Genomic DNA, 57,671 nt, shown 5'->3' on the forward strand with positions numbered 1-57,671 from the left:
ATTCGGTGCGGTCCACTTCGGCTAGCCCGTGGCCGCGAACGCTCGGGCCGCGGCGAGCACCTGACGTGCCGCTTCGTCCGTATCGCCGTCGTGCAGGAGCCTTGCCGGCGCCAGGTCCTCCAGCTGCGGGTTCATGCCCTGGAACCATGCCTGGACCACGGCGCGGGAGTCCCGCTCGGCCAGGAGCGCGGCCACGTCTGATCTTCACCCCCGGGCCATCCACCAGGTGCCGGCTATCCGGCGGGTTGCCCGTCGTGCCCGTGGTTGCCGTCCACCGGTGCGGCGTCGTCGTCACCGTCACCGGCCTCATCGAGGGCGTCACTGTTCTCAGTGCCTGCGCTCTCGGCGCCGGCGGCTTTGCGGATCGCTGCCTGGGTGACGCCGAGGCGTTCGGCGATCTCCGCCTTGGGAACGTCAAGGTCGATCATCCTGCGGATGATCGTGGCTGTTCCGGCTGCCTTCTTTTCGGCCTGGATCTTCGCGGCGGCGCGCACCTGATCGGCCTTGCCCTGGGCGGCTGTCATGATCTGCCCGGCCTTGGCCTCGGCGGCGTCCAGGATCTTTTCCGCTTCGCCGCCGGCGATGAAGAATTCCTCGGCCAGGGCGACAAGCTTGCCTTCACGTTCCTGGCGCTTCTGCGCATAGTCGCGGGCCTTGCGCCGGGCCTCGATCATCGTTGAATTCCGTGTCAGTGCCATCGCACCAACCACCCCCAAAACCTAACGGCCAGAAGCCTTTCCCCCGGCGCTGTCTGTGATGGCCCCAGCCTATCGACGGCCGGGTGAACGTGTCGAACCACCACGCCCACCATCCCGGCACTGGGCGGGTTCGCCGGGACCGCGCAGGGCGGACCCGAGTGCCGCCGGGGCGGCAGGCGCTGGCCGCGCCGAAATCGCCCTCCGGTCGGCTCCGCCTCCCTGCGGCCTGGTTGTGCCCTGGGTTGTCCACACGTGGATAGCTTTCGAGATAACGCCCGGTCTCTGCCCTGCCCACCCGTGGACAACCCCCGGCGGACGGTTCACCACCATCGAGCCCGACCATTGACAACGAAAAGGCATGTTGCCAACAGCCAGCTCTCCCCTGGAGAACCGCATCACCACACCTGATGGCCCGACCCTGGATGATTTCCGGCAAGATGCTCGCCCACTCCCATCAGCGAAAACCACCAGAATCAGCCACACCTCTGGCATCTTCGATAAATGAGGCCGCTGCCGCTAGGCTGGGCGGGTGATGAGCCTGCACGTACTGAGCGCCGGGACCGGCTATCTGTACTACACGTCTCAGATCGCCACCGGCGACCAGGTCCGTGAACCGGGCAGCAAGCTCGGGGACTACTACACCGCCGAAGGCTACCCGCCCGGGCAGTGGACCGGGTCCAACCTGCCCGCGTTCGGCGTCACCGGGACCGTGACGGAGCAGCAGATGGAGAACCTGTTTGGGCACGGCCTGCACCCCGACCGCGAACGCATCATTACCGAAAAAACCGCCGCCGGTCTTTCGCGGAAGGACGCCGAACGGGCCGCGAAACTCGGCGCCAAATACTACGAATACACGGCCAAAGACTCCGAGCTGGGCAGGAAGATCAGCGAAGCGACCGCGGCGTTCGAACGCGTCCAGGGACGCAAACCCACCGCCGTCGAGAAGCGCAACCTGAAGGTCAAGGAAGGCGCGAAACTCTTCCTGGACACCCACGGCCGCCGGCCCTCCACCAAGGAAGAACTCGGCCGGTTCATCACCGTGCAGCTGCGCCCGCAGCAGACCGCCGTCGCCGGATTCGACCTCACCTTCACCCCCGTCAAAAGCGTCTCCGTGCTGTGGGCCCTGGGCGGGGAGACGGGCCGGACCCTGGTCGAGGACGCCCACGAACGGGCCATTCAGGATGCCTTGTTGTACCTGGAGGAGCGCGGGATCGCGACCCGGACCGGGCGGAACGGCATCGCCCAGGAAGGCACCAGCGGGGTCGTGGCCACCAGCTTCCGGCACCACGACTCCCGCCTCGGGGACCCGAACCTGCACAACCACGTCGTGGTCTCCAACAAGGTCCAGGACGGCAAAGGGCACTGGAAAACCATCGACTCCAAACTGCTGCACCGCACCGCCGTCGCCGTGTCCGAGCTCTACAACACCCGCACCCAGATGTACCTCGAACAAGCCGGCATACAGTTTGAAGCCCGCACCCCGGAGGCGTCCAGGCAGCCGGTCATGGAAATCAAAGCCATCCCCGATAAGGTCGTGCGCGGCTTCGCCCGGCGCAGCGAATCCATGCGCGACATCGTCGAGGACCTCGTGGCCGATTACACGGACCGGCACGGCCGGGCCCCGGACAAGGCGGCCATGCTGAAGATCATGCAGACCGCGAACCTGCAGACCCGCCCCGACAAAGCCCACGCCCCCTCCCTCGCCGCCCAGGTCGCCCAATGGCACCACCAAGCCGCCGGGATGATCGGCAAACACGGCGTGAAAAGGATGATCGAGCAGGCCCTCACCTCCGCACACCACGCCCGGGAACAGCACGGCCCGTCGGCTGGTGTTGATGTGGCCGCGGCGGCAGAAAAGATCATTGCGGAGGTCTCCGACAAGCGCGCCACCTGGAGCCGGCAGAACGTCATGGCCGAGGCCTGGCGCTGGGCCAAAACCCACGGCATGGAGCACGGCCACGTCGACACCGCCACCCTCGATCAGGTGATCGACACCGCTTTGGGGACCTTCTCGGTATCGTTGACCCCGGCCAGCATCCACCCGACCTTCCGGGCCCTCGCCCGCGAGGACGGGACCAGTGTCTTCGTGCACCGCACCGACACCCGCTACACCTCCACCCGGGTCCTCGCGGACGAGAACCTGCTGCTGCGCGCCGCCGCCACCGACGTCACCCCGGCGGCGACCAGGGCAGGATTCGACACCGCTCTGGAGGCGTTCAACGCCCGGCTCAAGAAGTCCAAGGGGTACACCCTGGGCGATGACCAGGTGGCCTTCGCCCGGGAGCTCGCCACCTCCGGAAAGCTCCTCGCCGTGGGGATCGGGCCGGCCGGTGCCGGGAAGACCACCGCCATGGAACTCGTCCGCGAAGCCGTCACCGCGGCCGGGCACAAGGTGATCGCCCTCGCCCCGTCCGCGATCGCCGCCAAAGCCCTCGGGCAAAGTATTAACGCCGTCGCTGCCACCACGGACCTGATGCTCACCGTGCACGACAAGGACCTGGCCGGGCATGGGGACTACACGCATCTGGACTTCGGGGCCGGGGACCTGATCATCGTGGACGAAGGCGGAATGCAGGGCACTAATAAGCTCGCCAAGGTCATCACCCTGGCCCGGGACAAGGGCGCGGTCGTGCGGTTCGTCGGGGACGATCACCAGATCGGTGCCGTGCAGGCCGGGGGAGCGCTGCGGATGCTGGTCGCCGAAGCCGGCGCCGTGGAACTGCTCGCCGTGCAGCGCTTCCGGACCGTCGACGCGGACGGGAAGAACGTGGTCAACCTCGAAGAAGCCGCCGCGTCCCTGGCCCTGCGCACCCCCCGCGTGGGGGAGGTCGACCCGTTCGCCTGGTACAAGGCCAACGGCCGGATCGTCGCCGGCGACGCGGCCACCATGGAGCAAGTTGCCTTCACCGCCTTCCAAACCCACCTGAACGCGGGGGACGACTCCGTGATCATCGCCCCGGGCAACGAGATGGTGGACCGGCTGAATGAACGCGCCCAGGCCTACCGGCTGCAGACCGGCGACGTGGACCCCCGCTCCCGCGGAGTCCTGATGCGGGACGGGGCCGCCGCCCACACCGGCGACCACGTCGTCACCCGCCTGAACGACGGCCGGCTCAAAGCCAAACGCGGGGCAGAGAGCGTGAAAAACGGGGACCTGTGGCGGGTCCGGAGAACCCACCGCGACGGATCCCTCACTGTCGAGCACCTCGGGCACGGGGGCCGGGTGAGGCTCCCGGGCGAATACGTCCGCGCCCACGTGCACCTGGGCTACGCCACCACCTCCACCCGCGTCCAGGGCCTTACCACCGTGAAGGCCGTCAGTGTCATGGACGCCACCACGACCCGCAACCACGCCTACGTCATGTCCACCCGCGGATCCGCCCGGAACAGCTCCTACGTGATCGTCGAAGTCGGCCAGACCCGCGACCAGGTCCTCGCGTCCATTGCGGCGAACCACGGCCTGGAGGAATCCGCGCACGAAGCCATGGCCGCCGAACACCACCGCGTCGACGCCACCGCCACCCTGCTCGCCCAGTACCGCCACGTCAACGAACTCGCCGAAGCCGAGCGCATGGCCGGCATCGCCCGGCACATCATGGGCAGAGCCGTGGCGGAAACCTTCATCTCGGCCGAGTCCTGGGGCGCCGTCGCGGCGAACCTCGCCAGGGCCGAAACCGCCGGCTGGGACCCCCGGAAACTCATGGCCACCGCGTACGCGCAGCGGGAATTCGGCACGGCCGAGGACACATCCGCGGTGCTCGCCTGGCGTATCCAACGCATCGTCAACCACGCCGACCGGCTGCTCGCCAAGGCCGGGGCCCGGCCCATGGCGGGGTTCACCGATACGCAGCTCGCCGACCTCGGACAAGCCGCCGAACACCGCGCCACACTGGCCAAAACCGCCCTCGACAATGCCACCAAGGACGAGGCCACCAGCATCGAGACCATGAGCAACGAGGCCACCCGCGACCGCCAGTCCACGAACGGACAGGCACCGACCGGACAGCTAGCAGCCGGGCAAATGTCATCCCCAGCGCAGAAGGGTTCCGGGGCGGGGGAGCCGGCCCATTGGACCGGGCGCCCCTACGGGGCCCTGTCCGATGAGGAGCTGGAGAACCGGATCAACCTGGACCGCTTTGCCGCCCGCGAAGCCGCCGCCCTCAACGACCCGGCCGAGGCGAAGAAAATGCACTCACGGATCCGGCAGCTGCGCGGCGAGCAGGCCATCCGCAACCAGTACCTGGACTACCACCGCCGCGCCACCGAGACCGTGGAACGCGGCCCGAAGTCACGCTGGGGCAAGGACGCCGCCCTGGCAGGGCACCGGGACCGCTACCACCAGTCCCGGACCGTTGCCGCGCAGATCCGCGCCGAACAACGCCTCCGCCTGCACACCCCCGGCCCCGTCACCCAGGTGAAGGCGCCGGACCGGTTGCCGGAATGGCTCGCCCCCGCCCGGACCCTCCTGGACAGCAACTACCTGCCCGCCCAATGGCGCCAGGAGCTCCTGGCCCGCCGGGCGATCCTGGCTGCCCGCTTCGAAGAACGCGGCCACCTGATCGCCGCCGAACCCACCCCCTGGTCCGCAGGGCTCGGCCCCGTCCCGGCCAAGGACGAACCTGCCCGCCGCTGGCGGGACCTCGCCGCCGAAGTCCACGCGTTCCGGGAACGCTACAACATCCCCGACACCGAAACCGTCCCGGTACCGGTGGCCTTCCGGGACCAGGAGATCGGCAAAGACCTCCACCACCGCGTCGTCTCCATGTCCCGGGCAGCCCACGCCACCCCCGAACGGGCCAACGACACAGACCTCGTGCTCGACGCCGCCAACGCCCTCGACACAGCCGCTGCCACCCACGCGGGCCCGTCCGAAGCCCAGGAAGCCACCGACAAAGACCGGGAAGCCAACGGCCAGGAACCCGCCGCAGCCACCGAGACCGAGAAGGCCCGGCCGCGGCTCAGGTCCCGGCTGGAACGGCTCACCGCCGAACGCGCCGCTGCCCGCGCCACCCAACAACAAGAGGAGCCGGGCCCGGCGGAGGACCCCGCCAAACGCGCAGCCCGGGAACAATCCGAACGCGCCGCGGCCCTGGCCCGCCAACAACAACAGCAGCAGAACCACGGCCGGGAACTCTGACCTGGTCAAACGCCAGACCCATCTTCCAATGAGGGCTCTGGTGTTCCGGTCCCAGTGTCCGGCAGTCTGGGGACTTTCCCCCGACTGACCGCTCATTGTTCAAGGGGGACTCGGGTTCCAGCAACCAGTCTGAAACGAAGTTCGTTACTCATCAGCCCGCCCAAGCTCAGGGAACATCTCCCTCCGGCTCGATAGCGGCGTGATCGTTTGAAGCGGCTCCGTGCTGCGTGAAAGAACACGCTGACTGGTGACAGTCCAGCAAGGTGTGATGACTCCGTGCAGGACCGGAGCCTTTTGATTTGTCCGGGGTTGATCCGGTCACTCATGTAGTGGTGGTCAGGGGTTTGCCGGGGCGGTCCTTGGTGAGACGGTCGGTGAGCCATTGCAGCAGTTCGATCCCTGCCGGGGTGTGGTCCCTGGCGGGGGCGTGTTGTTGCTGGTGCCATTTTGTGGCGTCTTCGCCGTGGATGGCCTTGCTCAGGAAGCTCGTCAGCGAGCAGGTTTCGACGGGGCCGGGGTGCGGGGAGTCGAGCCGGGCGTATTGCCAGTGGAAGGCCAGGGCTCCGAGCACGGTACGGACGGGGCCCGGACGGGAAGGCGGCTGGAAATCGGCGATCCATGCGGGGACTTGTTCTGCGGGCATGGGTCGGGCGATGTGGTAGCCCTGGCCGTAGGGGATGCCGAGGATGATGACGGCTTCGGTGAGTCCGTGGTCTTCGAGGCCTTCGGCGATCACGCGCCAGCCCATGTCCTGGCCCATGCGGATCATCGTGGTCAGGAACGTCATGGTAGGGATGGGTGAGGTGTTCAGTTGGGCGATGACCCTGTGGTCGATTTTCACGGTGTCAAAGGCCATGGCGGTGAGCCTGCGGAGGCTGCTGTGTCCGGCGCCCAGGTCATCTTGGGCCATTCCGACCCCGAGCGCGTGCAGGTCGTTGAAGGTCCGCTGTTGGGCTTCGCTGTCCTCGGCATGGTTTTCGAGGAGTTCGATGACGAGCCTGTCGGGCGTGAGGTGGTGGTGGTCCAGGGCCGAAGCGACCCAGTGGGCGCAGTCCGGGTCCAGCAGGGTTGAGGGGTGCAGATTGATGCTGGCCCGCAGCCGGTGGCCGGCGGAGTCCCAGGCGGCGAGGTGGCCCAGGGTCTGATCGAGTGAGTCACGGAAGAGGCGGTTGGTGTCTTCCTCGGATAGCCCCGGCAGGAAGGCTGAAGGTACCTGGACGGTGCCGTCCGTGAGGTGCAGCCGGGCGAGGGCCTCAAGGAGATGGATCTTTCCGGTATCCAGGTCGACCACGGGTTGGAAGTACATGCGCAGGCCGCCGGTGAAGATCCCGTTCCGGGGCGCTGGGCCGGCCGGGGCCGGCTGTTTGGCGCCGTCCTGGGACTCCTTCGGGCCTGTCGACCGCAGAGGGGCGGTGTTGCTGCCGGTAAGGGCTGCGGCGTCCGTGTCCTCCAGCTGCCACCACGGGTCGCGGTCGTCTGTGCGGGATGTGAGTTCGCAGAGCACGGCATCTGCCCGTCGGAGGATCTCCTCGCCGGTCTCGGTGGCGGGTGTCCACAGGGCTATGCCCAGGCTCATTCCCATCCGGACGCCGGTACCGGGGGCGGGGACGAATTCGGTGTCCACGGCCTGGTGGAGGCGGGCCAGGATGCTTCCGAGCTGCACTTCCGGGGTTTCCCGGTCCAGGTCCTCGATGACGAGGACGAACTCATCACCGCCAAGCCGTGCCAGGAAATCGGTGTCGCGTAGTTTGGCCCGCATCCGGTGCGCGAATTCCAACAGCAGGGCATCGCCGGTCTCGTGCCTGTCGACGTCGTTGGCGGGTCTGGTGTCGTCCAGCGCGATGATCCCGACCGCCACATGACCCGCCCGGACGGTGTTGTCTGCCCGGCGTGCGGACAGGTGCCGGTCCAGGGCGGTCCGGTTCGGCAGGCCGGTGACCGGATCGTGAAGGGCCAGGAAGCGCAGCCTGTCCTGCAGGGCCTTCTGGGCCGTGACATCCCGCTGGACACTGACGAAATGCGTGACGGCGCCGGTCCGGTCCCGCAGCGGTGAAACGGTCAGTGCGTTCCAGAAGGGTGTCCCGTCCTTGCGGTAGTTCAGGATTTCACCGCGGAAGGTTTCCTGGCGGGCAAGCGTCGTCCGCAGCGCCGCGATGGTCCGGGAATCAGATCCGGGGCCTTGGAGCAGACGGCAGTTCCGGCCCAGTACTTCCTCGGAGCTGTATCCCGTGACGGCTGTGAACGCAGGGTTGGCATACACGATGCACTGCTCCGCGTCCGTGATCAGGGAAGCTTCAGAGACCGCATCCAGCCCCTGGCCCAACAGCGCCGGAGAAACCCGGCCCCGAACGGAATGCGCCCGCTCCGGGCCCGCGCCCTTCCCGCCCCGAACCCCGCGGAGTTTCCCGGAAACAGCACGCCGGCGGTGCCGGAAAAAGGGACTTCCCAGCCCCGCAAAGACGTTGATCAATGTCTTCATTCCACCCCCAGTGGAAGTCATGCTACACAACGAAAAAGAATTCCCGTGGACGCCCTGGGTCCGGGGAGGTAATTCCACCATAGCCGTCGCATCTTCACCACGGCGGGCGATGCCCCGTGAGGTTTGTGCTTGATCGTGACGACCGGCACAAAAGATTAAAAGGAGGCTTGGCGAAGATAAATCGAGATTGGGATATTAATTATTCCGAAGTATCGCGTGGCGCCCCGGCCCGTGCACAGGAACGCCCTGGCCTCGACTTCTGGGCTGTTCGGAGGATGGGTGCAAGGAAGGCCCCTCCGGTGACCATGGGGATCGGGACGGGCCTTCCTCGGGGATGCGCAACCGAGGAACGAACATCGCGGGCGCGGAATTAGATTAGCAAATTTTCTCCCGCCGAAGCCCGGCGACACCGATTCACTGCTGCAATAATAGCTTCCGCATTGATGGGGACGACTTATTTCGTTACTGACTCCGTCAAATCTCGTGACACTTTAGGGTGGAATCAAAGGGACATCCAGAATTGGGGACGATGGCGATGCCGAGAAGAAAACCAATGCACTACCGACACTTCGAGAAGGACAACCGGCGCGCCCGCCGGTTCAGAGTCTTCTCGTATGTGCTGCTGGGACTCCTCGCGGCCGCCACCACCGTCGTGGTCTCCTACGCGCTGACCAAATAGCAGGGGCATTGACCAGTGCGAGGACAGGACTCTGGCCGCAAAGCCGCCCACGAAGGCCCACTGCTCTGCCAAGGTCCGCCCTTCTTCACCGATCGCTCCTGCGATAGCCTCAAAGGTCCATCGAGTCCAAAGCGCTGGATTTGCCTGCACCCGCAGGGCCCGCTGTCACAACAGCGGCATGACCGCCGGCAGTGACGCGCGGGTCCCTTTGTAAGCCCGTGCGGCCCCGGCTATGGCGAGATCGTCAAAATATATGCCAGCCCAGGTGGGGCGACGGCCAAATCCCCGCCCCGCGCGGACCTGATCCCAAGTCCCCGGCATCCGGCCGTCATGGGGGGCAGGGTGCGGATTTCCCGAAGGTGTATGAGAGCGCCTTCAGGTCATCGACAAGCGTCTTCCCGGAAGAGTCATAGGCGAACGCGCGTAGAATCATCTCCTCCGGATCCTTGTCGACGAGACCTCCCCGGGGGTCGAGGGCCTTGAGCAGCCGATGCACCTTGGCTTGGCTCGTGGCAAGAAGGCCGGCGATGTCGCGCTGGGGCAGCTTTCTGTCCGCCGCATTCTTTGCGGTGCGCATCTCATCGATCAGATCCACCCGCTGCCGTGCCTGGCTCTGGAGCGCCTCCTTGTGAATGGCCTTCAGATTGTTATCCATGACGATCTTGCACGGGCTCCCTCCCTTGCCCTCGCAGTGTACTCAGATGATGGTGATTCGCAGGGTATGGCGTGGTGCGGGCAAAACCCACCTCCTCATCGGGCTCGGCACCGCGGCCCCGGAACAGGGCTACCGGGTCCAATACACCCTCGCCACACAGGCTTGTGTCAATAATGAACCCAATGCCGAGGGTCAGACAGAGAATCCCAAGGGCAATACGCCAAGACGCTGCCGGGCCACCGGAACCAGTTCACAGCGGAGGCAGGGGTTCGTCACACACCATGCAACTACACCACGTCAGTTAGGCTGATTTGGCCCGGCAACGCATGAGAACGAAGTAGGGGGAACGCCATGGCCAGACCTGCCCATGTTTACCAGTGCTATGGACTGAAGCAGCTCGCCTACCTGGTCAAGTGCGACAACGGGACCAAAGACCGCCTCTTCCCCGAACTTGAGGACGCTCTGGCCTACGCCCAGGATTACAACAATAAACACCACCAGGGCCAAACCGCGCACTTCCACTCCTGGGACACCACCGGCAGCAGCCCCGCCCCGGCCTAGAGGCACCGACACCGATCCGGTCCTTCAGCCCCGGCACCCCGGGGCCATCCTCCTCGAGCGTCCGTCGGCTGGCCTGGTGCGCGCCAACCCCGAAATCACGGCCCCACCGAGGTAATACGACATCTTCCAGATGACGTCACGCAGTGGGGCAAGGAATACCCCCGTCATAGTGGGGCCATAAGAGGTTGACATAGTCAGAGGTTTCGTACGTCGATTAGGACAGAGGTCGAGGCTGCGCAGCTCACGATCCTGGTTCCCGGCACGGTCCGCGTCGGCGACATCGGCAAGGGTTGGCTGCAGGGGCGGACGTCCGGATCGACGGGACGCCCTTACGGTTCCTGCTCTGTTCCGGAGCCTTCCGCGCCCGAGAGGAGTGCGTAGTATCCCGGAACCCATTGCGGTAGACCGCCGGGGTTCATCGGGACCACTTCAATGTTGACGGGGCCGTCCGCGATCACCTTCCAGTCCGATGCGGGAAAGGCGTTGTGTCGTTCCCGGGCGCCGAAATGCCCGGGCCGGGGAAGGTTTGCCAGGGCGCGCTGCAGCTGCGCGGGCATGCGCTGCGGGGTGGCGCCAAGTTCCGTCAGGTAAGCGAGGCTGTTTCCGCGGAAGTTGGTTTCGGCCAGTAACACCCGGCCTCTGTTCCCGATGATGGTTCGCAGGTTGGCGGCCATGGCAGCCTGCTTGTCGGGCTTGAGGACGTGGAAGACTCCGCGGACGAAGACATTGGCCGGCCCCAGCCGCTCCAGCAGGAGCTCTCCCGCGCCCGCCCGTGAGGCGTCCAGCACCATGAAGCCGGCGTTGTGGATGCCTTCTGCTTCCTTGCTTGCCCTCTCGATCGCCCCCGTGGAGACGTCGATGCCGAGAGCCCTTGGGAACAGGCCGGCAAGCCAGCGGGTGTTGCTTCCGTTGCCGCACCCGACGTCGACGACCGGAAGGTCCGGGTCAAAATGGGCTGCAAGCGTGTCGGAGTACTGCGCGCGTTCGGCCATGGAGTCGGCGTCCCACAGCACCTCTCCTGATCGGCCGGTGGTGCGGATTCCTTGCCAGTATCCTTCCCACGCGGTGTCCCGGTTCCGTGGTGCCCGGGAAGCGAGGCGAACCACCGCGGGGACAAGCAGCATCCGGTCCCAGAGCTTCGACATAAGGCTAACTGTACAGACGGCGTGCGGGCCGGCGGAGTTGATCGGGTATCTGCGCGGCCGGTACCGGATATCCGTAGAAGTAGCCCTGACCGTGGAGGCATCCCATGGCCTGCAGTTGGGTAGCCTGTTCGGCGGTTTCGATGCCTTCGACGGTTGCATTGAGTCCGGCTGCGGAAATCAGCTGCAGAATGGCGGACACGAATTCTTGCTGCCGGGGGTCGGACTCCATGTCCTTGATCAGGGAATGGTCGACTTTCACGGTGTCCGCCGGGAGCGACCTGAGGTAGCTGATGGATGAGTAGCCGGTGCCGAAGTCGTCGATCTGCAGCCCCACGCCGAGCTCCCGGAGCCGGCTCAGGACCTGTTCTTCCCCGGTTCCCCGGGACATCAACACGGTCTCGGTGATTTCCAGGACCAGACGCCGCGGATCCACGCCGTTCCTGGCCAGGGTGTCCCTGATGTCCTCCAGCAGGTCGGGCCGAAGCAGTTCGGCGGCGGAAAGATTGATGTGCAGACAAAAGTGTGGCAGGTCCGGGTCGGTGTGGCTCCAGCGCCCCATCTGGGCGAGGCCTTCATGCAGCACCCACCGTCCCAGCTCGAAGATCAGCCCGGTTTCTTCCGCGATGCCGATGAAGCTGCCCGGCAGTATGGTTCCGCGGACGGGGTGATGCCATCTCAGGAGGGCTTCGACGCCGATGACCTTGCCGGAGCCCAGCTCGACCACCGGCTGGTACAGCAGTGCCAGCTCCCCGCCGGCAACGGCGGTGCGCAGTTCCGCGGTGATCCGCGACCGTTCCCGGACCGCGTCGAGCATGTCCTGGTGGAAGAGCTGGACATTGTTACGGCCCCGCGCCTTTGCCTGGTACATGGCAATGTCGGCATAGCGCATCAGCGCCTCCGCCGGGTACCCCGGTGAGCCGAGGCACACCCCGATGCTGGCCATTGCCCAGACCGTCTCCGATCCGATGCGCATGCTCTCCTGCAGACACTCCGATGCCCGGTGCGCAATCCGCAGGACCTCCTCTTCCGTGGCCCCGGTAAGGAGGATGGCAAATTCATCCCCGCCCAGGCGCGCCACAGTATCCGAGGCCCTGACGACGGAACACAGACGGTTGGCGACCTCCACCAGCGCGGCGTCACCGGCGCTGTGGCCCAGAATGTCGTTGATGGCTTTGAAGGAGTCCAGATCCAGGACCAACACGGCAGGTGCTCTTCCGTCGTCCGCGCCGGACACGACGGCTTCCTGGATCCTCTCCGTGAGCAGGGTCCTGTTTGCCAGGCCCGTCAGGGCATCCGTTTTGGCCATCTGTTCCAGCTCAACCTGCGTCTGCCTCAGCATTGCCGTGCGGGCGGCCACCCTCTGTTCCAGATCCGAATGAATGTGACCCAGTTCCTCCGCAAGCAGGTTGACCCCCGTGATGACAGCATCAATCTCATCCCGGTGCTCCGAAGGTTCAATACGCGCGTCCAGATCACCGGCAGCCAGCCGGACAACGCCGTCAACCAACAGCTGAAGGCGCGGGTCCTGAACCCGCTTTCTCCGGCTCATGCAACCCCGGGGAGCAGAAAACCGCCGTGAAGTGCGTCATTGACGGGCTCCATCCCGCCAATGCGCCAACCGGCAGGCGTGCGGCCACCAACCGGGAGCTTCCGCTGTGTGAGTGGCGAATTATTTCTCGTCATGGCGCGGACTCCATGGACAACGTCCGATGCGGCGCCCCGGTGTCGCTTCACCACCACAAAGGTCTGCCCGGTCGCGGTGCCGGCTGAGGGGCGAACAGGAATTCGGCCGCCGGTCAGTCCCGGACCGGAAGGCGCCTTCGTGCCGGGAAGACCGTGGCGGTGTGACGGCGCCCGCCTCCTCCACAGCCGGTGCACCTCCCCATCAAGAGGCGCAGCCATGGGGCTTGGCTTTGACCGCTGCGGGAAACACCTCCGGGGCTCACGCACCAACATCAAGCCAGTCGATGGCCTCGCTGCGTGATGTAAAAAAACGGGTCGGGCAAGGCGGGATATGCACACCAAGGAAAAAGTTCGCCAAGACCCGGTCCACGGGCGACTTGCCCAACAAAGCAATCCGGGACGCGCCGCACGGAATGGACCAGACAGCCCTTGCCTCCCGGCTCACGGACGCGACTTCTGCCATGTCGACAAGCATCGGGTGCTGCTCCTGCCGGCACAACTCGTTGACTTTCGCCATGGCCGCACGGGCATCCTCAACCTCGATGGCGACCCCGGGCACCCAGCGCAGATGAAGAAAACCGTCAACGCTAAAATCGACACTGGACTTTCCACCATCCGCAGAATCCGGTACCACGATCACGTCCCCTCCCGGGCAGGCCGCCGAGCCTTTCAGCAACTCCTCAAAAATACCCCGCACACCACCAAAGTTCTCGTCGAAACAACGCCGGGCCGGCACACCAAGTATTGACCGGCCCACGAACCGCAGCCCCGCGCGCCACAGTTCGCATGGCCTCATCCGCGCTGCCTTCGCTCACCAGCGTTGCGGGCGGGACGTCCCCCAATTGAGGGTTCACGCCCTGAAACGGGGCCTGGACTACTGCTGCGGAGTGCCGCTCGGCCAGCAAGGCGTGCCGGAGGCAGGTCATGACCTCGGCCGAAGATGTCCCGCAGCTACCTGACCAGCTCAGCCTTGGGCAGTCGGATCGAATCCTGGTAGGCCTTCAACGCGGCACGGCCTGCCGGGGTCGCTGTCCTGGGAAGCATGGAGGCGCCGAAGCCTGACCACACTGCGCCATGGCGGGCATGGGGCCAGGTCCGGGAAAGTGACAGGCGGGCAGCAGGGTGAAATCTCACCCTCGCAATAGACAACCGGGGAGTCGTAGCTAGTGTAGGGGTGCTTAAAGAATTTACCCCGGCCGCATCATGGCTCGTGTCCAGAGAGGCGGGTCCGGGGACTTCGCCTACCAGTTTACAGGAAGCCTCGGTTCAACCAATGACCGTTACTCCGTGGACAGATCCGGCCCATGGCCGTGCCCTCGATAAAGCTGTCACCCCGACACGCATGGGTACCTATTTGGCTGCCGCCGGACACGATCCGGCATTGGCCCGTCGCCTATATGTCTGGGACAGAGACGTCGCGGCAGCCTTCCTTGCCGACATCGCGATCTTGGAAGTGGCCTTAAGGAGCGCCGTCGTGGCGCAACTCGATCGGCTTTACGGAGTTCGGTGGTTTGAAGTGGATGCGGGATTCGATGGTCCTACCCGTTCGAAACTTCAAGGTGCCTGGGAGGACCTTCCCCAAGGCCGGCGGACGCCAGGACATCTGGTTGCCCGGCTCATGTAGGAGTCGGTGTCGATGGAAACCGTCTACTCCTGCGGATAGTCCGACGGGTCATGGGCCCGGTCCGGGACGCCCCGGTACGTGCAGGAGTAGTTGAACTTCAGGTAGTCGATGTCCAGCGTAGTCACCGCGGCTCCTTCTTCAGTCCACAAAACTGACCGCGCCCCCTGTGTCCCGGTTCGAAACTGAGTCTAGGGGCAGCCCGTCACCGGGAAAGATTTCCCGCGTTTTCGCGTCACGATCCGCTCCGCAGACACACTGTAGCCGTAGGGGGTCCTCCGCGTCGTGCCGGGGCTGGGATGCCCAGCCCCGGCAGTTGTCCAAAGTTCTTTGGACAGTGGGTCCCGGTCGTGGATGCCGGCATAGGCTCCGCGATCGAGGTTAGTTGGCCTGGATCGCCTGTTGCGGAACCGGGGCAGGGCGGGGCCCGGGCGAATCTGTCCTTGGGTCAGGCGTTCTCGCATCGACCGGGGGTTGGTGTTCAGGGACGCTGCCGACCCGGTCAGCCGGTCGCGGCCCGGTGCTGTACGCGTGCGTGGGTATTCAAGGTTGTGTCAGTTTCGGCTTCGCGTGTCTGATCTGGCTGCGAAACCGTCCAGCGCGGCGAGGATTTCGTCGGAACGCCAGTGCCGGCCGCGTTTGAACTTGTCGAATCCTTTCACTGCGCCGGATTCTTCGAGGACCTGCATTTGACGCCAGATGGTCGCCGGGGCCAGGCCGAGTCTGTCTTCCAGTAGTTTGGCGTTGACGACAGGCTGGCGGGTTAGCAGCTCCGCGATTTTCCAGGCCGCTGCGTCGCGGCGGGCGGTGATGCTGTTTGTCCAGCGCCCGCGCGCGGCTGCGATGTCTTGGGCCAGTTGCCGGCCGTTGTCGATGGCACGGAAGGTCGCCTCGGCCGTGAGCAAGATGATGCGGTCCGGGTTGCCTTCCCGGTACGCGGTGAGCGCGTCGTGGTAACCGGTGACGTCGTTCAAGAGTCCGGCCGATACCGGGACGGTGACGGTCCTGGTCAGGCCCTTGTTGCGGAGCATGGCGTGAAGCAGTGCCCGGCCGGTGCGACCGTTGCCGTCTGTGAAGGGGTGGATGGTCTCAAACTGCGCATGGGCGATCGCGGCTTGGGTCAGGATCTGTATGTTGTTTCGGCTCGCGTAGCCCATCAGGTCATCCATGAGCGCAGGTACGCGTCCAGCATCCGGTGCCACGAAATCCGCGCCGATCGGGCTGGCGCTGGAAGTGCCGATCCAGACGGGTTCTCTGCGCCACTGTCCCGCGCCTCCAGGATCAGCGTGCCGCATCAAAGCCCGGTGCATGTCCAGCACGCTGGCAATCTCCAGCGAATCGGCGGCGGCCAGGGCGGCGTTCATGGCGGCCACGTTGTCCACGACCAGGGTGGCGTTGACCTTGGAATCATCACCGAGCTCCGCCATGCCGATACTGCGGGCGTTCGCGGTGACATTCTCGAGCTGCGATGACGAGACAGATTCCGTTCGGAGCAAGATGGCGGAGAACGGGGCGACGTCACTGCCGAATTCATGGTCGAAGTCCCGGATCGCCAACGCCGCGTCTTCGGCGGCGGCGATCACTTCACCTGCCGGTCTGTACTGGATGCCGGCGATACGTGGCGGTAGGGCGGCCTTGTAAGGCAGGAACGGCGCATCGGTCAGGTGGCGGGGACCCGACGTCACCTTGTTCTCCCAACGCAGGCTCTCCCAGTCCAGAGCGGGCCACGCATTGTTCCCCGGACCGGTGCTCCGGTCAGGGGACTCAGAGGGCGGTGCCTCTGAGGGCAAGTGGTGATCCATGAAGGCTCCCTGATCCAAATGACGCGGGACCCGAAAATCCGCCGCTGTGTCTGCCTCACCTCCCAATGGAAGTGAAATCCTTCATCCAAAACTATTTCACTTCCATTCTAAATGAAAAGATAAGCGTGGTGGGTTTTCAGATCAGCCCTACCCGTGTGTGCTCAGAGACGCCGAGGAGTGCCGAGTCTTCTCGTTTGGCAATTCGCCAACTACGCTGGCAAGCCACAGGAATGCAGGCAACTGTGGCTTGCCAGCATTGTTGGCGAAACTGTCAACCCGGTTGGCGAGCCGGTGAGAGTGGCCGAAGCCTGCCCGGACTCTCCGATTTGCCTTGACTGTAGTGAGACATGAACCGGTATTTCGTTTCATCCGAGGTGAGGCACCCGCGCCATTTCGCCATCGTCTGCCTCAAGTTGGGCGAGACGGGACATCCCTGAACGTGTGCCGATCCCAGCTGTTACACAACTCGGGCCTTCTCCCCTCAGTCGGAGGCGCAGCGCGCCGGCAGCTGACCCCGTTGGTCAGCTGCCGGCCTCCGCCTGCGCCAATCGAGCGTTGAGCCGGTCTACCTCGTCGAGTACCTCGGTGGCCGCCCAGGCACGGTTCCTTTGCGAGGTGGTGATCTGGGTGATGACTCCGACCTTGGTCAAACGCTCCAGGGCGCCGTAGACGGATCTCTCCTCGACGCCGGCTACGTAGGCGGCGCTGTGCGCTTCGAAGACAGGCCTTTCCAGCAGCCAGGGGATGATCTTCTCGTCCGCGGAGTTCTTCCTGGGGCGGGCGAGCTCCAACCACATGCCCGGCAAGGCGTTCAAGGCTTTGACGGACTCCGCCGCCGCTTCGGACGCGTGAACGGCAGACCGGGCCAGGTACAGGACGAGAGCATCCGCTTCACCGTCGCGGTAGTTATTGACCAGGCTGAAGTACTTCTCAACGTCAGCGACCATGGCCGAGGCGATAGGCGTGACAGTGTTCTTTGTAAGTCTTCGGCGCCGCGAGATCGCGCCGATCAGGGCCCGGCCGATGCGGCCGTTGCCATCGGTGAAGGGGTGGATGGATTCGAATTGTGCGTGGGCGATCGCTGCCTGGGCCATGATCGGAACGTCGGCCCGGTTGCAAAACGCGATCAGGTCGGCCATGAGATCTGGCACCAGCTCCGGCGGAGGCGGGACGTGGATGGCACCGCGTGGCGAGTAATCACTGCCGCCGATCCAGTTCTGGACATCCCGGATCTTGCCCGCATGGGCCGCATCGACCGGATCGTTTTTCATCAGTGCACGGTGGGCTGCGAGTATGGCCTCCATCCTGATCTCACCGGTCGTTCCTGCGTCGGCAATCATCGTCTGCACTGCTTCGGCAGCGGCAACCATGGACTTGGCATTGTCACTTGCCTTGAGCCCGATCATGGCTTTGGCATAGTCGTTCCGGTCGGCGTCGACCTGTTCGATTTTGGATGAGGACACCGCCTCGCTGCGCAGCAGAAAGCTGCTGATGGCAGCCATCCTGGAACCGGCCGTTACATCGAGTGAAGCGACAGCGGCAGCGGCCTCTTCCAAGGCGACGATGGTCTCGCGTCCCGGCTCGAACCAGCACTCGGCAATTCTTGGAGGCACTGACACCATGACTTCGGTGAATTCGCGGTCCTCACGCGGCGGCCTGCCCTGGGATTTCCAGGGCATGATCATGCTGCCGTGTCTCGGCCAATCGCTCATGACGCCCTCCCCGAAACCCTGAACAAGCAAGCTCTTATTCAGATTTTAGCTATCAAGCATGAATACCGCTCCCCTTATTCATGAATTAGCCAGCGCCAGCGCCAACGCCGAGGGCGTTGGTGGCCACCCCAGTAGCGGTGATGCCGGCGTCCAGGGGCGGTACTCCGCCCTCCCTTTCTCAGCGACGTTGTCCTTGTGAGTCTTGTGAGTCCGGGGCGGACCCCCTGGGGGGTTATTCTGACTGAAGAATATGTGATTATCCCAGAACTTGAGATGCTTTGTGATGCTTTGGATATTATGGGGGAATGGAACCAGCCCTGAATCCCTTCGCTCCTGGCTCCGGCGTCAGGCCGCCGGCCCTTGTTGGCCGGCAGCCGGAGATTGATGCCTTTGACCTGTTGGTTGCCCGGGCGAAAGCCAACGCCGCGGGGGACCGGGGGATCCTGCTCACGGGTCTGCGGGGGGTGGGCAAGACTGTGCTGTTGAATGAGTTCTCCGAAATGGCTCGCCGCAACGGATGGCTCGTGGTCCAGTTTGAGGCGCAGGCAGGGGACGGGGGAGCGGAGGCGGTCCGGAAGAAGCTGGCCCGCGAGCTTCAATTGGGGGCGCGGCGGCTGAGGCAGACTCCGGCCTGGTCCCACCTGCGTGCGCAAGGCCTGGGTAGCATCTCGAACATCTCCGTTTCCCTTGGCCTGCAGGGGCTGACCGCGGACTTGAAGTTCGCCGCCGGACGGGCGGACTCCCGCGTGCTCGATATTGATCTTGAAGAGATGATCGAGGATGTCTCGGTATCGATGCGCAAAGCCCGGGCAGGCTTCGCGTTGGTGATCGATGAAATGCAGGACCTCGATCCCGGGCTGCTCGGAGCGTTGCTGACGGCACAGCACGCGGCGGGACAGCGGGGCTGGCCGTTCTACATCATCGGCGCGGGACTGCCGTCCCTTCCCGGCCGGCTCAGCGAGAGCCGTTCCTACGCCGAACGGCTCTTCCACTACCGGATGATCGGCAAGCTCGACGACAAATCGGCAGCAGACGCCCTGACCGTGCCGATTGAGCGCCTCGGTGCCATCCTGAAAGGGGAGCCGCTGCGCACGGTCCTGCAAGCGGCGGGCGGATACGCGTACTTCCTCCAGGCCTATGGGCGCACGCTCTGGGAAACCGCCTCGGAAAAGGAAATCACTCCCGGGGATGCCAGACTTGCCGTTGAACTGGGAACATCCGATCTTGATCACGGGTTTTTCATCGCACGATGGCAACGCGCCACCCCCGCCGAAAGGCTCTACCTGCGCGCCATGAGCCAGGACGGAGAAGGCCCCACAGCAACAGCCGAACTCAGCGGACGTCTCGGAAAAGACCACAGCTCACTGACCAGCCAACGCGCCCGCCTCATCGAGAAAGGCATCATCTTCGCCCCGGAGCACGGCTATGTTCAATTCACGGTACCCGGCATGGGAGCGTTCATCTCCCGCCACCAAGATTGAAGGCTCTGCTGAGCTCCAAGCACCAATGCCTTGTTCACTGTTTCGTGATTTTCATTTCGAATGAACATGCGTAAAAAATGAACAGGGTGATGCAATGAGAGAGTCGCTTGCTCGACGTCTTTCCAAGCGCCTCGAAGAGTACGGCCTCAGCTTCATCGAACCGACAGATCTGACCAAACTCGGCGACGGGGACACGCTTGAAGCCACCCTGCGCGAAGCGCGCGGATCGTCCCGGACCCAATACAGAGTTCTTTACTCCTCGAGTCAGACCGAAGGAACGCTCAGGCCGACGGGACTGCTGGTTGAGCCGCGTCGTCTCCTATCCGTCGGGCCGCGCATCACCGAGCGCAGCGCGGAGCGTTTCCGAGCCCTCGGAGTCAACTTCCTCGACCAGGCAGGAAACGCCTTCATCGTTTTCGACCGCGTGCGCATTGACGTCCGGGGAAGGCGTCCCGACCCTAATCTTGCTGCCGAGCCCGGCGTGGGCAAGTCTGTACGCGGAGCAAGCCTCTTCAGCACAAAGCGTTCACAGGTCGTCTTCGCTATCTTGTCCTGGGAAGAGCTCCTCGGGGGAACGGTCCGGGAGATTGCCCACACAGCAAGGGTCTCTACCGGCCAAGTGCACGCAACGATGGGTCTCTTGGGGCAGGGTGGTTTCCTGGATGGTCGCAACTGGGCATCGCCACGGGAGCGTGACCGCCTTATCGACCAATGGACAGCCGCATACCCACTGGGTCTGGGGGCCGCTGCCGGGGCCCAGCCCTTCTCGGGTGACTTCACGGAACTTCAGGCTACTAATATGCCGGTTTATGTCAGCGGCGGCGCCGCCGTACCGGAGGTGATGCGCCGACCGGAGTCGATCGTGCTCTACAGCACGGAGATCCCGGTGGAGCTGATCCGCAAGAACCGCTGGCGCCGCAACGAGGACAGGCCCAACATCTTCCTCCGTCAACAGTTCTGGATTCCGCCAGAGCCCGAGACCCCGGGAAGCCAACGGGCTCCGTGGCTGTTGGTATACGCCGATCTCATGGCGTCCAACGACAGCAGACTGCGTGAGGCGGCGCAGGAGCTCAGAGGCATCCATGACACCGAAAAACCTCGAGCAGGAAAGCCGCTCGTACAGACAGCAACTAAACCCGCCCCGGTATGCCGCTCAGCGCGTAGACGAAAGCGCCATTCCTGCTGCATGCATTAAGGATTGGGCATTACTTGAAACCGGCCAGCGGGTATCGATCCACTTTTCATGTGAAAGGCGACACTGGAGCACGGTCCTATCAAGTCGACGGTCTGGTCTTTAGGACGGCCGGCACTCGATTAATTCCTGTCAGCCAGTCGTGGGCTGGTCTGCTGATCGAATTGATCAGTGCGAAGACATCCCGCGCGCGTTCGGCTGCATCTACTTCCAGAAGCGTCTCCATGTGGGAGACGCGGTTCCGTAGACCATGAAGCCTGAACACCCGCCAGAAAGTTGTCTCTCCGTCGGGGTCCTCCTCATTGGGAAACGCGTGCACGAGGGCTTCATTCCACATTCGTGTGCGGTTCTGGTTCTCTCTGTTATTGGCGGCGTTGTCCTTATGATTGGGCAATAGATCCTTCCATAGCCCAAAGGTGATTTGCGCTAAGACATCATCATGCGTGACCGCCTGTCCGTGACGCCAGTGAGCCTGCTCACGCTTCGCCATGGCTTTGTTGGCGTTTTGGATGGCCTGCAACCTCTTCCCTTGGCTTAGGCTCTTGAGCGGTGCAGCAGGTTCTTCCAGTAGCCAGCTCTGGGAAGCTCCGAGTTCAGCGTTGTTCCATTTCTGCAGTTCGGCATCCATCGCGTTGCGGAGGACTACTTCGACTACGCTAAGCAATTCCTGAAACGCAGAGGTCAGGTGGAGATTCCAGCCGTACAGCGAAAGGGCCAGCTTCTCGTCCCCCGATGACACGTTGAGATATGGCTCCAAACGAGAACGATGGAGTGAATCAATGAGTGCCGCACGGGTCTGCCGTCTATCTGCCATGGACTGTATCTTGCCAGAGGGCGGTAGTGTTCCTTACCGTGGGCGGCTTCTCGTCGGCGAGGCCTCACCCTATCTGCGTAGTTTTGTTCACGACGCTACGAACGTGTAGAATTTTGGGCATAGAAGGTGAGGACAAGGTCGCTCATCAACGAGATTAAAAGGGTCTGTAGGACGAACGCGCCTGCAGGCCTTTTTTCTGCCTTTACCTACGATGGCGACTACCCTGGCCGTCCCGTCCACACTTCAGCGCAGCTGTGGCACTAATGAATTCGTATCTCACTTATTTTGGATCGGGATGCCCGCTACATCTAGTTCCCGGCCTCAGTGTAGTGGACGAACAGCGTTGGCCCAACGATCAGGTCGGTGCGCAGAAACCACCGGTCAGCCCGCGGCCGCAAACGAGCGTGCAGCGGCCAGCACCTGCGGGCCGACGTCGTCCAGTTGGCCTTCGCGCAGGAGCCTTGCCGGCGGGACATCGTCCAGCTGTGGGTTCATGCCCTGGAACCAGGCCTGCACTACGGGCCGGGAATCACGCTCCGCGAGCAGGGCGGCCATGTGGTAGGCGGTCCTTAATCGGTGCATCACGTCGGCGGAGGGTTTCCGTTCCCCGTCGGCCCATTGCCGGACGGCCCGGGTTTCCTTGACGGAACCGATGTAGGCCACAAGCTTCGCGCCTAGGATTTCCCGAAGTCCACGGACCAGTTCGGCCTCCGGCAGTCGGATGGAATCTTGGTACGCCTTCAGCCCGGCGCGGGCTCCTGCAAGTGATGTCATACCCTTATACTGCCATTAGCAGGCTATTTCACAAGCAAAATCACATCCTAAATCACAGGTGATAAAACGCCGATAATGGAGATTATGTCAAGTTGAACCGTGATTATTGCATCTGATGCATGATCACCTTTCTTTCCCCCATCTCTTCCTGCGTGGATCGCCTGGATGCCGGAACTGCCCCCTGACCTGCGGTAATGCCGCTTCTGCTGCCGATCTCAGCCACGCCTCGGGTGTTTGGCGTGTACCCAACGCGACCTAAAGGAATTGTCCGAGACGGGCCCTGACCTGCGGATTTGCGCCGATTCTGCATTAATTGCATGATTCATTCATCCAATGCAATGTCAGAAGGGGTTTGTCGTGGCAGTTGATGCAGCGGGTCGTGTGCTTGATTTCGGCCCTGTGCGGTTCCTTCATCCCGAGGACCATGTGTTCACGCAGATGCTCACGGGCTGGCGTAACCAGCAGTTGAGCAGGAACCTGGCCTTCGGCACCATCGAGTCGAGGGAACGGCTCGTGACGCGCTTCCAGGAATCGACGAACGAGTATCCCTGGCACTGGACGCCGGCCCATGTTGACGAATTTTTCGGGGATCTTCGCAGTCTGAAGCACGCAGCCCAATCGACGATCCGGTCCTATCAGGCCGCACTGAGGGCGTTCTGCGCCTACGTGGCTTCCCCGGAGTACGGCTGGGACCGTGTCTGCGAACAGCATTTCGGGACTCATCCGGTCCAGGTCTGCTTTGACTGGAACACAGCCGTCCACGCCCAAGCCGGCGAGTCCTCCCCCAAGCGCCGGCCGTTCACGCAGCGGGAACTCCAGGACTTCTTCGACCGGGCCGATGATGAGGTCGACCGGATCGCCTCGCTGGGCCGCAAGGGCTGGCTGCCGGCTTACCGTGACGCGGTCCTGTTCAAAGTGGCCTATTGCTGGGGTCTGCGCCGCAATGAGGTCCGCCACCTGCAGACGGTGGACTTCGGCAGGAATCCGCACGCCCGTGAGTTCGGCAAATACGGCGTGCTTCAGGTCCGGTACGGAAAGGCCATGAAGGGGTCTCCCCCGAAGCGCCGCAGCGTCCTGACGGTATTCGACTGGTCGACGGAGATCGTGGCCGACTGGCTCGAACGCGGGCGCCCCCACATGACGGACGGACTGGACCTGTTCCCTTCCGAACGCGGCACGCTGGTTTCCGAAACCGCGTTGAACCGCCGCTTCAACCGGTACTGCGAAGACCTGGGCCTCTCCCCCGGGCTGGACATCCACTCGCTGCGCCGTTCCTACATCACCCACTTGATCGAGTCCGGCATGGACGCCTTGTTCGTCCAGCACCAGGCAGGGCATGAGCATGCCTCGACCACGGCCCTCTACACGTCCGTGTCGAGTGACTTCCGGGTCAAAACCCTGCGCCGCGCCCTGGACTCGACCGTCAGGGCCGCACTGGGCGGAATGGAAGACTAATCCCTATGAAACGAGAGATCGACTACCGGTGGCGGCTCGCCGAACTCATGGCAGCCCGCGGAATGCACAACAGCACCGACCTGAGCCCACTGCTAAAAGAACGCGGCATCGAACTCTCTGCCTCCCAGGTATACCGGCTCGTCACCCAGCGCCCGGAACGCGTTTCACTCATGATGGTCGCCGCCCTCTGCGACATCTTCTCCTGCGGACCCGAGGACCTGGTCACCGTCACGGCAACAGATGCCAAGGTCCGTAAGGTCGCCTCCGACGCCAACGTCGTGGACCTAAACAAGACCATTCGGCCCAAACGCGCCCGCGTGATCCGCGATGACGGCTGACATCACGCCGCGCCCTATCGTGCGGGGCCGCCCTCGCAACGCAGGGACCTTCACGTGTGACCGGTGCTCAAGGACGGCCGGCAAACACCGCGCAAGCTGGCCCGAAGGCAGGATCTGCGGGACCTGCTTCACGATTGCCATGCGCACTCACGGGTCGTGCCCTGGATGCGGCACGGACCGCATGCTCCCCGGCCGAGCCCTTGCCCATGGCAACAAGCCCATCTGCGTCGATTGCGCGGGCATCACCCAGGACTACCAATGCTCGCGCTGCGGCACGGAAACCGAGCACTACCGCCAAGGCACTTGCGCCCGCTGCTCGCTGCGGGACGACCTCACAGTGCTACTCCGCATTGAACAGAGAAGTGCGGAGGCCGAGACGGCGGCGGCGAAATTGCTCACGGCCCTCTGCGGAGCCCAACGCCCCGAAAGCATCCTGAGCTGGCTTCGCGACGCCGGCGTCAGAGACCTCCTCGAACGGATTTCCACCGGCAACATTCCTCTCAGCCACGAGGCGCTGGATGGAGAACCGAACAGCAAGCGCGTGGAACACCTACGCAGCCTGCTCACCCACCACAAACTGCTCCCGAACCGCGACCATTACCTCGCGCTCTTCGAACGGTGGCTCGCCAGCAAGCTCGAGGACATCGACGACCCCGAGATCCGCCGGCCCGTCGAATCCTTCGCCCGCTGGCACCACCTGCGCCGCATCCGCAGCCTCTCCGGGGACGGGAAACCCACCCGCGGTCCCGTGCACAATGCCAAGCAGGAAATCACCGAAAACATCAAATTCCTGACCTGGCTCAAATCCACCCACGGGCGGGCGGTTGCTTCCTGCGTCCAAGCCGACGTCGACGCCTGGCTTGCCGCCGGCCCCACCACCAGGCACGCCATCCGAACATTCTTCGTCTGGGCTGTCAAGAACCGGACCTGCACCAACATCGTCATCGGATTCCGGCAGGCCAAGACCGTGCCACTGCTCACCCAGGGCCAGCGGCTCGCCATGCTCAAAGCCTGCCTCACCGACAACATCGACACCCTGCACTACCGGGTCGCCGCCACTCTCCTGCTGCTCTACGCCCAGCCAGTCGTGAAGATCGCCGCGATGAAAAGCACCGACGTGATCATCACGCCCGACGGATTGCGTCTGTCTCTCGGCGAAGGCGACCCTGCACCAGTACCGGAGCCGTTCGCGTCACTGCTCACCGAACACTTGGCGGCACGCCCCAACATGCGCACCGGCAGCAGCTCAGGCAGCGAATGGCTGTTTCCCGGATACCGGCCCGGGCGACACATCCACCCCAACACTCTCATGGAGCGTCTCCGGGAACTGGGCATCGACCTCCTGGGCGCACGGAACGCATCCCTCCGCGGGCTCGTGAAGGAAGTTCCCGCCCCGCTCGTCGCCGAAATGCTCGGCTACAGCTATCAGGTCACGCAGAAACATGCGGCCGCAACAGCGGAACCCTGGTCCCGATACTCCCGTGCGCCCTCGACACCGCAGTGGCACGACGCCACCCCGTAATCGGGAACCAGGACGGGACCCAATCACGGATTCCGGGCGAACCAGTCCGAGGCCTCCATGGGTTTCGCTTTCGGCCGTCCCACTTGATCAACGACAGGGACCCAAGTCTTGTCGGGCACGTCTTCTGCGAACCATTCAAAGGCCCGAATCGTCGGGTGGGCCGCGATTGCCGCCGGGTCCGTACTCGACAGAGCAACTGCCCTGATAAGCAACAATTCCTCCAGGCACGGCGCTTCAAGGAGTGGGCCAAACCCGGAGAGACCCTTCATCGATCCGATCTCCAAGCGCTTGAGGTGGACAAGGCCAGCGAGTGAAGGCAGTGACCGTACCTGCGGTAAACCATAAAGGCTAAGCAGCCGCAGGCTTGCCTGAGCGCCCAGAGCAGACAGGTCATGCAGGCCGCGGATCTGGTTGACGGCGAGGTAAGTCAGGTTCGAGCAGCCATTGACCACGTCAATTGATGTTCCGGAGCCCCCTCGGATGTCCAACCACTGCAGCTGCGGCAGAGACGACAAGAAGCCCTCGGGGATTTTTACTGCCCAGAGCGTTAGGCGCCGGACACCCGAGAGCCACTCGACATCCGAGAGGTCGAGTGATGCGTGGTCGATCCACACGTCATGCTCCGAGCGCCATTTGGCAGCAGACTGAGCGGATCTTCGTTGGGCAACCATGACCCGAGTATGTCGCATAGCCCCGTTGAACCACGATACTGAGGCTCCCGGTGAGTCTCGTCAGTTGCGATTAGTACCAAAACGAATATGCATGGTTACCAGTAGTAAAGAGGCTATTCGCGTTTTCTGCGAATACATCCACTGTCCGTTCTCACCGTAGTTGTCAGTTTTCTCAACTAATCGGTCAGCCTGCGGGATTTGGCCTCATTCTCATCGAAGATGTCAGCGCGCATGGGGGCAAACGCTGCGAAATCGCTGGCGGGCACCAGTCGGCGCATTCGGAACTGACAAGTTGGATGAAACGTCCGGGTTCTTCTTTGTCTCATCCAACGTGTCAATGTCCATGTCGCGACTGACAACTGTGGTGAGAACGGACATCCAGATCGCCGGGGTGTCCGGGGACTATCTCATAAACGGTGTATCCGGCGGTTTGTTTTAGTAGTTTTCAGCGGCCGGGAATCGGTCGCTGAAAGTGATGGCGAAGGCTGCTAGGACGGGCCATCCGTGAAACTCGGCCGCTTCTCGAGTGGTGAGAACAACTGCGGCGGCACCGTCCGTCAGAAAGGACGCATTTGCTGCCGTCACCGTCCCGTCCGGCGAGAACGCAGGGCGGAGCCGCCTGAGAGCTTCAAGGGAGGTATCTGCCCGGATGCCCTCGTCCTCGGTGATCTCGACGGCTGCACCTTTGCGTGGGAAAACCTTCACCGGGATGATCTCCTCGGTCCATACTCCGAACTCGCGCGCAGCGGCGGCCCGCAGATGCGAGGTGACAGCCAGAGTGTCTTGCTCTTCCCTGGTCATGCCAAGCGCCGCGTTGGCACGATCCGTCGCCACCCCATGGCTTCGTGGTCGAAAGCATCGGTCAGGCCATCATTTGCCGCGGCATCCACCAAAGTGAGAGCGCCGTACGCGTTTCCGACTCGCGTTCCGGCGACGAGACGAGGGGCCTGGCTCATGGACTCCTGGCCGCCGGCGACGACCACTGATGCATCACCGAGGCGCAGCATCCGGGCTCCCTCGATGATGGAGGAGAGCCCGGAGAGGCACACCTTATTCACTGTCACCGCCGGTGCGCTGAGGGGAATCCCCGCTGCAACGGCGCTCTGGCGCGCCGGATTGTGCCCGGCACCGGACTGCAGCACTTGTCCCATGAGGACGGCTTCCACTGCCTCCGGCGAGATGCCGGCTCGGGCCAGTGCGCCGGCGATTGCCGCTCCGCCGAGTTCCACGGCGGAAAGAGCTGAGAGTTGTCCTAAGCCGAAGATTCTTCTATGTTTGTCAAGCCGCATTCTGTCTTGTGTTCGCATTGTTTAGTGAGCGGTAGATCCGCCTGGCGAGGTAGCGTTTGAGGCATCGGCGGATTTCTCGGTCCGTGCGTCCTTCGGCGCGGCGTTTCTCGACATAGGCGCGGGTCTCGGGATCATGGGTCATGCGGGTGACGGTGGCCATGTGCAGGGCACGGTTTACGCGTCTGTCTCCACCTCGGCTGAGTCGGTGACGCACCGTGTTGCCTGAGGAAGCAGGGATTGGGCTGACTCCGGACAAGGAGGCGAACGCGGCCTCGGACCGCAGTCTGCCGTGGTGGGACCACGCGGTCAGGCAGACCGCCGCGGTCACCGGGCCGATTCCCTTCACGTCCAGCAGCGGCGCGGCGGCGCTGATCTCGACGAGCTCGCTCATCCGGTCCCTGGAGGCCGTGCGGTCCCTGCCCCACGGCCACGTGGCCGCCGTGGCCGCCCAGGCCAAGGCGCTCGGGATGCCCGCGCTGCTGGGGCGTGCCGGGCGGATGCGCGACATTGCCTTCGCCCTGGTGATCGCTCGGGTCTGCCGTCCCGGGTCGAAGCTGGCGACCACCCGCTGGTGGTCCGACAGCACCCTGGCCGAGGACCTCGGCGTCACCGACGCCACCACGGACGAGGTCTACGCCGCGATGGACTGGCTCGCCGGCCGGCAGGACGGAATTGAAGCCAGGCTCGCCGCCCGGCACCTGTCCGAAGCCGCGAATCCGGACCGGCTCGCACTGTTCGATCTGTCCTCGTCCCGGGTCACCGGGCACAAATGCCCGCTGGCGGCCCGCGGATACTCCCGCGACGGGAAGAAGGGCCTGCCGCAGATCGAATACGGACTGCTCACCGACATCGACGGCCGGCCGGTCTCGGTACGCGTCGTTCCCGGGAACACCGCCGACCCCAAAGCCTTCGAAGACCTCGCGACGGACTTCAAAACCCGCTACCGGCTCGCCGAGATGGTCATGGTCGGGGACCCCGGCATGATCACCTCTGCCCGGATCGAACAGCTCAAAGAACTCGGCGGTCTGGGCTGGGTCACCGCGCTGCGCGCACCGGCAATCAAGGCCCTCGCCGCCGACGACGGACCCCTCCCTGTTCGACCAGGCGGACCTGGCCGAGATTAGCCACCCGGACTATCCCGGCGAACGCCTCGTCGCCTGCCGTAACCCCGCCCTGGCGCAGGAGCGGGCCCGCAAGCGCGGCGAACTGCTCGCCGCCACCGACGCGGAACTGGCGAAAATCACCGCCGCCGCCGACGCCGGCCGCATCCACGGTGTCGGGAAGATCGGGCTCCGCGCCGGGAAAGTCATCGGCAGATACAAGATGGAAAAGCACTACATCCTCACCATCGATGACGCCTCCTTCACCTGGGCACGGAACGAGGATCAGATCGCGGCCGAAGCGGCCCTGGACGGGATCTACATCATCCGCACCCCCGTCAACGCAACCCGGATGGACCCCGGCAAGGTCGTGGCGACCTACAAGTCCCTGGCCAACGTCGAACGCGACTTCCGCTCGATCAAAGCCATCGACCTGCACCTGCGCCCGGTCCACCACTACACAGAAACCCGGGTACGGGCGCACGTGTTCATCTGCATGCTCGCCGCCTACCTGACCTGGCACCTGCGCCAGGCCTGGGCACCGCTGACCTTCACCGACGAACACCGGCCCGAACCGGCCAACCCCGTTGGCCCCGCCCACCGCTCCACCGCCGGGCACACCAAGGCATCCCGGCACACCACCACCGGCGGGCAACCCGCCCACAGCTTCCGCTCCCTGCTCGACCACCTCGCCACCCTGACCCGCAACCGGTTGCACATCAACGGCACCGGAAAGAACACCGGATTCGACCTCGTCACCACACTCACACCCATCCAACGCCAGGCCTTCGAACTCATCGGCCAGCCCATCCCGACCACCATCGGAGGAAAGTAGCCAGACAAACAACCCCCGGAACCCGTGAAATCCCCGCCCGTGGCGAATTTTAGGGGTCGTTGCAACACCGATGGTGTTTAGTTCGTCAATAGTAGGTCACGCAGGCGCTCGGCTGGGGTATCCCAGCCGAGCGTCTTGCGCGGGCGGGCGTTGAGTTCCTGGGCGACGTGCTCGAGGTCTTCGGGACCGTAGACGGACAGGTCGGTGCCCTTGGGGAAGCATTGGCGCAGCAGCCCGTTGGTGTTCTCGTTGGACCCGCGTTGCCAGGGGCTTCCCGGATCGCAGAAGTAGACGTCCATGTCGGTGGCGATGCTGAAGGCCTTGTGTTTGGCCATCTCGGCGCCCTGGTCCCAGGTGAGCCAGCCGCGCAGGTGCGCGGGCAGGGCGCTCATGGTCTTGATGAGCCCATCGCGCACGGATTCGGCGTTGTGGTCGGTGGGCAGGTGCACGAGCATCACGTACCGTGTGGTGCGTTCCACGAGGGTCGCGATCGCCGACTGGTTGTAGGCGCCGGTGATGAGATCCCCCTCCCAGTGGCCCGGGACCGCGCGGTCTTCGACCTCGGGCGGGCGTTCGGAGATATTGATCATCGGGTCGCGGAACCGGGAGGTGCGTTCCTCCGTGTTCTTGCGGGTTTTGCGGCGGGTCCGCCCGGTGCGCAGGGCGTCCTTGACCTCGCGCTTGAGCCCGCCGCGGGCCTGGAGATAGAGGGCCTGGTAGATCGTTTCGGGGCTCACGCGCATCTGCTCGTCATCGGGGTATTCCTTGATCAGCAAGTGGGAGATCTGTTCGGGCGAGCACCGGGTGAGCAGTTTGTCTTTCACGAAATCCCGGAGCCGCTGGTTGCCGTTCAGCTTACTGACTTTGGGCCGGGGCCGGCGTGCCACCGCGGCCCGCTGGGCGCCGTAGGGCTGGTATCCGAGGACCGGGTGGCTGTTGCGGGAGATCTCGCGGCTGATCGAGGACGGGGAGCGCCCCAGGGCCGCTGCCACGGCCCTGCTGGAACAGCCCTGAGCCTTCATGTCCCGGATTCTCTCGCGGTCCTGCAGCGACAGGTAGCGAGGATCGATCACCTTCTCCAGTGCCGTTTGGGCGATGGAGGCAGTCGTCGTTCCCTGGGTGGCCTCGGTAGCCGCGATCGCAGTATTCACCGTCTGTTTATAGTCGACGGCAGCGGTTTCAGGGTGAACAAGTTTCCCCTTGGCCTGGACGATGCCGTTGTCCCACAGGTAGGCCGTTTTGCGGTCAACACCGACTGCCGCTGTTGCTTCACGCCGGCCCACCCCGGCTGCGCGCAAGCGGAAGAACTCCTGCCGTTTTCCCACCGTGACGCGGACGCTGCGGATGCCGGCAGCCCTGGCCCAGTTATGACACGTATCTTTGCTCAGGCCCAGCTGCCTGGCCGCTTCGGTGACGCTGCCGACTTTCTCCAACACAGCGAAGAACTCATCCTTCTCAGCCTGCGTGTGCTTCCGGTTGGGCCCGGTGGTCTTCCTTTCCCGTTTGGGCAACGCCCCGGTCTCGCGGACCCATGCGTAGCAGACGGCGGCGCTTAGCCCCAGCTCTGACGCCGCGGCCGAGACGTTCCCGAGGCGGTCCAGGAGCGTGAAGAACCCGTCCTTCTGAGCCTGCGTATACTCCCGGCGGGGCTCGGAACCCTTCACACCGTACTTGAGCCGGGTCCCGGCTTGCCGGGCCCATTTGCGGCACGTGGCCGCCTTGAATCCGAGTTCACGGGCCGCCGCGGCGGCACACTCGAGCCGCTCCAACACAGCGAAGAACTCATCCTTCTCGGCCTGTGAGTACCGCCTGTAGGTGTTCTTCTGTGGCGGCGTGGGCACGGGACCCGATTTTCCCCTTAAAGAAGATTCTTGATTTGAAGACGACATGGTCGTTGCAACTCCCGAAAATCAGGGGTGTTGCAACGACCACTAGAAGTCACCCGTGGCGGGGATTTCACGGGTCACGACAGACGTAACTTCGGCCTAAGAGTCTCCCCTGCGCCGTGCGGACAGCACCCACGATCACTACGTCATTCGGATTTGATTGCCGCTGGTCAAAATCTGTTCTCATGCAAAGCCTCAGAAGTGGTTGTGTTAATCGAGACGGCGGGCAGCACTCAGGGGCACCGCGTCCTCTTTGTGGACAGATACGGTCATGTCATGAGCAGCCGCGTTAGACCTCCTGCGGGGAAATTCGCCCCGAGAGTCATGCAGCGGTCGATGTCCTCGGAAGTCGCAACGACGCCCTCGTCGAGCATCAGTTGGGCTTCCTCGGCGAGAGCGTCGCGGACGCGCCGGCGGATCCGGTTCGGGTCCACACCGTGCGGCTCAGAAGGAAGAATCCTCGCCGCGGGCGGCACCTCGCCCCTTGCGTTGAAAAAGCCGGGAATTCCGGCCGCGACGACGGCATCAAGAGACGCCGACCGGCCGAAGCGGTCAGGGTAGGCCCGGTGCAGTGTGTCACAGATGTGCCGTTGCACGGCAGGGCCGATGTAGCCGATCAGGTCTAAGGGCGTCATGGGCAGGCGCCAGGGCGCGAGAGAACTGTCCACGGCAACCGGATCACCGCCTTTGTCGATCTCGGTCAGGATTTCGCAAAATAGGCGGGTGAGGATCCGGTTGACCACGAATCCGGGACTGTCGGCCACGTATACGGCCGTCTTGCCAAGCCGAGTCGCAAGGTCTGATGCGCTCGAGACAGTGGATTCGGATGCGAACGGGGTCCGGATCAGTTCGATCAGCGGCAGCACGGCAACGGGATTGAAGAAGTGGAACCCGACCACTCTCTCTGGGTGCTTGAGTCCGCGGGCCATGGAGGCGACGGAGAGTGAGGATGTGTTCGTGAGCAGGAGGGCGTCTGGGGCAACGGACTCCTCCAGTTGCCGGAGTACAGTCCGCTTGACTTTGAGTTCCTCGAAGACTGCCTCTATGGCCGCGTCGCACGAGCTGAATTCGGCGGGATCAGTGGTGCCGCGAATCAGTTCGGCGATTTCGGCAGCTTCACCAGGCTGGAGCCTGCCCTTGGTTTCCTGCCGGTTAAGATTTTCGCGCATCCGTTTGACGGCCCCGGCAACGCGGTCGGCGGAGATGTCGCTGAGAGTGACCGGGATGCGGAGTCTTTCAGCGAACAGCAGCACGAGCTGGCTTGCCATGAGCCCGGCCCCGACGACACCGAAGGTTTCGATTCTTTTCGGGGAGGCGGGGCAACCGTCGGTTGCTGACGTGGTGGAAGCGATATTCGAAAAAGTGTTGTGAGACATCTGTTCCTGATTCCGTTACCTACCCGCGGAGGTAGACCTTGTGTCGTGCGTGTAAAGAATTCTTTGACCGCGCCGCCCTGTTCCTTTGGCCCGTAACTGCTTTTCTTCGTCCCGCCTGTCGTCCGCCACGGAATTCCTCACTTTAGGTGGGTTCTCGCCACGTAATTCCCCACGTTTAGCGGCGGTTCGCCACGTAATTCCCATGGGGACGACGTCACGCACCGTTGGTGCCTTGTCCGAGAGTCTTGCCTCGGGTCCGATGGTCGGGCCGGAGGCGGGGTTCGTGGTTTGGCGCGTAGGAGTGTGGAAGCGATGGATCTGATCGAACTGTTCATGCATTGGGACGCTGGTCGCTCGAAGAGCGAGCTCGCGGTGTCGTTGGGCATGGACCGGAAGACTGTGCAGAAGTACTTGGCCCCGGCCGAGGCCGAGGGGTTGGTTCCCGGGTTGGGGCTTGCTGCCGAGGAGTGGCGGGACTTGGTCGCGGGCTGGTTCCCGACGGCGGTGGATGGCAGGTTGCGGCAGATCACGTGGCCGGAGTTTGACGCCCGGATCGAGTGGGTGAGGGAGCAGTTGGAGGCCGGGGTTGCCGGGGCGGTGGTCCACCAGCGTCTGGTCGACGAGTACGGGGTCAGGGCCTCGCAGCGTTCGTTTTACCGGTGGTTGGCCGCGACTTTGCCTGATGCCGGGCGGGCGGGACGGGCCGTGACTGTGCTCAAGCCGCTGTCCGCGCCGGGTGAGCTCGGCGAGGTCGACTACGGTCTGCTCGGGAACTGGCGTGATCCGGACACGGGCAGGGGCCACCGGGTCTGGGCGTTCGTGCTCACGCTGCCGTTCTCCAAGCAGCTCTTTGTTTTTCCCACGACGCGGATGGACCAGTTGACGTGGACGAACGCGCATGTGGCCGCGTTCGAGCTTTTCGGCGGGGTCCCGCGCCGGCTCACTCCGGATAATCTCAAGACCGGTGTCATCACCCCGGATCTTTATGATCCGAGGATCAACCTGGCCTATGCCGAGTTGGCCGGGCATTACGGGGCGTTGATCGATCCTGCGCGGGGTAACAAGCCCAAGGACAAACCGCACGTGGAGCGGATGGTCCAGTACGTGCGCGGGTCGTTCTGGGCCGGGCGGTCCTTCACCTCGCTGGGGCAGATGCGCGCCGAGGCCGAGCGGTGGTGCAAGGTGGTCGCCGGTGCCCGCAAGCCGCGTGCCTTGGCCGGGCAGACAGTCTGGGAGGTCTTCACCGCCGTGGAGCGTCCGGCCCTGGTTCCTTTGCCGGCCAGGAGGCTTGAACCGGCCGAATGGCGCACCGCGACGGTCGGGTCGGACTGCCACGCCTCGGTCAAGGGCGTGCTCTATTCGGTCCCGTATCAGCTCGTCGGGGTCCGTCTGGACGTGCGGGTCAGCGCGGCGATGGTCGAGTTCCATCTCGACGGGGCGATCGTGAAGGTCCACCCCAGGATCGTCAAGGGACGCCAGACCGACCTGTCCGACTACCCGCCGGCAGCGGCAGGGTTCTTCACCCGCGACGCGGCATGGTGCCGCGAGAACGCGTCCCTGATCGGCCCCGCCGCCGCGGCACTCATCGAAGGCCTGCTGGAGGAACCGTTGGTCCACCGGATCCGTGCCGCGCAGGGCATCATCCGGCTCGTGCGCACGCACCGCCCCGAGGCGGTGGAGACCGCCTGCGCGGCAGCGGCAGCGGCCGGGGACCCGACCCTGAAAACCGTCAGGGGACTGCTCGCCGCCGGAGTCACCGTCCTGCCCGTACGACCCAACGGCGACAACGGCGCAGGGGCCTACCTCCGCGGCCCCGGCGCCTTCACCGCCAGCTGACCGCGGCCGAAGAACAAGGAGACCACCATGACCATCACGACCAGTACCGGCCCGGGACCTGTCGGTGCCGACCGCACCCAGCTCGCCGCGTCCCTGCGAGCCCTGCGCCTGTCCGGGATGCTCGACTCCCTCGAGAACCGTCTCGCCCAGGCCGCCGACGGCCAGCTCGGGTTCCTGGACTTCCTCCAGTCTCTGTGCCTGGACGAGATCAACCGCCGCGACTCCGCGGCCCTGGAGCGGCGCACGAGGGCCGCGAAGTTCGAATCCGACGGAAGGATCGAGAACTTCGACTTCACCGCGGACCCCGGCATTCCCGCCGCCCGCATCCGCGACCTTGCCAACACCGAATGGGTCCGCACCGGCCAGCACGTGATCATCAGCGGCCCGGTCGGCACCGGCAAGACCCACATCGCTACCGCGTTCGGGCATCAGGCCCTCCGGTCAGGGCACACCGTCCGGTTTGCCCCTACCTCCCGGGTCCTTGCCGATCTCGCCGGCGGGCACGCCGACGGGAGCTGGCCCAGGCGCCTGCGTGCCTACACTAAACCCGACCTGCTGATCCTTGACGACTTCGCGATGCGCGAGTTCACCCCCGCCCAGGGAGATGATCTTTACGAGATCGTCAACGAACGCCCGGCCCGCTCGATCATCGTCACTACCAACCGGGCACCCGAACAGTGGTACCCCCTGTTCCCGAACCAGGTCGTCGCCGAGTCCCTCCTGGACCGGCTCGTGAACAACGCCCACCAGATCACCATCCAGACGGGGTCTTACCGGGCGCGCAGCCGTCCCAACAACTGAACCCGTTCCAGCGGATCGGAGAAGGCAAAGACGGAACGAAAAACGGGCCTACCCCCTGGACCTGCCGCTGCGAAGAAGGATTACCATGTCACCAGGCACTGGGGAATAACGTGACGAAAGCCCTGGGGAATTACGTGGCGGGCGACAGTCCCGCCGAACGGCACGTGGGAATCTGAACCCGCGGACTCACGCCGCGGAGTTCCCGTGCACCAGGGCGGGCGCGATCTTCCACGCCGGGATGTCTACTGGAAAGTTGAACGGCGTGACAATTCCGACGACGCCGAGCGGCTTGCGCGCAATAAGGATCCGTTCCCCACACCGAGGCGAAGCGAAGTGCTCCCCTCGATCCGGTCGCCTTCGATAGCGAAGTAGTGCAGGATCTGAGCCGCACGCAGCACTTCGTCGGTTCCCTCGGCAAGGGTCTTGCCTTCCTCACGGGAGGGTTCCGTTCCAGGCCCAGAAGGTCGGCCTGCGACTCCAAAGCCGTGGCCGCCCGACACAGGACGGCGCCGCGTTCGTGAATCGGGTTTTTGCTCCATGTCCGCTGGGAGGCGCGCGCTGCGCGGACAGCACGATCGAGATCCGCAGTGACCGTTGAGCCTCCCTCCGCGACGATCTCCTCCGGATTGGCGGGGTTTAGAGAGATGAGGCGACCTCCGTTGCCCGTGACACAGTCACCGCCAATGAGGCGCCCGAGCTGCGCGGCCCCTGCCGAGGCGGGGGCCGCGTCACTCACCGGAAGGCTCCCACGCCCGTGAGTTTCTGGCCGAGGACCAGGGTATGGACTTCATCCGTGCCTTCATAGGTGCGCACTGATTCGAGGTTATTAGCGTGGCGCAAGGGCGAGTATTCGAGAGTAATCCCGTTGCCGCCGAGGATCGTACGTGCCTCGCGGCATATCTCGATCGCCTCGCGGCAGTTGTTCAGCTTGCCCACGCTGATCTGGTGGTTCTGCAATTTTCCGGCATCTTTGAGTCGGCCCAGGTGCAGGGCCAGAAGAAACCCTTTGTTGATCTCCAGCGCCATGTTCACGAGCTTCTGCTGAGTCAATTGATACCCCGCCAGCGGCCGATCGAACTGAAGACGCTCCTTGGAGTAGCTGAGAGCGTCCTCGAACGCGTCACGTGCAGCTCCCATAGTGCCCCAGGCGATGCCGTATCGTGCCTCATTGAGGCAGGTGAACGGGCCCCTAAGGCCGGAGACATCTGGCAGGACTGCGTCGGCGGGGAGGCGCACGTTATGCAGATTGATTTCACACTGCACCGAGGCGCGCATTGACAGCTTCGGCTCGATGGGCGTGGCCGTGAAGCCGGGAGTTTCCGTCGGGACCACGAAACCACGAACCCCGTCGTCGGTCTGGGCCCAAATTACGGCCACCTGCGCCACGTTCGCCAGACCGATCCAGCGCTTGGTGCCGTTCATGACCCAGTCTCCGCCGTCGCGGCGGGCGAACGTGGTCATGGAGGAAGGGTCGGAGCCGGCGGTTGGCTCAGTGAGTCCGAAGCAGCCGATCGCCTGGCCGGCCGCCATTTGTGGGAGCCACTCCTGTTTTTGCTCCTCGGAGCCGTGCTTCGCAATTGCAGACATCGCGAGAGACCCCTGAACGGAGACGAAGGTGCGGATGCCGGAGTCGCCGGCCTCAAGTTCCGCGGCGGCGAGCCCGTAGTCAACTGCCGTTCTGCCGGCGCAACCATAGCCCTTGAGATGCATGCCGAGCAGGCCCAGCTTGGCAAGGTCAGGCACTATTTCGAGCGGGAACCGGCCATCCTCGTACCACTTGGAGATGTTCGGTTTGATTTCCTCCCGTACGTACTTCCGGACCCGCTCGCGCAATCCGAGCTCTTCGCTGCCGAGTAGGGAATCGAATGAGATGAGGTCCGAGGGGTCCACGGCGGTGGCTGCCTCGGTGTTGACGGTGCTGGGGGCTAGGGTCATGATGTGGTCGCTCCTGGGTCTGAATGACTAGGGGTACGGGCGGGATCTTTATGGGTGTCGGTACATGTCTTGCTTTGCGGGTGCATCAGCCAGTCCACTACGTCCTCGGTGTGTTCCCCGAGCGCGGGCGGGGCCTGGGTGCGCGGCGGTAGGGCGGGCGTCCAGGTGATGGGATGCCGGATCTGGCGTCCAATGACTGAACCACCCGCATCATGCACTTGGATGGTCGGCGCCAGACCCAATGACTCCGCGTAAGCGATGCCTTCTCCGATGGTGGCTACGCGCCCGGCCGGTACACCCACGGCCTCCAGATTTTCCTGCCACTCATCGGCCCCGGCCCCGGCCAGCCCCGCCTCCAGCAGCGGGATGAGCTCGCGCCGGTGCTTGACCCGCGCCGAGTTGGTATTGAAGCGCGGGTCTGCGGAGAGCCCGGGGTTACCAATGGCCCTGCAAAACCTGGCAAACTGCACGTCGTTACCGACGGCTACGGCTAGCTGTTCGCCGCCTGTAGCCAGGAGCTGGTACGGGACGATGGAGGGGTGATCGTTGCCCAGCCGTTTGGGCACGACACCCGCTCCGAGATAGGCCTGTCCCTGGTTGGCGAGGGCGCCTTGGAGGCTCGAGAGAAGATTTACCTCGATCCGGCGTCCCCGCCCGGAGGCAACCCGATCGGCGAGGGCTGCGAGGATGCCGATCGTCGCGTCCTTCGCTGTCAGGACGTCGACCAGGGCGACCCCCACCTTGTAGGCGTCGCCCTGGGGGTCGCCGGTGATGCTCATGAGGCCGCCGAGGGCCTGGACGATGAAGTCGTACCCCGGCAGATCTCGGCCGAGGGCCGAGCCGAACCCTGAGATCGAGGCGTATACGAGTCCAGGGTTCTCTTCCGCCAGCGACTCATACCCGAGACCGAGTTTTGAGAGCCCCCCGGGTTTGAAGTTTTCCACCAGCACGTCCGCGCGGCGTGCGAGCTCGCGGGCAAGCTCCAGATCATCAGGGTCGGTCAGGTCCAGAGTGACGGATTCCTTGTTCCGGTTGACGCTCTCGAAATAGGTTGCTCCTGTTTTGGAAGACGGTGGGGCCCAATTTCGGGTGTCGTCCCCCGTTTCCGGGCGCTCCACTTTGATGACGCGGGCGCCGAGGTCGGCCAGCGTCATGGTTGCAAGCGGTCCGGCAAGCACGCGGGAAAAGTCCGCGACGAGAATTCCCTCGAGAGGGGCGCGGGGTTCCGCTTCAGGCCGCATGGCAGACCTCGACCGGATCATTCTCCCGAACACTTATGAGAGCGCCGAGCGAATGCATGCCTCCAGCACGGCGAGTCCCTCGTCGAGGACGTCGGCCTCGATTCCGAGCGGGGGGAGCAGCCGGATCACATTTCCGTTTGTGCCGCAGGTGAGGGTGAGGACGCCGTTGGCATTGGCCGCCTTCGCGGCAGCGGTGGCAAGGTCTCCCCGGGGTCCGGTGCTGTCACGGAACTCGACGGCCATCATTGCGCCTTGGCCGCGAACATCGGCGACGCCGTCCAAGGCCATCAGGGGCTCCAAGCGCTCTCGAACTGCTGTCTCGATGCTAACGGCATTTTGAAGGAGCGTGCCCTCTTCGAGGAGCTCGAATACCGCCAGTGCGGCCTCGCAGGCTACCGGGTTGCCCGCATAGGTGCCGCCGAGACCGCCGGTGTGAACGGCGTTCATGAGCTCGGCCCGCCCGGTAGCGGCCGAGAGCGGAAAACCGGCGCCGAGGGCCTTCGCCGTCAACGTGATGTCCCCTGCAATGCCCTCGTGCTCGGAAGCGAACAGCTTGCCCGTGCGTCCCATGCCGGACTGGATCTCGTCGATGACCAGGACGATGCCGTGGCGTGTCGCGATCTCGCGCAGCCCGGTGAGGAATCCCGGAGCCTGGACGATGAAGCCGCCCTCGCCCTGGATCGGCTCGATGACCATCGCTGCGAAAGTCTCCGGTCCGTTCTGTGCAAGGAGGGCCTCGATCCGTCCGAGGGCTTCCCCTGGTCCGTCCGGTGAGGTGTGCGCGGGCGCCGTCGAACCGCGGAATACGGAACCCGGGAAAGGTCCGAAGTTGAGCCGGTACGGGTTCTCCTTCGCCGTCATGGCCATCGTGAGCTGGGTGCGTCCGTGGTAGGCCTCATCGAAGACGAGGATGTTCGGGCGCCGGGTTGCTGCCCGTGCGACCTTGACCGCGTTTTCGACAGCCTCGGCACCGGTGGTGAACAGGGCGGTCCGCTTCTCGAAGTCGCCGGGGGTGTGCTCATTGAGCCACCTGCAGACTTCGACGAAGGACGCATATTCGGTGACCATGAAGCAGGCATGCGTGAAACGCTCAAGCTGGGCGGCAGCGCGCTTGGCTACCTTCGGGTTCGCCGCGCCCACGCTGGTCACCGCGATTCCCGAAGCGAAGTCGATCAGGTGGTTGTCATCGACGTCCACGAGCAGCGCATCCAGCGCGTGGTCGATGAACACCGGCATGGTGATGCCGAACGCGTCTGTAACGTGCTTCCGGCGTTCGGCTTCCAGCTCGCGGGAGCGCGGCCCGGGGAGCTCCGTGAGCAGGCGGCGGGCTGTTGCAGTGACGCTGGCCGGGTCCGTGGCGCGGCTGGGGGCGGTCTCTGGTGTGACGGTCAAGTGGTCCTCCTCATGTAGTGAATTCCACGATAAGGACGGGGCAGCCTCCTGTCTTTGGATGATTCATCCCTCCGGAGGAGCGCCGCAGCCGGATTGTACAAAGGCTCGTACCCTATGATTTATGCATGATCACCCTCGCGAGGCTTGTCGAGGCTGCAAAGCCTGCCCTGGTGCCTTACTGGCCGGTCCCGCTCCCCCGCGTTGAGCTGACGGGCGTTCATGTGTCCGAGCTCGAGGATCCGACTGTGTTCCTTTACGGAGGCGAACTGCTCCTGACCGTGGGACTGCAGCTCACCAGCCTGGATGGTGACGCACGGGCGGACGCAGCCCGAAATTACGTGGAACGACTCGTCGAGGGCGGAGTTGCGGCACTGGGTTTGGGCCTGGGCTCAGGCCATGCCATGGTGCCCGACGAGCTGCGGGCGGCATGTGTGGAATCGGGACTTCCCCTTCTGACGGTACCCAGGGAGTCCCCCTTCCTGGCCGTCTCGCGGGCCTACTGGGAGCTTGTCAAGCAAGGCGGTGAGGCCGAGCTCACGGCTCTGCTCGGACTTCAGGTGGCGCTGACACGCGCCGCCGCGGAAGAGGATGCAGAGCCCGAGATCGTCCGCGAGCTCTCCCGTGCCCTCGGCACCTGGGTTGCCTACCTGCCGGAAGGTGACGGGACTCCGTCGTCGGCTTCCAGCGGTGGTGAACTGCCAGACGGGCTGGTGGCGGAACTGGCCGGCGAATCTGCCAGACTGCGGGCCGCCCGCCGAGGGGCGACAGGCAATATTCAACTCGCATCCGGTACGGCTTCCCTCTATCCGGTGTCCGACGCTCCGGCGATGTCTGGCTACCTTGCACTGGGTCGTAGCGGGCAACTTACTGCTGCCGAGCGCCACCTGTTCCTGACTGCGTCCACGCTCCTTGCCGCCAGAGCGGCAGGACAACGCCGTGCGGCGGCTGAACGGCGCCGCGCCGAAGGGATGCTCGCAGCACTTGTCCTGGAGGGACATGATGATGCCGCGCGCCTCCTTGCCAAGCAAATGGACTCGGATCCGTTGCCCGAGACAGCATTCGTCGCGGTACTCCCAGACCTTGAAGAGCTGGCAACGCGGCCCCAACCGGACGGACTCGTGCTGGAACGCTCAGGTGTCATGTTCGTGCTCCAGGCAGCATCGAGACCCTATCCGAAGCTACCCAAGGGTGCCCGCGGCGCGTGGGGCGGCCCCATGCCGCTTCGGCGCCTGCACGAAATCGGGGCTCAAGTCGCCGAAGTGGCTGCCTCCGCCCCTCCCGGACAGTTCATACGCGTCGGCCACGGACTCGATCTCCCGGCCGATGAGTGGGTGGACGATCTGATCGCACACACGGGCCACCTCCTCGAGACTGTCCGCGCGTATCTGGCCCACCGCGGGCAATGGGAGGCCGCCGGGCGCGAACTCGGAGTCCACCGCAACTCGGTGCGCTACAGGATTGCCCAGGCCAAGGAAATCCTCGGTGTGGACCTGGATGACCCCGACGTCGCAGCCCAGCTCTGGCTGGCTCTCAGAGGCCGCACCCAGACGCCGCAAAAAGAATAAAGCGAGGCGCCGGCCAACCTTCTGGCACCTCGGCGGATGCGACTCGGCGCAGAGAAGACCCGGATCACCAGCAGATTGGCCCTGCTCCCGCTCGCTCCCCCGGATAGGGGCCAAAGCTCAAGGGCCAATCACCGCTTCTCCGGACGAGCAGGGGACATACCCGCCCTCGGATCGAGTCAGCCCCGCCAGTGCGCGAAGTGCTTGGTGCCCAGGAGTGCCTAGGAGGACTCCGCCTCTTGCCCTACCACCACGGCGTTTGGGCGAATCGTACAAAGAAAAAGCCAACTCACGACGTTATGCACCGTGACTGGCGTTCTCAGGTTGCCTACTCTCAATAGGACAGCCCGTTAGCGAAGGAACGAATCCCCGGTGGATAACGCACCATCCAGGGGGAGCGATGAGCAGCACGCCACACAAGGTCCTCGATGCGCTCCATGGTCCCTCCAGAAACGGTCTCCTGCACAGCTTCACTGCACCATTGAGAGGACAACCGTGACGTTCGAAGACACAATCCCAACCACGAAGGCAGCCGCCCGCACCAGGACCATCCGCGGGGCGGTGCTTGAAGCCATCGGGGCGGACCAGCCCTATATGGACACGCTTCCCATCCGCGTGCACGAACTTGAGCTGGAAGGACCGGGACAGGGTGAGATCCTTGTCCGCATAGAGGCCGCCGGGGTATGCCACTCGGACCTTTCGGTGGTCAACGGAAACCGGCCGCGGCCGGTGCCGATGCTGCTTGGCCATGAAGCCGCCGGAATCGTGGAGGAACTGGGCGAAGGCGTCAATGACATTTCACCGGGCCAGCGCGTCGTGATGACCTTCCTCCCCCGCTGTGGAGAGTGCGCCGGATGCCACTCGAACGGCAAAACGCCGTGCGGGCAGGGCAGCGCCTCCAATGCGGAAGGCACGCTGCTCGGTGGCAGCCGGAGACTCTCCAGAGACGGAGAGCCTGTGCACCACCACCTCGGAGTCTCCGCATTCGCCACGCACGCCGTGGTCTCCCGCCGCTCAGTGGTGCCCGTCGGCTCGGACGTGCCGGCGCACATCGCTGCGCTGCTGGGCTGTGCCCTGCTCACCGGCGGCGGAGCCATCCTCAACGTCGCCAGGCCCGGTCCCTCCGCCCGGGTGGCCATTGTCGGGCTCGGCGGGGTAGGCATGGCCGCGCTCATCACCGCCAAGGCCACCGGAGTCGAATACGTGGTCGGCATTGACACGCTGCCAGCCAAACTGGAAGCCGCCATGAGTCTCGGCGCTACTGACGCCATGACCTCGGCGGCAGCGCTGGAATGCGGTGAGAAGTTCGATGCTGTCATTGAAGCCGCCGGACACCCCCGCGCACTGGAAGCCGCTATCGCCCTGACAAAGCCCGGCGGCATCACCGTGACAGTCGGGCTGCCGGCCCCTGGACATCCTGTCTCCATCGACCCCCTCGCACTGACGGCTGAGGCGCGGTCCATCGTCGGCAGCTACCTCGGCTCAGCCGTTCCGGAACACGACATCCCGATTTACGAGGAACTGTGGCGCTCGGGGCAACTGGCCGTTGAGGGCCTTGTCTCGGACACCATCCCGCTCGACGAAATCAACCGGGCCATGGACACCCTCGACGGCGGCCACGCCCTGCGCCAAATCATCACCTTTTCCTGACCAACCGACATTCCAGCTCTGAGGAGAGAACCCATGTCATCCACAAACGACCACATCTACAGTGCCATTGTCATCGGCGCCGGCTTCGGCGGGCTGGGCCAGGGAGCCCAGTTCGTCCAGGAAGGCATCGAGGACTTCCTGATCCTTGAGCGCGGCAACGACGTCGGAGGTGTGTGGCGGGAGAACACCTACCCCGGAGCCGCATGCGACACCCAGGCGCTCGTCTACTGCTACAGCTACTTCCTCAACCTGAAAGTCTCCCGGATGTTCGCCGGCCAGGAAGAACTGCAGGGTTACCTGCGATCCATGGCGGAGGACTTCGGCCTCGGAAAACACATCCGCTTCGGCCAGAACATCACAGCAACCGAATGGGACCAGGACCGCCTCCTCTGGACCGTGCACACCGCCGACGGCTCCCAGTATCTGACCCGTTCCATCGTGGCAGCATGGGGCCAATTGAATGAGCCAAACATCCCGGACTTCCCGGGCATCGAGTCCTTCGAAGGAGAGGCGTTCCACTCCTCCACCTGGCGCCACGACCTGGACCTGACCGGTAAGCGGGTCGCTTCCATCGGTTCCGCCGCTACCGCGGTTCAGTACGTGCCCGAGGTTGCCAAGATCGCCTCGAACCTCACGGTGTTCCAGCGTTCGGCCAACTACATCCTCCCCCGCGGCCAATACGTCTTCACGGAGGAGGAGACCGCCGCGTTTCTGGCCGACCCGGAGCTTTACCGGCAGCAGCGCCAGGAGATCCACGATTTCCGTGAGGCCGGATTCGAACGTACCCGCCGGCACACCGCCGCATCCGAGGAAGGTGTCCAGCAGGCCCGCCAGCACCTCGAGAGTCAGGTGGCGGACTCTGAATTGCGAGCCAAGCTCACACCCGACTACGATTTCGGCTGCAAGCGCATCCTCCGCAGCGATGATTTCTACCCTGCACTGACCCGCGACAACGTGGACCTCGTGACCGAGAAGATCACCGAATTTACGCCCCGAGGCATCCGTACCGCCGACGGCGTCGAGCACGAGTTTGACGTCATCATCTACGCCACGGGCTTCAAGAGCCACGCCTTCCAGGGCTCGATGCGCGTCGTGGGACGCGACGGACTCCGCCTGGACGAGAGGTGGGGCAACGCCCCCGAGGCATACCTCGGCATCACCGTTGACAACTTCCCCAACCTGTTCCTGGTCTACGGACCGAACACGAACCTCAACCACAACTCCGTTGTGTCCATGCTGGAGGCCCAGCACGGCTACATCGCGCAGGCTGTTGAATACATCGCGGCCGACGAAAGCCGGATGCTGGAAGTTGACCGCGGCGTGCTCGAGAAGTTCAACGCCCACGTTCAGGAAGAGCTCGACAAGTCTGCCTTCTCCTCCGAATGCTCCTCCTGGTACAAGAACGAGGACGGCCGCGTCATCAACAACTGGTCCGGGACCGTCAACGAGTACCGGGCACACACACAGGATCTCCAGTTCGAGGACTACCTCCAGCTGGCCGAGACCGGCCCGGGTAAGTGACCAGCCAAGATCCGTTCAGCGGAAGGCCCGTAGCCGAGGACGCAGCAGCCGTTCTGGAAAGGTTCCGGGCCTCCGGTGGACGCCCATTCCACACCTACCCAGTGGACGAGGTGCGTGACTTGTACGAGCGAGGGTGCGCCGCAAACGGCCTGAGCGGTGACCGGATATCAGCAGTCTCGGACGTCACCGTGGACAACTTTGGTGTGCGGATCTACGACCCGCAGGTCCTCCAAGGACCCACCCCCGTCGTGCTGTTCTTCCACGGAGGCGGGTGGGTCATGGGGAACCTGTCCACCCATGACGGGCTGTGCCGGCGTCTGGCAGCCGTCACGGGTCTGCCGGTCGTAGCGGTGGACTACCGGCTCGCCCCGGAGCACCCATACCCCGCGGCAATCGAGGACAGCCGGGCTGCGCTGAACTGGCTGTTCACCGCAGGTCCGGTTCACAGCCTTGAAGTAACCAAGGCCGTATTGGTCGGGGACAGCGCGGGCGGGCAGCTGGCCGCGGTGCTGGCAATCGAAAACGCCAAAAGCGCTCATCCGCGGTCGATCGCGGCGCAGGTCCTCATCTACCCGATGGTCGACCTGACTATGTCTGCTCCGTCATATACCCGAGTCACTGAAGGCTTCCCCTTAGTTGCGGACACCATCGCCTGGTTCGCGGACCACTACCTGCCCGAGGGAACAGACCGGGCGCGGCCCGATATCAGCCCCGGCCTGGCGGAGCTCCCTGCCGGGCTTCCACCCGCGTACGTCATCACAGTGGACAATGACCCGCTGGCCGACGAGGGTGCAAACTACGCCGCAGCCCTGGCCCAAGCTGGAACCGAGGTTCAGTACCAGCACCTCTCCGGGTACGCTCATGGACTGCTCACCTCCGCCGGGCGAATCCAACGTGGCGAACAAACAGCCGACGATATCGCCTGCTTTATCAGGGACCGCGCAACCTGACTGAGGTGGGGTGCATCCCCCTCGCGGGACCGACGCGTCCAGTCGGGTCCCCGGTGCGGGGCCCATCGAACTGATCAATCGAAAAATGGTGATGGCCCGTCAATTCCTTGAAAGGCCATCACCGTCATTCACGTTCTTTAGGAGAACTCTATGACTATTTCCCTCGTAGGTCCGCCTGCCGTCTCACGCATACGTGAGGCGGCGCTCCTCGCCACGGTCCCGACCGGTTTGCTGATCAACGGGCAGTGGGTGAAGGCGTCCGACGGCGGCGCGTTCGATGTCCACGACCCCGCGACCGGGGAGGTGCTGGCCACCCTGGCCTCGGCCACGAGCCAGGACGCCCTCGCGGCTTTGGATGCCGCCGATACGCCCAGGCGCGTGGGCGCGGACCGCGCCCCGGGTGCGGGCGGAGATCCTGCGCCGGGCCTTTGACCTGGTGACGGAGCGGGTCGAGGACTTCGCCCTGCTGATGACCCTGGAAATGGGCAAACCCCTGGCCGAGGCCCGCGGCGAAGTCGCCTACGGGGCCGAGTTCCTGCGCTGGTTCGCCGAGGAAACGGTCCGGGACTACGGCCGTTACCTGACCACCCCCGAGGGGGAGAACAAGATCCTGGTCCAGCACAAGCCCGTCGGCCCGTGCCTGCTGATCACCCCGTGGAATTTCCCGCTCGCGATGGCCACCCGCAAGGTCGCCCCCGCGGTCGCCGCGGGGTGCACCATGGTCCTGAAACCGGCCAAGCTCACCCCGCTGACCGCCCAGCTCTTTGCCCAGGTGATGATGGAGGCCGGCCTGCCCGCCGGGGTCCTCAACGTCGTCGCCTCCGCCTCCGCGTCCGGGATTTCCGGGCCGCTGCTCGCCGACCCCCGCCTGCGGAAGGTCTCCTTCACCGGCTCCACCGACGTCGGCAAGGCCCTGATGGCCGACGCCGCACGGAACGTGCTGCGCACCTCGATGGAACTCGGCGGCAACGCCCCCTTCATCGTGTTCGAGGACGCAGACCTCGACGCTGCCGTGGAGGGCGCGATGGCCGCCAAGATGCGGAACATGGGCGAAGCCTGCACCGCCGCCAACCGGTTCCTCGTCCACGAATCCGTCGCGCAGGAATTCACGGCCCGGTTCGCCGCCGCCATGGGGAACTTGACCACCGGCCGCGGCACCGACCCCGGCACGACGGTGGGCCCGCTGATCGACGGCGGCGCCCGCAAAGACGTCCACGCCCTGGTGGAGGCCGCCGTCACCGCCGGCGCCACCGTGGTCACCGGCGGCGCCCCCGTCGAAGGCCCCGGGTACTTCTACCAGCCCACCGTCCTCGCCAACGTGCCCAACGACGCCGAAATCCTGGGCCAGGAAATCTTCGGCCCCGTCGCCCCCGTCACCACCTTCGCCACGGAGGCCGACGCGATCCGGCTCGCCAACGCCACCGAATACGGTCTCGCCTCCTACCTCTACAGCCGCGACTTCAACAAACTCCTCCGGGTGGCCGAACAGATCGAGTTCGGCATGGTCGGCTTCAACGCCGGCGTCATCTCCAACGCCGCGGCCCCCTTCGGCGGCGTCAAACACTCCGGCCTCGGCCGCGAAGGCGGCACCGAAGGCATCACCGAATACACCACCACCCAATACATCGGCATCAACAACCCCCGGGCCGACTAACCAAAACGGGTTCACGGCCGCCGCACTAGTGTGCGGCGGCCTGCCCAGCGACAACAGTTCACACAGTCCAATGCTTTGAGAGGTTATGAGGTGTACTACTGATGTGAGACACAGTTTGAAAGGATTGTGCCCATGTCTTCCCGTCCCAGCTATTCCGATGAGTTCAAGGCCGATGCCGTGAATCTCGTCATCTCCTCCGGCCGTTGGCCCGCCTCGGTGGCCCCCGAGTTGGGGGTCTCCGTGGCCGCGCTAAAGCGGGGGCGCAGCTGCATCGGGAAGGAGAGGCCGGTGCCGGCGGCAAGCCTGATGATCCGGTGGATCCCGCGAAATACAAGACGGTGGAGGCACGGCTGAGGGAGCTGGAAAGGGAGAATGATTTCCTGAAAAAAGTTCGGCGTTCTTCGCCAAAGAACAACGGTAGAGGACCTCTACCGGCTTGTTCACGAGAAGAACGCTGACTTTCCGGTGGCCTGGATGTGCGCCCGGCTGGGCGTTCCGCGGGCCTCGTATTACCGGTGGCTGGACCACGAAGAGTCACCGACGGCTGCCCGGCACCGGGGGCTGACCGGACTGGTCAAGGCGATGTTCGATTCCTCCGATGGGATCTTCGGCCATCGCATGGTCCACGCCAAACTTGCCGCCACGGGTGTGGCGATTTCCGTGGGGACGGTCGCTGCCATCATGGCGAAGAACGGCTGGGCGGCCAAGCGGATGCGCGCCTTCAAACGCACGACCATCCCCTCGGACCCGGACAAGGTCTTCGCGGACCTCATCGGCCGGGACTTCACCTCAGATACCCCCGGTACGAAGCTCGTCTGTGACATCTAATGCCGACGTCGGCATTAGATGTCCCATGAGAGCACCTGGCCAGGGGCGGTGGCGACCAGTTCGGGGAGGGCCCGGGCCGGGTGCCTGGCCAGGGCCCGGCGTTCCTTCACCTGCGGGTTTCCTGAAGCACCCGGTAGAACGTGGAGACCGATCCCAAGTAGATCCCCGCATCCAACAGCTTCGTGTAGACCTGCTGGGGTGCCAGGTCCACGAACTCCGTTGAGTTCAGGGCAGCCAGGATCTCGGCCCGCTCCGCGGTGCTGAGCTTGTTCGGCGGCTCCGCCGGTGCCCGGTCCGCCGGCGCGGCGGGTTCACGGTAGATCGTGGTGCGGGAGAGCCCCAGCAAGGCAGCGGCTTCCCGGGTCGGGACGGCCAGGTCAACCAGCTGCCCGTAGGCTCCCATCAGCGCTTGGATCGTCGTTCGTGTCCTCGGAGAGAGACTCCAAGAACTCGTGTAGTTTTCCCATCACACCAAGGGCTGCCTCGGATCGTTTCAACCGGCTCTCACTCACCTCCAGCTGGCGGCGCAACCGTGCGATCTCGGCCTGCTCCGCAGACAGCTTCCCGACACTTTCCCCGGGATTCTTCCCGGTCAGAACCCCCGCATGGCGCAGCTTGCGCCACTCGGTGATCTGGAGGAATACAGCCCCTGCCCGCGCAGGAACGCACCGCCCCCGTGGGGGGTGCAGGCCTCTTCGTACTGGGCCAACAACTCAAGCTTCTGCGCGGGGGTGAACGACCTGCGAGTGGACGGTCCACCGGCACGCGGTCCGGGACTGCTCGTGGGACCATCTTGGCCCATCCCGGCCAAAACTAGATTGGACATAATGATTGGACTCCTGATTCTCGCCCTACGCGATCGAGCTGACATGCTCTGTCACCGTGGTACCGCTCCAGCCTGACGTAGGCGTTCGGCATACGGATGACTCGTCAACGAGGTCCATGCAACTTAGCCAAAGATTTTAAAGGCCGCCGTGAGCCGTGCCGTGAATTTTATCCAGCACATGCTAAATGGCTGAGTGATGCCTTCGGACATAGCCCGAACTTCGTAAGCCGACAAATGTATAGGGTGAGAATCCTCGTAGATTCTCACCCTTACCTTTATAGGTTGACGGCTGCATTGCCCGCCCGTGCAGATGGGCCAATGCCACGCAGTCAGTGACGGCATTCAGAAGGGTCGGTGTCGTTGAGAGGTCGCCATATTGGCCTTACTGTGCCAGGCTTGCGCTTAAGCATCCACGTGTGAGGCGGTTCCACCTTCGTCGCCGACACCGCGACGGGCGACCCGCATCGATGTTCCAACAGCGGAAGAGCTGATCTGTCCCGGCTTGCTACCAAGTTTCGTACCTGATGTTGGGCTAGTGGGTTGGTGCCGGCGCTTCCATGGCCATCCGCAACCAGTTGACGGCCACCCCTTGATGTGCAGGCATCACGCTTCCTTCGCTAATGAACCGCGCGGATGCGCGGTCCGCTTCCGGGGCCCACCACCCACTGCTCGAGCAGTGGTCACCTGTTCTGAGGCTTGACTTCAGGAGAACGGCTAAAGAGCGCTTGGCCGTCAAAGGGTTTCTCTTCTTCATAACTTCCTTCATACATCTGCGTAGCAACAGTAAACTATGAATATTGAGAGTAAACGAGGCGTCTTTCAGGCACGTCTCCCGGAGGTTTCAGCCATGTAACTTCCGGTGAGGCCGTAAGTACTCCATAAATTGATCGATGACTAAGGCTTGCTTCGCTCCACGAGCCGCGTAGAGGGCAGTCTGGGGATTTCCGGCAATCGGTCGGCATACGAGGCCTGGCATCTGGAAGCGTTGTACAGATTCGGGGAGAATCGATACCCCCAGTCCTGCAGCAACCAAGCCGAGGACGGTCTCTTGATGGATGGCTCGCTGAACCACCTGCGGAGCTGCTTCCAGTCCGTCGAACAGGCGAAGCACTCTGGCCACGAACCCGGGCATGAGGCGATATGGGAAGAGGATCATCGGCTCACCTTGCAGGTCTGCCGGCCGAACTGATTCGCGCAGGGCCAAGGGGTGCGCTTCGGGCAGGACTGCGACCAGGTCCTCGGTGCTAACCAGGTCCACTTTCAACCCCGGAATCTCGCCGGGATCTCGCAAAAGTCCAAGGTCCAGGACGCCGTCGAGCAACTGTTCAATCTGCTCCCCGCTGGTAAGCGGATTCAGCAAGAGTTCCACACGCGGCCATTGTTTGCGGAAGGCGCGAATGGCTTCGGGGAGTGTTGTGTAACTGGCCGAACTGACAAACCCTACCCGGAGTTTGCCGCTCTTGCCCGCGGAAGTCCGCATAGATCGATGAAGTGAGCTACATCCCGTTCGACCAAGACTCCGCTAACCTGTTCTTCCAGCTCGTCTCCTCCCGCTACGAGCGGGCCTCACTGATCCTGACGAGCAACCTCACATTCAGCCGCTGGGCCGACGTGTTCGGCGACGCCACGACCGCCGCGGCGATGATCGACAGGATCGTCCACCACGCCGAGGTCATCAACCTCATCGGCAACAGCTACCGGCTCCAGGGCCGGATCAAGCCACAGAATCTGGCACAATAAAACAACCCACCGTGGCCCTGTTTTCAATCGGCAAAAACGGCCTTAATTTCGGTTGGCGTTGACAAGAACAATGAAACGTCCGTCTCCTCATGTGCCGCAGCTAAGTGATAGCGCCTCCGAGCCTCGGACACGCAGAAAGTAGGTAGCCATGTCGATGACGGTAGGTCAACTGGTCAAGGTGCCCACATTGCGGACACGCCTGCTTGCCGGGGAGAGTGGCTTGCCATCAGAAATCCTCTGGGCTCACTCCTGCGAGCTTGAACGACCGTGGGAGTGGCTGGGAACGGGGGATCTGCTAATGACCACCGGTCGTAACGTCCCCGCGACGGCAGCTACGCAGGTCGATTTCGTCCGGTCACTGGCAGGAGCTGGCATCAGTGGGTTGGTATTGGCCGAAGGCATGGACAGTCCTTCATTAACTCCCGAAGCGGCGGCGCTAGCTGAAGAGCTGGCATTCCCTATCCTGGAAACGGCCTACGAGATCCCTTTTACCGCGCTCTCACGCGTTGTGGTCTCGGCAGGCCAAGGCGAAGTTCAAGCAAGGCTCAACCGCGTCCTGCGAGTCTATGACGCCTACCGGAGCGCCATACAGAACTCAACCAGAAGGGAGCAGCTGCTGCAACGGGTGGGCGTCGAGCTGGGACATGCGATCCATCTAGTGGATGCTTCCTCAGGCCGTGTGATCATCAGCGCCGGGTCGGCGCTGGCAGATCGGACAGTCGCCGCCATCGTGGAGCGGGTCCGTGAAAATGCCGTCTTGCCAGGAATCACGCGTCTGCAAACCGGGGGCGATGAATTCATCATCCTGCCGGTGGGTACGCATGCTGGTTGGGTGATGGTGGCAGACGTGACAGGGGTCCCGTTCGACGTCCTCGTTCTTCAGCACGTTAATACCATCGTCACGATTGAAGCCGAGCGTCTTCGTGCCGAAACTGAGTCGCGCCTGACCGTTTCCACTCGCTTGATAACTCAGTTAATCGGTGGAAACGTCGATTCCGAACTCGTTAGAGATCGCCTCACGGATTTCGGACTCAACCGTGGACCTTGGAGGGTCATAACTGCTGTCAGTACCCAGCCAGTCCGGTCCATCGACGCGATGGCTGCATTAGATGCTGTCCGAGCACGTTACTTGGTGGCGTCCCTAGACGACATACTTATCCTGGTGACAAACGACCCAGACCCCGTCGTCCGGGCTATCAATGAGATCGTCGGTGATGGCGGGCGGATTGGTGTCAGCAACGAGACACTTCGGATAAGCGGCATAGCTGATGCCCTACGCCAAGCCAACTGGGCGCGCGAGGCGGGATTCACGGGGAGCGGACGCATCGTCTATTACGGAGAGAACCGGCCTCTTTTCCTCCCAGCCACAATTTCCGATGCAGAAAACGTCGTGCGCACCATACTTGGGCCTCTCATTGATTACGATGAGCGGAACGGCACTGATTTAGTGGATTCTCTGCACGTGTTCTTCGAGGCGAACCGCTCATGGCAGATGGCCAGCAAGATGCTGCAAGTGCACAAGCAAACCGTCGTATATCGCATGCGACGAATCTCGGAGCTTACCGGTCGGCGGCTGGATGAGCTGGACGACATCGCCGAACTTCATTTAGCACTGCGTACGCTGCAGTTGTTAGGGAAGAAGTACCGGTACCCACTTGTTCCGTAGTACAACAGTTCACACATTCCAATGCTTTGAGAGGTTATGAGGTGTACTACTGATGTGAGACACAGTTTGAAAGGATTGTGCCCATGTCTTCCCGTCCCAGCTATTCCGATGAGTTCAAGGCCGATGCCGTGAATCTCGTCATCTCCTCCGGCCGTTGGCCCGCCTCGGTGGCCCCCGAGTTGGGGGTCTCCGTGGCCGCGCTAAAGCGGGGGCGCAGCTGCATCGGGAAGGAGAGGCCGGTGCCGGCGGCAAGCCTGATGATCCGGTGGATCCCGCGAAATACAAGACGGTGGAGGCACGGCTGAGGGAGCTGGAAAGGGAGAATGATTTCCTGAAAAAAGTTCGGCGTTCTTCGCCAAAGAACAACGGTAGAGGACCTCTACCGGCTTGTTCACGAGAAGAACGCTGACTTTCCGGTGGCCTGGATGTGCGCCCGGCTGGGCGTTCCGCGGGCCTCGTATTACCGGTGGCTGGACCACGAAGAGTCACCGACGGCTGCCCGGCACCGGGGGCTGACCGGACTGGTCAAGGCGATGTTCGATTCCTCCGATGGGATCTTCGGCCATCGCATGGTCCACGCCAAACTTGCCGCCACGGGTGTGGCGATTTCCGTGGGGACGGTCGCTGCCATCATGGCGAAGAACGGCTGGGCGGCCAAGCGGATGCGCGCCTTCAAACGCACGACCATCCCCTCGGACCCGGACAAGGTCTTCGCGGACCTCATCGGCCGGGACTTCACCTCAGATACCCCCGGTACGAAGCTCGTCTGTGACATCTAATGCCGACGTCGGCATTAGATGTCGCCCACGTACCTGCGGTTCGGCTCGCCCGTGGTGAAGTCCCGCCCGATTAGGTCGGGGAATCGGCGCCCGGACTGGTCCGGGACCGTGGTGCGCATCCGCCGGCACAGCCGGATCCCGGCGAGCCGGTGCCCCCCATCACCCTGGCGACCCGCTTGTGGTTGACCCGCTCACCGGCGGGGACGCCCTCGTTGAGATCACTCGTGATCCTCGGGCCCCGTACGCACGGTCCCCGCCCTGCCGCGGGTCCTGCAGCACCCGAATCCGCTCGGCCAGCGCCGCATCCGCCGCGGCCCGCGCCGCCCGTGCGGGCGCCGCTGCGACCCACGCGTACCGACCGGGTTCGGGCTGGCCCGGCGCCTGGCGGATGCGGGGATCGAGTGTCTGGTCGCTGCGCCGCCCAAGCTGCAAGGCCTTCCGGGGACCGGGTGAAGACGTCTCGGATGCGGCGTGGCTGGCTCAGTTGGGTGCATACGGGCTCGTGCGCGCGTCGTTCGTTCCGCCTGAGCCGATCCGCCGTCTTCGTGACCTGACCCGCACGCGCACAATGTTCATCCGCCAACGCGCCAGTGAAATCCAGCGCGTGGAAAAACTTCTCGAAGACACCGGCATCAAGCTCTCCTCCGTCGCCACGGACCTCACCGGCGTCTCCTCGCGCGCCATGCTCGGGGCCCTCATTGAGGGCGAGCGGGATCCAGCGGTACTGGCAAACCTCGCCGTATACAGCTTGCGGACAAAGATTCCCGCCCTGATCGAAGCGCTGAACGGCAGGTTCAACGACCACCACGCCTTCCTCACCCAAATGCATCTGGACATCATCGACGGGCACACCCGGGCCATTGCCGCTCTCGATACCCGGATAGGCGAGGTCTTGGGACCATCCGCCGCGGCGCGGGACCTGCTCGTCAGTATCCCCGGCATCAGTGAGCGCGTCGCGGAAATCATCATCGCCGAAACCGGGGCAGACATGACCGTGTTCCCCTCGGCGGGACACTTGGCGTCCTGGGCCGGCACGGCGCCGGGCAACAATGAATCAGCCGGCCGCGTGAAATCCAGCAAGACCCGGCCCGGCAATCCATATCTCAAAGGAGCCCTCGGCATCGTCGCGTGGGCCATGTCCAGATCGAGCAAGACGTATTTCGGTGCAAAGTACCGACGACTCGCCGCACGGCGCGGACCCATGAAAGCCCTCGTCGCCGTTGAACACGCGATCCTCATCGCTGTCTGGAACATGCTCACGACCGGGGAACTCTACAAAGACCCCGGCCCCGACTACTTTGCCAAACTCCAGCCGGCCAAAACACGGGCCCGGGCCATCAATCAACTCCAAGCCCTGGGCTACACCGTCACCTTGGAACCAGCACCCCAACCTGCCTGACCAAGCCACCGCCGGAACACACCAAAGCGGGCGCTCACCACCCGTGGCTGGCTAATTTTCGTGAGAGTCTGACAGCGCCAGTCGATCAAGACGCGCCAGCCACCCAGGACCAACCCCGAACGAACACACAACGAGCGGTCCACGACAAACCAGCCGTGGACCGCTCACCCTTGCCCTCTTGACAAGAAACATCTACATATCAACTAGCCGACGAAGCTCGTGGGGTCCAACCCGGTTATCAGTCGAGTGATGGCGTCAACTTTTTGGCCTTGGTCTTGGAGCCTCTCCTGACGGACCATGGCCACCCGGACCAGGTTGCCACCCACAAACCGAAAGGGTTCAGGCGGGAGGGAACTCTTGGGTCGACGGATGATTGGGAGGCGGCTCCAATCGTCGTCGGAATCCAGCGCCATGGAAGCCAGCACTTGGCCGGCCAAGTACGCCGGGCCGACTCCGTTGCCTGAGAATCCAGTCATATAGCTAACGGATGGGTTTGAGCGCAGTCGGCCGGCGAATGGCAGACCGTCGACGGAGTAGTCGATTTTTCCGCTCCAGCGATGTGTTACCGGCACATCTGATAGCCGTGGAAGCAGCCGGCGCAGATGGGACTCGACCGCATCGTGTCGCCCGTTCGGCCCGGATGTGGCAGCTCCTCCGATCTCGCCACAGAAGGAGAGCCCGCCGCCGCCCTTGCCAAATACCAATCGGTCATCTGATGTCGACCGGTAGTAGTGCACTAGACGGCGGGAATCCGAAACTGCAAGGCCGTTCGGAAAGGACGTGCCGGCAAGTACATCGCCGCATGGTGCGGTTGCTACAACATCGCTACCTACGATCACGAGATTGCGTCTAATTTCAGGTATACCGCCCAGAGCTGCATTGGTAGCAAGCACTACTGAGGTGGCTTGGACTCGTCCTTGTGTCGTGACCACTTCCGTGAAACTCCCTCTGCGTTCCATCCGTCGCATCGGCGATAGCTCGTAAACGCGTACCCCCAGCTCCAGCGCGCGTCGCAGCAAACCCTGTACGAACTTGCCGGGATGGATTGTCGCCACGCCGCCTTCAATTACGCCACCTAAGTGCTCGGCAGAGCCGGTTAGCCGTTGAACTTCGTCGGTGGGAAGCGCAGCGTAAGGTGTTTGATGGGCAGCAGCGAGTTGACTTATCGTGTTGTCCCAGGAGCCAACTTGCGTAGCATTGGTGGCCGCCCACAACCAACCTGAGGGAATGAAGTCAGCCTCAATCTGATGCTTCTCAAGGTAGGTTCCTATGGATTGGACCACTTTCTCGGATAGCTGCCCCAAATAGACGGCATCGGCGCTTCCGAAGAGCTTCTTCAGCGTTGCAAACTTTGGCCACCATGTCATCGCGAAGCCTCCGTTGGCGCCGCTAGCACCGGCGCCTGCCACTGCTGCCTCAACCAGGCAGACGTCGAGCTCGGGCCGACGCTCCTTCACATGAATAGCCGTCCAGAGGCCTGTGTAGCCGCCGCCGACTACACAGATGTCAGCTTGGGTGGTGGACCTTAGGGTCTCGGGTGAACGAGAGCGTGTGGCCTGCTCCATCCAAAGAGTGGTGAATGCTTCATGGGTCGGCTGCTCTGTTTCTGTCACGGCTTCCTCGCAAGATTGAGACGGGTGGTAAGCCATGATCTCTGGTGCTTGCAACGCTTGGATAGCAGTCGAAAAGACAAGATCGTTCCGCGGATTCATCTTCGTGTACGAGGGTAAAGGGTGATCTCGTTACTCATGAGGTTCGCGTTCATACAGTTGAACAGGAAGCAAGGTTGAACCCATACTTGCGTCGCCTTCTATAGCGTGCTGACGAGAGATTATTGTCAAAGATACGCAGTCACGGGTCAGAAGACCCGCGCACTCTCTTTGAGGAGATACAACAATGACTACCGAAACAATCAGCGGCGCCCAAGCCACTGATACTTTGAGCGGGGCCTTTATCGGGGGTAGGTGGGTGGCTGGAAGAGGTGGCCACTTTGAGGTGCGGTCGCCCCACAAGGGCCCAGTACATACGGTTTCGCGCTGCAACGCCGAGGATGTGGCTGAGGCCGTTAGCGCTGCCAAGCAGGCTCAGCCCAAGTGGGCCGCAACATCTGTGGTCGAACGCGTCGAAGTTCTGAACCGCTATCACCAGCTCATCCTTGAACACGCAGAAGAAATTGCTCAGATGGTCACGCTGGAGACCGGTAAGACCATCAACGAGACGCGCGAGGAATTGTGGGAGTACACGGCTCCTGCATATCAGCGTGCGGCAGAGGAGATCTTGCGGTTCAAGGGCCAGACCTTCCCCTCTACACAGGAGCGGACCAATAACAAGAGGTTGGTCCTGAATCACCGCCCCATCGGGGTTGTTGCAGTAATCGCCCCGTACAATTTTCCGACTGATATCAGCTCCATTGCCATCGCCCACGCCTTGGCCGCTGGCAACACCGTCGTGTGGAAGCCTTCGGAGTACGCGCCGCGCTCGTGCGCTATGGTAGCCGAGCTCGCTGAACAAGCAGGTGTCCCTGCCGGTGTACTGAACGTGATTCAGGGACTTGGCGATGCAGGTGCGGCGCTGGTGGAAAGTGACGACGTCGACGGCATTTTCTTCACGGGTTCCACCGCCACCGGAATGAAAATCGCCGAGCGTGCAGGATTGAAGAAACTGCTGCTCGAATTGGGTGGTGACGGTCCGCAGATTGTCCTGGCCGACGCAGACGTGGATGCTGCGGTTGCAGGGGCTATCACTGGCTCCTTCTACTTGGCTGGACAGGTGTGTACCTCGGCCGAGCGTATCCTGGTCCACCAGGATATTTATGACGAATTCGTTGAGAAATTCGAGTCGGCAATCCGGAAGCTGAACATCGGTGACCCGCACGACCCCGCGACCGATATGGGTCCGCTTTGCAACGAGACCACTTTGCACCGCGTCAGGAACCATGTTGCGGACGCCGTTTCCCGTGGCGCCCGGGCAATCCAGCACGGTCCGG

General features: G+C 63.7%; 41 protein-coding genes and 9 pseudogenes (1 of these 50 running past the window's edge). 25 read left to right on the forward strand and 25 right to left on the reverse strand.

The features are described 5' to 3' along the window. Positions 1-21: 21 nt before the first annotated feature. Both ABCW42_RS21070 and ABCW42_RS21075 read right to left on the reverse strand, forming a co-directional pair. Positions 22-195, reverse strand: coding sequence for a hypothetical protein (locus tag ABCW42_RS21070; RefSeq protein WP_423185123.1), 174 nt, complete (start codon positions 193-195; stop codon positions 22-24). A 38-nt stretch (positions 196-233) separates the two neighbouring features. Continuing rightward, positions 234-698 carry a hypothetical protein gene (locus ABCW42_RS21075; RefSeq protein WP_423185124.1) on the reverse strand — a complete coding sequence of 155 codons (465 nt, stop codon included), beginning with the start codon at positions 696-698 and terminating at the stop codon, positions 234-236. Between the two features lie 532 nt (positions 699-1,230). Here ABCW42_RS21075 and mobF point away from each other — a divergent pair. Further along, positions 1,231-5,835: a MobF family relaxase gene (mobF, locus tag ABCW42_RS21080; protein ID WP_423185161.1), complete on the forward strand. Its 4,605-nt coding sequence runs from the start codon at positions 1,231-1,233 to the stop codon at positions 5,833-5,835. A gap of 322 nt (positions 5,836-6,157) precedes the next feature. Here the strand turns inward: mobF and ABCW42_RS21085 are convergent, their stop codons facing one another. Continuing rightward, positions 6,158-8,314 (reverse strand): EAL domain-containing protein, encoded by a 2,157-nt coding sequence (locus tag ABCW42_RS21085; RefSeq protein ID WP_423185125.1) that lies wholly within the window; start codon positions 8,312-8,314, stop codon positions 6,158-6,160. A gap of 553 nt (positions 8,315-8,867) precedes the next feature. Here ABCW42_RS21085 and ABCW42_RS21090 point away from each other — a divergent pair. Further along, a complete protein-coding gene (locus ABCW42_RS21090; RefSeq protein ID WP_423185126.1) occupies positions 8,868-8,993 on the forward strand; it encodes a hypothetical protein in 126 nt (41 codons plus the stop codon). A gap of 328 nt (positions 8,994-9,321) precedes the next feature. On the opposite strand, the gene ABCW42_RS21095 is transcribed toward ABCW42_RS21090, so the two are convergent. Beyond that, the gene (locus ABCW42_RS21095) at positions 9,322-9,648 is read right to left on the reverse strand and encodes a hypothetical protein (RefSeq protein WP_423185127.1); all 327 of its coding nucleotides are present in this window, start codon (positions 9,646-9,648) and stop codon (positions 9,322-9,324) included. A 351-nt stretch (positions 9,649-9,999) separates the two neighbouring features. On the opposite strand from ABCW42_RS21095, the gene ABCW42_RS21100 reads away from it, so the two are divergent. Next, positions 10,000-10,209 (forward strand): hypothetical protein, encoded by a 210-nt coding sequence (locus tag ABCW42_RS21100; RefSeq protein ID WP_423185128.1) that lies wholly within the window; start codon positions 10,000-10,002, stop codon positions 10,207-10,209. Between the two features lie 329 nt (positions 10,210-10,538). On the opposite strand, the gene ABCW42_RS21105 is transcribed toward ABCW42_RS21100, so the two are convergent. From ABCW42_RS21105 to ABCW42_RS21115, 3 genes are all read right to left on the reverse strand, one after another. Beyond that, the gene (locus ABCW42_RS21105) at positions 10,539-11,354 is read right to left on the reverse strand and encodes a class I SAM-dependent methyltransferase (RefSeq protein WP_423185129.1); all 816 of its coding nucleotides are present in this window, start codon (positions 11,352-11,354) and stop codon (positions 10,539-10,541) included. A gap of 4 nt (positions 11,355-11,358) precedes the next feature. Beyond that, positions 11,359-12,903: a putative bifunctional diguanylate cyclase/phosphodiesterase gene (locus ABCW42_RS21110; protein ID WP_423185130.1), complete on the reverse strand. Its 1,545-nt coding sequence runs from the start codon at positions 12,901-12,903 to the stop codon at positions 11,359-11,361. 393 nt (positions 12,904-13,296) lie between these two features. Then, positions 13,297-13,833, reverse strand: a complete 537-nt coding sequence (locus tag ABCW42_RS21115) for a hypothetical protein (protein ID WP_423185131.1) — start codon at positions 13,831-13,833, stop codon at positions 13,297-13,299. Positions 13,834-14,310: 477 nt separating this feature from the next. Here ABCW42_RS21115 and ABCW42_RS21120 point away from each other — a divergent pair, with 477 nt between their 5' ends. Beyond that, positions 14,311-14,661, forward strand: a complete 351-nt coding sequence (locus ABCW42_RS21120) for a hypothetical protein (protein ID WP_423185132.1) — start codon at positions 14,311-14,313, stop codon at positions 14,659-14,661. 551 nt (positions 14,662-15,212) lie between these two features. Here the strand turns inward: ABCW42_RS21120 and ABCW42_RS21125 are convergent. Together ABCW42_RS21125 and ABCW42_RS21130 are read right to left on the reverse strand one after the other, a co-directional pair. Further along, on the reverse strand, positions 15,213-16,460 hold the full coding sequence (locus ABCW42_RS21125; protein ID WP_423185133.1) for a Fic family protein: 1,248 nt from the start codon (positions 16,458-16,460) through the stop codon (positions 15,213-15,215). Between the two features lie 521 nt (positions 16,461-16,981). Further along, on the reverse strand, positions 16,982-18,172 hold the full coding sequence (locus tag ABCW42_RS21130; protein WP_423185134.1) for a Fic family protein: 1,191 nt from the start codon (positions 18,170-18,172) through the stop codon (positions 16,982-16,984). A gap of 305 nt (positions 18,173-18,477) precedes the next feature. Between ABCW42_RS21130 and ABCW42_RS21135 the strand changes: the two genes are divergently transcribed. Both ABCW42_RS21135 and ABCW42_RS21140 read left to right on the forward strand, forming a co-directional pair. After that, a complete protein-coding gene (locus tag ABCW42_RS21135) occupies positions 18,478-19,653 on the forward strand; it encodes an ATP-binding protein (protein WP_423185135.1) in 1,176 nt (391 codons plus the stop codon). Positions 19,654-19,747: 94 nt separating this feature from the next. After that, complete coding sequence (locus ABCW42_RS21140; RefSeq protein ID WP_423185136.1) at positions 19,748-20,848, forward strand: type IV toxin-antitoxin system AbiEi family antitoxin; 1,101 nt, start codon at positions 19,748-19,750, stop codon at positions 20,846-20,848. A gap of 79 nt (positions 20,849-20,927) precedes the next feature. On the opposite strand, the gene ABCW42_RS21145 is transcribed toward ABCW42_RS21140, so the two are convergent. Together ABCW42_RS21145 and ABCW42_RS21150 are read right to left on the reverse strand one after the other, a co-directional pair. Continuing rightward, positions 20,928-21,659 (reverse strand): hypothetical protein, encoded by a 732-nt coding sequence (locus ABCW42_RS21145; RefSeq protein ID WP_423185137.1) that lies wholly within the window; start codon positions 21,657-21,659, stop codon positions 20,928-20,930. 381 nt (positions 21,660-22,040) lie between these two features. After that, entirely contained in the window at positions 22,041-22,433 is a 393-nt protein-coding gene (locus ABCW42_RS21150) for a hypothetical protein (protein WP_423185138.1), read from the reverse strand. A 357-nt stretch (positions 22,434-22,790) separates the two neighbouring features. Between ABCW42_RS21150 and ABCW42_RS21155 the strand changes: the two genes are divergently transcribed. From ABCW42_RS21155 to ABCW42_RS21165, 3 genes are all read left to right on the forward strand, one after another. Continuing rightward, on the forward strand, positions 22,791-23,888 hold the full coding sequence (locus ABCW42_RS21155) for a tyrosine-type recombinase/integrase (protein ID WP_423181294.1): 1,098 nt from the start codon (positions 22,791-22,793) through the stop codon (positions 23,886-23,888). Between the two features lie 5 nt (positions 23,889-23,893). Beyond that, complete coding sequence (locus tag ABCW42_RS21160; RefSeq protein WP_028275137.1) at positions 23,894-24,226, forward strand: helix-turn-helix domain-containing protein; 333 nt, start codon at positions 23,894-23,896, stop codon at positions 24,224-24,226. 181 nt (positions 24,227-24,407) lie between these two features. Continuing rightward, complete coding sequence (locus ABCW42_RS21165) at positions 24,408-25,748, forward strand: hypothetical protein (RefSeq protein ID WP_423181295.1); 1,341 nt, start codon at positions 24,408-24,410, stop codon at positions 25,746-25,748. Between the two features lie 23 nt (positions 25,749-25,771). Here ABCW42_RS21165 and ABCW42_RS21170 read toward each other — a convergent pair whose 3' ends face one another. From ABCW42_RS21170 to ABCW42_RS21180, 3 genes and pseudogenes are all read right to left on the reverse strand, one after another. Beyond that, a complete protein-coding gene (locus tag ABCW42_RS21170; protein WP_423181296.1) occupies positions 25,772-26,419 on the reverse strand; it encodes a hypothetical protein in 648 nt (215 codons plus the stop codon). A gap of 435 nt (positions 26,420-26,854) precedes the next feature. Next, positions 26,855-27,726 (reverse strand): annotated as a pseudogene (locus ABCW42_RS21175) (hypothetical protein). Then, positions 27,698-28,096, reverse strand: a pseudogene (locus tag ABCW42_RS21180) (transposase); the annotation flags it as partial. The pseudogenes ABCW42_RS21180 and ABCW42_RS21175, both read right to left, overlap by 29 nt. 10 nt (positions 28,097-28,106) lie before the next feature. Between ABCW42_RS21180 and ABCW42_RS21185 the strand changes: the two are divergent. Then, positions 28,107-29,643: pseudogene (locus tag ABCW42_RS21185) on the forward strand (IS1634 family transposase); the annotation flags it as partial. A 77-nt stretch (positions 29,644-29,720) separates the two neighbouring features. Here ABCW42_RS21185 and ABCW42_RS21190 read toward each other — a convergent pair. Then, positions 29,721-30,926 (reverse strand): IS30 family transposase, encoded by a 1,206-nt coding sequence (locus ABCW42_RS21190; protein WP_423185162.1) that lies wholly within the window; start codon positions 30,924-30,926, stop codon positions 29,721-29,723. Between the two features lie 872 nt (positions 30,927-31,798). Further along, the gene (locus ABCW42_RS21195) at positions 31,799-32,905 is read right to left on the reverse strand and encodes a 3-hydroxyacyl-CoA dehydrogenase NAD-binding domain-containing protein (RefSeq protein WP_423185139.1); all 1,107 of its coding nucleotides are present in this window, start codon (positions 32,903-32,905) and stop codon (positions 31,799-31,801) included. Between the two features lie 312 nt (positions 32,906-33,217). Here ABCW42_RS21195 and istA point away from each other — a divergent pair, with 312 nt between their 5' ends. Together istA and istB are read left to right on the forward strand one after the other, a co-directional pair. After that, entirely contained in the window at positions 33,218-34,741 is a 1,524-nt protein-coding gene (gene istA / locus ABCW42_RS21200) for an IS21 family transposase (protein WP_423185001.1), read from the forward strand. A gap of 27 nt (positions 34,742-34,768) precedes the next feature. Next, positions 34,769-35,542 (forward strand): IS21-like element helper ATPase IstB, encoded by a 774-nt coding sequence (gene istB, locus ABCW42_RS21205; protein WP_423185002.1) that lies wholly within the window; start codon positions 34,769-34,771, stop codon positions 35,540-35,542. 186 nt (positions 35,543-35,728) lie between these two features. Here istB and ABCW42_RS21210 read toward each other — a convergent pair whose 3' ends face one another. The 5 genes and pseudogenes from ABCW42_RS21210 to ABCW42_RS21230 form a co-directional block, all read right to left on the reverse strand. After that, a complete protein-coding gene (locus tag ABCW42_RS21210) occupies positions 35,729-35,848 on the reverse strand; it encodes an aldehyde dehydrogenase family protein (RefSeq protein WP_423185163.1) in 120 nt (39 codons plus the stop codon). Positions 35,849-36,059: 211 nt separating this feature from the next. After that, positions 36,060-36,278 (reverse strand): annotated as a pseudogene (locus ABCW42_RS21215) (betaine-aldehyde dehydrogenase); the annotation flags it as partial. Then, positions 36,275-37,477 (reverse strand): acyl-CoA dehydrogenase family protein, encoded by a 1,203-nt coding sequence (locus ABCW42_RS21220; RefSeq protein WP_423185140.1) that lies wholly within the window; start codon positions 37,475-37,477, stop codon positions 36,275-36,277. The gene ABCW42_RS21220 and the pseudogene ABCW42_RS21215, both read right to left, overlap by 4 nt. Beyond that, complete coding sequence (locus ABCW42_RS21225) at positions 37,474-38,718, reverse strand: CaiB/BaiF CoA transferase family protein (RefSeq protein ID WP_423185141.1); 1,245 nt, start codon at positions 38,716-38,718, stop codon at positions 37,474-37,476. The genes ABCW42_RS21220 and ABCW42_RS21225 overlap by 4 nt, the downstream gene beginning before the upstream one ends. Positions 38,719-38,751: 33 nt before the next feature. Further along, positions 38,752-40,110 (reverse strand): aminotransferase class III-fold pyridoxal phosphate-dependent enzyme, encoded by a 1,359-nt coding sequence (locus ABCW42_RS21230; RefSeq protein ID WP_423185142.1) that lies wholly within the window; start codon positions 40,108-40,110, stop codon positions 38,752-38,754. Positions 40,111-40,235: 125 nt separating this feature from the next. On the opposite strand from ABCW42_RS21230, the gene ABCW42_RS21235 reads away from it, so the two are divergent. From ABCW42_RS21235 to ABCW42_RS21265, 7 genes and pseudogenes are all read left to right on the forward strand, one after another. Next, entirely contained in the window at positions 40,236-41,675 is a 1,440-nt protein-coding gene (locus ABCW42_RS21235; protein WP_423185143.1) for a PucR family transcriptional regulator, read from the forward strand. Positions 41,676-42,266: 591 nt separating this feature from the next. Then, positions 42,267-43,322, forward strand: a complete 1,056-nt coding sequence (locus tag ABCW42_RS21240) for an alcohol dehydrogenase catalytic domain-containing protein (RefSeq protein ID WP_423185164.1) — start codon at positions 42,267-42,269, stop codon at positions 43,320-43,322. A gap of 33 nt (positions 43,323-43,355) precedes the next feature. Continuing rightward, positions 43,356-44,843, forward strand: a complete 1,488-nt coding sequence (locus ABCW42_RS21245) for a flavin-containing monooxygenase (RefSeq protein WP_423185144.1) — start codon at positions 43,356-43,358, stop codon at positions 44,841-44,843. Further along, positions 44,840-45,793, forward strand: coding sequence for an alpha/beta hydrolase (locus ABCW42_RS21250; RefSeq protein ID WP_423185145.1), 954 nt, complete (start codon positions 44,840-44,842; stop codon positions 45,791-45,793). The genes ABCW42_RS21245 and ABCW42_RS21250 overlap by 4 nt, the downstream gene beginning before the upstream one ends. Positions 45,794-45,943: 150 nt before the next feature. Further along, positions 45,944-47,447 (forward strand): annotated as a pseudogene (locus ABCW42_RS21255) (NAD-dependent succinate-semialdehyde dehydrogenase). Between the two features lie 132 nt (positions 47,448-47,579). Then, complete coding sequence (locus tag ABCW42_RS21260) at positions 47,580-47,801, forward strand: transposase (protein WP_423185146.1); 222 nt, start codon at positions 47,580-47,582, stop codon at positions 47,799-47,801. Between the two features lie 120 nt (positions 47,802-47,921). Beyond that, positions 47,922-48,275 (forward strand): IS3 family transposase, encoded by a 354-nt coding sequence (locus ABCW42_RS21265; RefSeq protein WP_423185147.1) that lies wholly within the window; start codon positions 47,922-47,924, stop codon positions 48,273-48,275. Between the two features lie 17 nt (positions 48,276-48,292). Here the strand turns inward: ABCW42_RS21265 and ABCW42_RS21270 are convergent. Further along, positions 48,293-49,077, reverse strand: a pseudogene (locus tag ABCW42_RS21270) (IS3 family transposase); the annotation flags it as partial. Between the two features lie 865 nt (positions 49,078-49,942). Continuing rightward, positions 49,943-50,581 carry a LysR family substrate-binding domain-containing protein gene (locus ABCW42_RS21275; protein ID WP_423185148.1) on the reverse strand — a complete coding sequence of 213 codons (639 nt, stop codon included), beginning with the start codon at positions 50,579-50,581 and terminating at the stop codon, positions 49,943-49,945. A 2-nt stretch (positions 50,582-50,583) separates the two neighbouring features. On the opposite strand from ABCW42_RS21275, the pseudogene ABCW42_RS21280 reads away from it, so the two are divergent. The 4 genes and pseudogenes from ABCW42_RS21280 to ABCW42_RS21295 form a co-directional block, all read left to right on the forward strand. Next, positions 50,584-50,841 (forward strand): annotated as a pseudogene (locus tag ABCW42_RS21280) (ATP-binding protein); the annotation flags it as partial. 148 nt (positions 50,842-50,989) lie between these two features. Continuing rightward, positions 50,990-52,507 (forward strand): PucR family transcriptional regulator, encoded by a 1,518-nt coding sequence (locus tag ABCW42_RS21285; RefSeq protein ID WP_423185149.1) that lies wholly within the window; start codon positions 50,990-50,992, stop codon positions 52,505-52,507. 83 nt (positions 52,508-52,590) lie between these two features. After that, the gene (locus ABCW42_RS21290) at positions 52,591-52,812 is read left to right on the forward strand and encodes a transposase (protein WP_423185146.1); all 222 of its coding nucleotides are present in this window, start codon (positions 52,591-52,593) and stop codon (positions 52,810-52,812) included. Positions 52,813-52,932: 120 nt separating this feature from the next. Continuing rightward, positions 52,933-53,286 carry an IS3 family transposase gene (locus ABCW42_RS21295; RefSeq protein WP_423185147.1) on the forward strand — a complete coding sequence of 118 codons (354 nt, stop codon included), beginning with the start codon at positions 52,933-52,935 and terminating at the stop codon, positions 53,284-53,286. A 17-nt stretch (positions 53,287-53,303) separates the two neighbouring features. Here the strand turns inward: ABCW42_RS21295 and ABCW42_RS21300 are convergent. Then, positions 53,304-53,640 (reverse strand): annotated as a pseudogene (locus ABCW42_RS21300) (IS3 family transposase); the annotation flags it as partial. A gap of 88 nt (positions 53,641-53,728) precedes the next feature. Between ABCW42_RS21300 and ABCW42_RS21305 the strand changes: the two are divergent. Then, a pseudogene (locus ABCW42_RS21305) lies at positions 53,729-54,685 on the forward strand (IS110 family transposase); the annotation flags it as partial. Positions 54,686-54,888: 203 nt separating this feature from the next. Here ABCW42_RS21305 and ABCW42_RS21310 read toward each other — a convergent pair. Next, positions 54,889-56,298: an NAD(P)/FAD-dependent oxidoreductase gene (locus ABCW42_RS21310; protein WP_423185150.1), complete on the reverse strand. Its 1,410-nt coding sequence runs from the start codon at positions 56,296-56,298 to the stop codon at positions 54,889-54,891. Positions 56,299-56,581: 283 nt separating this feature from the next. Between ABCW42_RS21310 and ABCW42_RS21315 the strand changes: the two genes are divergently transcribed. After that, positions 56,582-57,671, forward strand: partial view of an aldehyde dehydrogenase family protein gene (locus tag ABCW42_RS21315; RefSeq protein WP_423185151.1) — the 5' portion only. It continues 407 nt past the right edge of the window; the window shows 1,090 of its 1,497 coding nt (coding positions 1-1,090); it begins with the start codon at positions 56,582-56,584; its stop codon lies beyond the right edge, outside the window.

The sequence above is a fragment of the Arthrobacter sp. NyZ413 genome (assembly GCF_049390645.1).
GTDB lineage: Bacteria > Actinomycetota > Actinomycetes > Actinomycetales > Micrococcaceae > Arthrobacter.

Coding starts and splice junctions, on each gene's coding strand:
- ABCW42_RS21100 (WP_423185128.1), top strand. CDS start 10,000: ATGGCCAGACCTGCCCATGTTTACCAGTGCTATGGACTGAAGCAGCTC.
- ABCW42_RS21245 (WP_423185144.1), top strand. CDS start 43,356: ATGTCATCCACAAACGACCACATCTACAGTGCCATTGTCATCGGCGCC.
- ABCW42_RS21145 (WP_423185137.1), bottom strand. CDS start 21,659: ATGGCAGATAGACGGCAGACCCGTGCGGCACTCATTGATTCACTCCAT.
- ABCW42_RS21295 (WP_423185147.1), top strand. CDS start 52,933: ATGTGCGCCCGGCTGGGCGTTCCGCGGGCCTCGTATTACCGGTGGCTG.
- ABCW42_RS21225 (WP_423185141.1), bottom strand. CDS start 38,718: ATGCGGCCTGAAGCGGAACCCCGCGCCCCTCTCGAGGGAATTCTCGTC.
- mobF (WP_423185161.1), top strand. CDS start 1,231: ATGAGCCTGCACGTACTGAGCGCCGGGACCGGCTATCTGTACTACACG.
- ABCW42_RS21220 (WP_423185140.1), bottom strand. CDS start 37,477: ATGACCCTAGCCCCCAGCACCGTCAACACCGAGGCAGCCACCGCCGTG.
- ABCW42_RS21160 (WP_028275137.1), top strand. CDS start 23,894: ATGAAACGAGAGATCGACTACCGGTGGCGGCTCGCCGAACTCATGGCA.
- ABCW42_RS21135 (WP_423185135.1), top strand. CDS start 18,478: ATGGAACCAGCCCTGAATCCCTTCGCTCCTGGCTCCGGCGTCAGGCCG.
- ABCW42_RS21150 (WP_423185138.1), bottom strand. CDS start 22,433: ATGACATCACTTGCAGGAGCCCGCGCCGGGCTGAAGGCGTACCAAGAT.
- ABCW42_RS21105 (WP_423185129.1), bottom strand. CDS start 11,354: ATGTCGAAGCTCTGGGACCGGATGCTGCTTGTCCCCGCGGTGGTTCGC.
- ABCW42_RS21170 (WP_423181296.1), bottom strand. CDS start 26,419: ATGGTTGCCCAACGAAGATCCGCTCAGTCTGCTGCCAAATGGCGCTCG.
- ABCW42_RS21115 (WP_423185131.1), bottom strand. CDS start 13,833: ATGAGGCCATGCGAACTGTGGCGCGCGGGGCTGCGGTTCGTGGGCCGG.
- ABCW42_RS21075 (WP_423185124.1), bottom strand. CDS start 698: ATGGCACTGACACGGAATTCAACGATGATCGAGGCCCGGCGCAAGGCC.
- ABCW42_RS21110 (WP_423185130.1), bottom strand. CDS start 12,903: ATGAGCCGGAGAAAGCGGGTTCAGGACCCGCGCCTTCAGCTGTTGGTT.
- ABCW42_RS21120 (WP_423185132.1), top strand. CDS start 14,311: ATGACCGTTACTCCGTGGACAGATCCGGCCCATGGCCGTGCCCTCGAT.
- istB (WP_423185002.1), top strand. CDS start 34,769: ATGACCATCACGACCAGTACCGGCCCGGGACCTGTCGGTGCCGACCGC.
- ABCW42_RS21285 (WP_423185149.1), top strand. CDS start 50,990: ATGTCGATGACGGTAGGTCAACTGGTCAAGGTGCCCACATTGCGGACA.
- ABCW42_RS21240 (WP_423185164.1), top strand. CDS start 42,267: ATGGACACGCTTCCCATCCGCGTGCACGAACTTGAGCTGGAAGGACCG.
- ABCW42_RS21085 (WP_423185125.1), bottom strand. CDS start 8,314: ATGAAGACATTGATCAACGTCTTTGCGGGGCTGGGAAGTCCCTTTTTC.
- ABCW42_RS21090 (WP_423185126.1), top strand. CDS start 8,868: ATGCACTACCGACACTTCGAGAAGGACAACCGGCGCGCCCGCCGGTTC.
- ABCW42_RS21290 (WP_423185146.1), top strand. CDS start 52,591: ATGTCTTCCCGTCCCAGCTATTCCGATGAGTTCAAGGCCGATGCCGTG.
- istA (WP_423185001.1), top strand. CDS start 33,218: ATGGATCTGATCGAACTGTTCATGCATTGGGACGCTGGTCGCTCGAAG.
- ABCW42_RS21275 (WP_423185148.1), bottom strand. CDS start 50,581: ATGCGGACTTCCGCGGGCAAGAGCGGCAAACTCCGGGTAGGGTTTGTC.
- ABCW42_RS21195 (WP_423185139.1), bottom strand. CDS start 32,905: ATGTCTCACAACACTTTTTCGAATATCGCTTCCACCACGTCAGCAACC.
- ABCW42_RS21260 (WP_423185146.1), top strand. CDS start 47,580: ATGTCTTCCCGTCCCAGCTATTCCGATGAGTTCAAGGCCGATGCCGTG.
- ABCW42_RS21265 (WP_423185147.1), top strand. CDS start 47,922: ATGTGCGCCCGGCTGGGCGTTCCGCGGGCCTCGTATTACCGGTGGCTG.
- ABCW42_RS21140 (WP_423185136.1), top strand. CDS start 19,748: ATGAGAGAGTCGCTTGCTCGACGTCTTTCCAAGCGCCTCGAAGAGTAC.
- ABCW42_RS21130 (WP_423185134.1), bottom strand. CDS start 18,172: ATGAGCGATTGGCCGAGACACGGCAGCATGATCATGCCCTGGAAATCC.
- ABCW42_RS21235 (WP_423185143.1), top strand. CDS start 40,236: ATGATCACCCTCGCGAGGCTTGTCGAGGCTGCAAAGCCTGCCCTGGTG.
- ABCW42_RS21125 (WP_423185133.1), bottom strand. CDS start 16,460: ATGGATCACCACTTGCCCTCAGAGGCACCGCCCTCTGAGTCCCCTGAC.
- ABCW42_RS21165 (WP_423181295.1), top strand. CDS start 24,408: ATGCTCCCCGGCCGAGCCCTTGCCCATGGCAACAAGCCCATCTGCGTC.
- ABCW42_RS21095 (WP_423185127.1), bottom strand. CDS start 9,648: ATGGATAACAATCTGAAGGCCATTCACAAGGAGGCGCTCCAGAGCCAG.